This is a genomic window from Streptococcus oralis (assembly GCF_001983955.1).
GTDB lineage: Bacteria > Bacillota > Bacilli > Lactobacillales > Streptococcaceae > Streptococcus > Streptococcus jiangnanensis.
Genome location: NZ_CP019562.1, coordinates 461,374 through 519,044, shown reverse-complemented (window position 1 = coordinate 519,044; position 57,671 = coordinate 461,374). Strand labels below are relative to the sequence as shown.

The window sequence follows — 57,671 nt, the reverse complement described above, 5'->3', positions numbered from 1 at the left end:
AGGTCATCTTCACCAACAAAGTCTGCACCAGCAGCTTTTGCTTCTTCAGCTTTTGCACCACGTGCGAAAACAAGAACGCGTGAAGTTTTACCAGTACCGTTTGGCAATACCATTGCGCCACGGATTTGTTGGTCAGCTTTTTTAACGTCGATGTTCAAGTTGTAAGCAACTTCTACAGTTGCGTCAAATTTTGCAAAGTTAGTTTCTTTTGCAAGTGCTACAGCTTCTTCTACACTGTATGCTTTTGTGCTGTCGATTTTTTCAAGAGCAGCACGAAGTTGTTTGCTTTTTTTAGCCATTTTCTATTCTCCTTGTAAGTGGTTCAATCGATTTTCATCTCCCACGTCACTTCTCGAAATGATGAAGTCTTGCGGGTTATATTGGGGGTGTTATTGATTAGTCAACAACAGTGAATCCCATAGAACGAGCAGTACCTTCGATCATACGCATTGCAGACTCAATGTTTGCTGCGTTCAAATCTGGCATCTTAGTTTCTGCAATTTCTTGTACTTGTGCACGAGTAACTGTAGCAACTTTAGTTTTGTTAGGTGTACCTGATCCTTTTTCAACACCTGCAGCTTTTTTCAAAAGAACAGCAGCTGGTGGTGTTTTTGTAACGAAAGTAAATGATTTGTCTTCGTATACTGAGATAACAACTGGAATGATCATACCAGCTTGGTCAGCTGTACGAGCGTTGAACTCTTTTGTGAATCCCATGATGTTGATACCAGCTTGACCAAGAGCAGGTCCAACTGGTGGAGCTGGTGTAGCTTTACCAGCAGGGATTTGCAATTTTACAAGTTTTTCGACTTTTTTAGCCATTTTTAAATCCTCCTTTGTGGTTTTGGCGGTAATTAGAGATTTTTACCTCCCACAAGTATGCTTTACACATACCTTTCCATTATACACTATTTATCTAAAAATGCAAGAGAAAACTTTCGTTTTTAATCGACGTAATCTCCGCCTTCAAAGCCATAGTACTCTTCCAAACTGAGACCACTTGCAGCAATTTCTTTGGCTTCTTTTCCGACGTAGCGAAGATGCCATTCTTCCGCCATGTAGCCAGTCTCTTTTTCCTTGCCTTTGAGATAGCGAACAACAAAGCCATAGTCAGCCGCATGATCCAAGAGCCACTGGGCCGCCTTTTCTTCAGTAACTAAATCTCCATCTGTCCCAATAAGGTCAAATGCAAGACCTGTTTGGTGTTCACTATAACCTGGGCGAGCTGAGTAGCGATCAGCAGCTTCCTTACCATCTTGATTCACATAGTCTTGATAAAGTTTGGTTTGAGTTTCATAACTTCTAAAACCACTGTAGTGATCGCTGATTGGGTAGCCAGCCGCTTGCATTGCTGCAATGAGCTTCAGCAACTCTGCTTTAGCTGTTGGATTTTCTCCTGGATTATAGTCTTTTGACAAAGGATAGTGCTTATTAGCTATGACGATTTCATCGTACTTCCCTTGAATACTATAGTAGTCTCCCTTATTGACAACTTCTGCCTTCTTCTGACTAGAGGCTTGGGATTTGCTTCCTACAGTTCCTTCCGGTTGACTGCTTTGCTCCGTCTTTTGAGTATTTTCTTCAACTTTGGTTTTTTCTTGCGAACAAGCTGCAAGAGTCAATGCTAGTAAACCAGATAAAATGACATATCTTTTTTTCATTTCTTTCTTCCTCTCTCTTAGGCCAAATGCTTCTCCAATTCATGAGATAAGATTTTAATCATCTCTTCCAGCTCTGGCGATTGTACTTGGCAATCTTCTGCCGCCATTTCTTCCCAGGGCACCCACCAGACTGGCCCACGGCCATTCAATCCATGACTCTTCATATCACCTGCTCTTCGCGGAAAAAGATGCCAATGAGCGTGGGCATCTCCATTTCCTAGGAGTTCAATATTCATCTTTTCAGCTTTAAACGCTTTGGCAACAGATTCTTGGACCAAACTCATTTCCTCTAGAAAACGCAGTTTTTCAGAAGTCTCCATATGGTGAAGTTCTGTGACATGCTCTTTTGCTAGAAATAAGGTATAGCCCTTAAAGTATTGATGGTCTCCAATGACAACATAGCCTGTTTCTAGTTCTTTTACAAAGTAAGGATTTTCCCCTGCCTTGATCCATTCAATTCTTTGACAAATCAAGCACATATTAGTCTACCAATGCACTCTTGAGATAGGCATCAACCATACGCTCAGTCGCCACGACCGAATCAATGTGTGTTCGTTCGTAAGAGTGACTGGATTCAATACCAGCTCCAAGGAGGGCATGCTTAACCTCTGCTCCTGCTGACATAGCTGCGGAAGCATCCGAACCGTAAAATGGATAAATGTCGAGCTTAAATGGAATATCTTGCTCCTTCGCCAAAGCTACTAAATGTTGACGGAAGTCATAGTGATAGGGACCTGAAGCGTCCTTGACACAGATAGAAACTGTATACTCATCCGTCTGCTGGTCATCTCCCATTGCCCCCATATCGACAGCTAGATATTCCACCACTTGAGTTGGAATATTGGAGTTAGCACCGTGGCCCACCTCTTCGAAGACTGAAAAAGCAAAATGAGTTGTTACTGGCAATGCAATCCCCTCTTCCTTATAAAAACGAAGAAGATTGAGCAAAATTGCTGCGCTGACCTTGTCATCCAAGTGGCGAGACTTAATAAAACCAGTCTCTGTCACGACAGTTCGCGGGTCAAAACTGATAAAGTCGCCAACCTCGATGCCCAAGGCGCGCGTTTCCTTTTCATTGGTTACTTTTTCGTCCAAACGCACTTCCATATTGTCCTGAGTGCGTTCAGCAGTTCCTGCATCTTTGTAGACATGGCAAGAAGTCTGGTGGATGAGGATGGTTCCAGATACCGTTTGACCTGTGCTAGCCACATGAACGGTACAGTTTTCTCCCTCAATCATGTTCCAAGGGAAACCACCGATACGATCTAATTTGAGACGGCCATCTGGTTTGACTGCACGGACAATAGCACCCAGCGTATCCACATGGGCAGTCACATAGCGGTGTTGGTCATCATTTTGACCTTTAATAGTAACATTGACACCACCCTTGGCTGTACGAACAGGCTGGTAACCAAGCTCTTCTAAAGTATGGACTAGATAGTCTGAGATCTCACGAGTAAATCCTGTTGGAGATGCAATAGCGGTTAGTTCTTTGATATAGTTTATAGTCTGATTCATTTCTTCACCTCTTTCCTACCATTATAACATTTTTCTAGTCAGACTCCTTCTCAAAAGGAGAAAAACTGTGTTTAGTTGCTTTCACTATAGATCCATGTTATAATACAAATACTTTGATTATGAAAGGAAAGTAAAAAATATGAAATCATACTTTAAAGTATCACTAGCCCTTGTGGCTTCACTTGTCCTCCTGCTCGGATGTTCCAAACAAGCATCAACACCTACCAACAGCAGTACCAAAGAAGACACAACAACTCAGTCAAGTGAGAGCAAACAAAGCAGCCAACAATCATCTGAAAAGAAAGAAACAACTAAGACACATACCTTTGTAAACAAAAATAATTCTGGAATCACTTCTACCTTGGTTTATACTGTAGAAGGCGACAATGTTATCAAGCAATCAGCTAATAACATTGCTGATCCTGAAATCCTTGGTGCAACTCCAGAAGATGTCAAGAGTTTTATCGAAGAAAAATACAAAGGTTATAATGGACTCAAAGGTGTTAAACAAACGATTGAAATCAAAGATGGAAAAGTTGTTCAAGATCTAGAAGTTGATTTCTCAGTTGCAAGCATTAACGAACTTAGAAAAGCACTTCCTGAAGAATATTCTGGTATCGGTAATCGTGTCAGTTTCTCAAACTCTAAAAAAGCACTGGAAAAAATGGGATTCACAGAAAAGACGAACTAATCTCCTAAAATTTCATATAGACTAGTGTAGGTCCACCCCAAAAGTTAGACACAACTCTAACTCTTGGGGTATTTTACTATATTCCTAACTGATGAGTCCAATAGATTCCTCCCCATCCCATAAAAAGTGCATTTGAAACTTCACACCCTTATAAACCATATGATAAAAGATTTTTGAAACAGATAGAGACAAAACTTTAATCGTTAGACTAATTTCTATTCGTTGTCATGTCAAGTCAGATGAGAGGGGAGGTCTAGTTGATTTTGTAGTAGAATCATGTTATAATACAAAATACTTTGATTATGAAAGGAAATTCCATGAAAACTCTTGTTAAAACTTCACTAGCCCTAGTGGCTTCACTTGTCCTCCTACTCGGATGCTCCAAACAAGCATCAACGCCTTCTAGCAGCAGTACCAAAGAAGATAAAACAACTCAGTCAAGCGAGACCAAGCAGAGCAGCCAACAATCATCTGAAAAGAAAGATGAGACAGAAACCCACACATTTGTCCACAATAGCAAACCTGGAATTCATTCTACCTTGACTTATACTGTAAAGGGGGATGATGTTGTAAAACAAACTGCTCATAATGTATTTGACCCTGAGAAACTTAATAATACCGCGGAAGGTATTAAGCAAATTGTTGACGATACTAATAAAGGTTATGAAGGGGTCAAAGGGGTTACACAAAAAGTTGAAATTCAAGACGAAAAAGTTATCCAAAACATCGAGGTTGACATGTCTGTCGCAAGTCTTGACGAACTGAAAAAAGCAATGCCGAATGAATATTATGGTATTGGAAACCGTGTAAGCTTTGCTGCTTCGAAAAAAAAGCTTAAAGAAGCTGGTTATACTGAACAAACCAACTAATGAGTCGTGCTCATACAAAAAATTCTTGGTCGATGACCAAGAATTTTTTTTATTCCATCTCAAAAACATCACTCTCTTGTTTGTTTGGTAGAACCAATGAAAGCAAGATTCCGATAATAGCTGGCACTAGCCATGGAAGAGAGGCTGACGCAAACGGAAGGGCATTAATCAGATTTTCTAGAAACTCAATTTTAAAGGAACTTCCAAGGACACTTGCAAGAGCAATAGCTGTAACAAGCCCAATAGTTAACTGCATGCCCGGTGTTGATAGGGCTACAAACTTATTAACAATCACGATCATCACAATGGCGATGGTGATTGGGTACAAGATTACCAGTACTGGCACTGAGTACTTAATAATTGCATCAAGACCAAGGTTTGCAATAGCAAACCCAATCAAGGTAAAGGCAGTGGCATAGACCTTGTAGCTGATTTGTGGGAAACGTCCATTAAAGAACTCAGCTGTAGACACAATCAATCCAACTGTCGTTGTGAAGCAGGTTACAGTTACCATAACAGCAAGGAAGAGTTGAGCTGTTGAACCAAAGATTTCCTGAGTTGCTTGCGACAAGATATAAACACCTGGTGTTCCACCCTTCATCACTTCAGCTGGTACTGGGAAATGATTTCCAAGGAATCCTAAACCAATGTAAAGAGCGCTGAAAGCAAGAGCTACAACGATACCAACCACCCAAATAGTTGAAATGTATTCTTTCTTACTGGAGAATCCAAGTTGTTTCAAAGTTTGAACTGCAATCACACTGAAGGCAACTGAGGCAAGGGCATCCAAAGTGTTATAACCTTCTAGGAAACCTGTCCCAAAAGCAGAAGCTTGATAAGCAGCTGAAGCAGTTTGAGGACTTGTTCCACCGTATTTGAAGGCACCTAGTACAACCAAGATAACGATCAACAAAGCAAAGACTGGCGTTAAGATACGTCCAATTCGATCCAAAATCTTTGATGGATTAAGTGAAATCAAATAAGCCGCTGCAAAGTAAAGCACAGTAAAGACAATCAATCCTAGGCCTTTATTTGATTCAGACAAGAGAGGGCTGATGCCGACCTCGTAAGCTGTTGTTGCTGTACGTGGAATGGCAAAGAAGGGGCCAATCGATAGATAGAGGACTGCAAGATATAGAGTCGCAAACCAAGGTGAGATTTTCTTAGAAATCTCATAAATGTATCCTTTAGGATTGAGTGTTCCGATGATAAGTGTCAAGACGGCAATACCGACACCTGAAAAGACAAAACCTGCGATGGCAGGAAGAAACTGTTCTCCAGATAGGGCACCTAGAGAAGGTGGAAAAATCAAGTTTCCCGCACCAAAAAATATTCCAAACAGGAGCAAGCCTGTTAGAGCACCTTTTTTAGCCATAAAAATCTCCTTCATATTTCTAAAATACTGACCTAGTATACCATGATTAAGACTCTGAAAAAAGTATCCAAAATTAATCATTGAATGTTTTCAATATTTTTAAAAATAAGAATTATCTAAAAACAAAATCCCTCACTCAGTTGGAACCGAGCAAGGGAAGATCAGGGTCTATTGCTATAGAGGTTTAAAGATTTTCAAAGGCCGTCATTCCACCTTGAACATTGATAACGTCATAACCCTGTTCAGCTAGAAAGTGACAAGCACGAGCTGACCTCATCCCAGATTTGCAAATGACATAATACAAGAGGTCCTTGTCCAATTGATCATAAGTATCAGCCAATTGACTGAGAGGTAAATTACGAGCACCTTCTAAATGAAGCATCTCGAACTCTTCTACTTCTCTCACGTCTATGACTGAAAGGGATTCTTTCTGATAAAACTGGTAAAAATCGTTAAAAGTAATTTCTTTCATTTTGTTTCTCCAAGAATCTTTTGAATTCTATTTTTCAAATCTGGCACCACTTCTGACTCAAACCAAGGATTTTTAGCCATCCAGATTTGATTTCGTGGTGAGGGATGAACTAGTGGAAAATAGGTTGGTAAGTAGTTCTGGTAATGTTTTACCCTCTCTGTCACCTTGCCACTAACTTTCTCCTGTAAATAATAGGCTTGGGCATATTGCCCAATCAAGAGAGTTAATTGGATATCGGGCAACTCTTGCAAGAGTTGCGGATGCCATTTTTCTGCGAAACCTGTACGAGGTGGAAGGTCGCCTGACTTGCCATGTCCTGGAAAGTAAAAATCCATGGGCAGAACTGCAAAATAACCTGAATTGTAAAAGGTGTCTTCATCCACACCTAGCCACTCACGCAAGCGATCGCCGCTCTTATCCTTCCAATAAATCCCAGCTTCTTGTGTTTTAAGCCCCGGTGCCTGACCGACAATATTGATGCGAGCAGTCTTTGGCGCCGCAAAGAGAGGTTCGATTCCGCGTTCTGTATAGCTGGTATTCTGCGGATCCGCCATAATGGCTTGCTTGATTCTTTCGATTTGAGACATCTGTTTTCCCTCCAAAAAGAAGTCCAAGCATAAAATCTCAGACTTCTATCGTTTTATTTGATTAATTCATAAATAGCTTCTGCATAGATTGCTGCTGCTCGGAAGAGATCGTCCAAGGCGATAAATTCGTTGGCTTGGTGCATGGTATCGATTGAGTCTGGGAACATAGCACCGTAGGCAACTCCACGTTCCAGCAAGCGACCAAAGGTTCCACCACCAATGACTTGTTCATGACCTTGGAGACCAGTTTGTTTTTCATAGACATTCAACAAGGTTTGCACAAGCGGATCTTCCATTGGCACATAGTGTGGGGTGTGTCCGTGTTCAGAAAGGCTAACAGAAGCAACTGGCAAGTTTTCAAGGATTGACTTGATTTGCTCTGGGCTTGTTCCTTTTGGATAACGGAAGTTAAGAGCAATCGTATTGTCAGCACTTGTTTCATCGAAGCGGAAGACACCGGCATTCATAGAAAGGGCACCCATCTTTTCATCTACATGAGCAACCTTGAGATTTGTACCCTTATGGTCGTTCAAGAGAATCTTACCAGCGATGTCGAGGTAGTCTTTTGCAGGTCCTGCAAAGTCAAACTGACTGAGGAAAAGGGCAAGGTAGGTCGCACCATTGACACCTGATGCAGGCATAGCACCATGAGCTGATTTACCAATCACAGTCACCTTGTACTGGCCGTTTTCTTCTTGGAGTTCTCCTCTGAGTTTGTGTTCTGCAACAAAGGCATCTAGTTTAGCTTGCAAGTCAGCCAAGTCACCTGAAACGACTGCTGTTGCTGATTCAGGTACCATGTTTTCACGCAAACCACCTGTGAAGCTGTGAAGGCGAGCTGCACCAGTATTTTCACCTGCAAAATGGAGATATTCTGTGATATTCCCTTTTTCACCATTGATGATAGGGAATTCAGCATCTGGAGAGAAACCGAAGTCTGGTTTCGCAAGTCCTACATGTTCAAAGTAGTAGTCCATGTCTGCCCAGCCTGATTCTTCATCTGTTCCGACGATGAAACGAACTTTTTTAGAAGTTGGAAGCCCCAATTCTTTGATGATTTTCAAACCATAGTAACAAGCTGTTGTAGGCCCCTTGTCGTCTGAAGCTCCACGCGCATAAAGGCGACCGTCTTTGATAGTTGGTGTATAAGGGTCCGTGTCCCAACCGCTACCAGCTGGCACCACGTCCATGTGAGCAAAGATTCCGAGAACTTCTTCTCCTTCACCAAACTCAAAATGTCCTGCGTAGTTATCAACATTTTTAGTTGGATAGCCATCACGGTCTGCGATTTCAAGGAATTTTTCCAAGGCTTTTACTGGACCAGGTCCAAATGGATGCTCAGCATCGGCTTTGCTGTCATCACGTTCTGAGTTGATTTCCAAAAGGCTAAACAAGTCAGCCAAGAGGTCTTCTTTGCGTTTTTCTACTTCTGCTGTAAAATCAATAACTGTCATTTTTTCTTCCTATCTCTTCTCGATAATTTCATCTACTGGCAAGCGGTAGCTTGGTTCCAATTTCTCATCTGTGTATCCAACTGTGATCAAGAGTTCTGGACGGAATCGGTCTTCAATGTCCAAAACTTCGTTGGCTTTTGATTTGTCAAATCCAAGAATAATGTTAGAACCGATTCCTTGGTCTGTCAGAGCAAGAACCAAGTTCATGGCAACCAAACCTGCATTGAGGGCTAGGTAGTCGCTGACTTGTTGTTCACTGTAACGCGCAAATTCAGCTGGCAGATTCTTCATAAAATATTGAAGTTGCTCTTCAGAAAAGTTATTAGCGCCGCCAACTCGGGCAATCTTACGAGCACGTTTAGCCAAATCTGTGTCGGTAAACAAGGCAATGGTTACAGGTGCTGCTGATACCTGCTCAAAGTTCGAACCATAAGCCAATTTTGCCAATTCAGCATTTTTCTCACGAACAACCACAAACTTCCATGGCTGGCTGTTGTGGGCACTTGGGGCCAAGGTTGCGATTTCGATAGCCGTACGCACATCTTTGGGATCTACCGGTTTATCAGTAAAATGCTTAGTCGCATGACGTTTTTTATTTAATTCAAGAAATTTCATAATCGATTTCCTTTTCTAATTCTACTGCATCCATTCTACCATATTTTGAAAGAGCTTGCAGAGATTTTTCATAGAAAGAAATTGGAACACGGATGAAGTCCTGGATTTAAACTTATCATTAAAATCAGATTTTTCCTCATCCAGTTCCAACTAATTTTCAGGGGTTTTAAGAAACTAGTCTACCTTATATTCTGACTTTATAGCCTCCAAAAATTTCTTCACATCCTCAACATACCCATGCTTTTCAATTAAACTAGCTAAGAGTTCTAGATTGTGCCCCCGATAGTTGTCATCTCGGCGTAGTTCTTCATACATTTCGATAAAAGGAAGCCCCTTGGACTTGGCCAATTCTAACTCTGCTTCATAGTCATAAGCAACTTTTCGGAATAGAATATTTACTAATTCCCCATATTCTACTTCTATCACAGCATACTGAGCACGGTGATTTTTTAACGCCTCCCAATTAAAATAGGGCATGCCAATCGACCCTGGATTGATGATTTGTTGCCCTTGACTGCCATAACGAAGCAACTGCTTGTGAACATGACCATAGACTGCCACATCAACTTCATCATCTAGGAGTTGGTCAAATTTCTCTGTATCATTCTCAACTAGCAAGTCACCACCATAGTTCTTATTTGGCAAATTATGAGAAAGAGAAAAACGCAGTCCGTCAACTTCTCTCTTTTCTAGCATAGGTAAGCTTCGTAGCCAGTCAATCGTTGCAGGATCCATTCGCTCCATCAAATACTGCGTCATACGCAAGAGCTGGACTTCCTGTGGGTCTTCCAAGCCATATTGCCCATCTAAAGCCTCAAGGACACAATCATCCCAATTGCCTCGAACACTTGTAGTGATAGAAAGTTCCTTTAACAGAGCGACCAAGTCATTTGCACCTGGACCAGGGAGGAAAATGTCTCCCATGAGCCAGTATTCACTGACTCCTTGTGCTTTAGCATCTGCAATCACTGCTTCTAAGGCAGTCACATTTCCATGAATATCTGATAAAATTGCGATTTTATGGTTCATCATAATCTCCTTTTGTTTGGTAGTCCACTCTTTCTTCCGCCACTTGAGCCAATTCCACTTCTTCCTGAGGGTTCAACTTTCTTCTCACATCTTCTGCGACTGCTCTTGGCACACCCACTTCGACAATTTCATCCACACTAGCTTCCTTGATTTTAGTGAGAGATTTAAAATGCTTCATGAGATTCTGTTTGCGTTTAGGTCCCAGACCGTCAATCCCATCCAGTTGTGAAGAAAAGGAATTTTTTGAGCGCAGTTGGCGGTGGAAGGTGATAGCAAAGCGGTGCACCTCATCCTGGATGCGTTGGAGGAGAAAGAATTCTTGAGAATTGCGAGACAACTCCACCACTTCCAGTGGATCTCCAAAGAGCAGTTCATGGGTTTGGTGCTTGTCATTCTTTTGCAGACCTGCAATTGGGATATCCAAACCTAGCTCTTCTTGGATGACTTGCTTTGCGATATTGACTTGACCTTGTCCCCCATCAATCACAATCAAATCTGGCGGGGTTAAACCCTCACGTTGAACTCGACCATAACGTCTGCGAATAACCTCTCGCATACTCGCATAATCATCAGGTCCAATGACAGTCTTGATTTTGTACTTACGGTAGTCTTTTTTACTCGGTTTGCCATTGACAAAGACCACCATGGCTGAAACAGGACTAGTTCCCATGATATTAGAGTTATCAAAGGACTCGATACGTACTGGGGTCGGGATTTGGAGCAAGCGTCCCAGATTTTCAATAGCTCCTTGGGTCTTTTCGACAGATTTTTCCAGCAGATTGAACTTCTGCTCCAGACTAACACGGGCATTTTTTATGGCTAGATTGACCAGCTGCTTTTTCTCTCCACGTTGGGGCTTGAAAATCTTGGTATCCACCAAGGCCTTAACGGCTTCTTCATCGATATCTTGCGGAATCAGCACCTCATTGGGAACCAGGTGGGATTTTTCTTGATAGAATTGTCCCACATAGGTCAAGAAGTCCTCATCCGGATCATTGTAGTAAGGGAAGAGGTTGACGTCCCGCTCGATGAGTTTTCCCTGACGAACAAAGAAAACCTGAACACACATCCAGCCCTTATCCACATAGTAGCCAAAGACGTCACGATTTTGCAAATCTTTCGCCATGACCCGTTGCTTGGTCCGAAGCGTTCCAATGGCCTGAATCAGGTCACGGTATTCCGCTGCCCGTTCAAACTCCATACTTTGAGCCACCTTCGCCATCTTGCCCTTGAGGTCATCGATGATTTTATCATCCTGCCCTTTTAGGAAATCAGAAACCTCCTGGGCCATGGACTTGAAATAGGACTCATCTTTTTTACAGATGGTATGGGCCATACACTGGCCAATATGGTAGTAAAAACAGACCTTAGACGGTGGATTAGTACACTTGCGAAAAGGAAAAATCCGGTCCAATAGTCGCTTGATTTCATTGGCTGCCCCTACATCGGGATAAGGGCCAAAATAAAGACCTCCGTCCTTTTTGACCTGACGGGTGATAATCAATCGAGGATAACGCTCATTGGTGATTTTGATGAAGGGATAGGACTTGTCATCCTTGAGCATGATATTGTACTTGGGCTTATTTTCCTTAATCAGGTTGATTTCTAGGAGAAGTGCCTCAATATTGGACTCAGTGACGATAAATTCAAAATCCACAATTTCAGACACCAGAGCCTCCGTCTTGGTATCATGACTTCCACGGAAATAGGAGCGCACACGGTTGCGCAGATTTTTAGCCTTTCCGACATAGATAATGGTGCCGTTTTTATCTTTGTGAATGTAACAACCAGGGTTGGTTGGCAAGAGCTCTAGTTTTGATTTGATCAAGTTATTCATAGTTCCATTATAGCAAAAAGGCCGTAACAGGACGAACAAAAAGCCCCACCAATCACTTGTTGGAGGAGCTTTGATTTCTTTTAAGATTGCACCGACTTCATCTAGTCGCTACTGGTATAGAGCTCTTGAACAGCCTTCACATCCTGAGGCTGAATCCCATAGTAAGAACCTGCTGGCTGCATGACAGAAGTTTCGTTGGTATGATCCAAACCGATGGCATGCCCCAGCTCGTGCTCCGCCGTGTGCACGATCCGTTCATAAGAATAACCATAGTTTGGATTGGATAGATAATAGTGATTCAGGCGAACCGTTACAGATATAAATTGTTTGGTTAACAAATTGGTTTGACTCTCGGCTTGACCAGCTACAGCGGTCGATCCATCATTCATCTCACTTGCCACAATATCTGCCTGGCTAGGATCCGCAACCACCTCAAAGGTGAAGGCTCCCGTTTGATTCCAGTTTTTTATGGCTTCTGCATAGGCACCTTGGAAGATCTCATCCATTTGAGGTTCAATATAGATGCGAGCTGAGGCCTGAGCCCACTTGCCTTCTGCATGTTGGTGACTGTCTGTCTGAGACAAGACTTCCAGCGTTCCCGTCTCCCTCCATTGATTCCAGCCACCTTGACCAATCTTGCTCATTTTTTCAACCTGATTGACCGCAGAATGAAAATCACCAGACAGATACCAAACCACTCCAAAAGCAATGAGCAGTAGAATGACCACGGTCCAAACCAGACGCCAGAAGAAACGCCAAATTCCCAAAAGAAATCGGAACAATAATCGAATAATCCAGAACATGACGCCCCACCTTTCATAAAAATAAGAACCTATCTTGAAATCACATTCTCCTTGATCAAGATAGATTCTCTATTTTACTGAAGAAAGCTGAAAGAAACCTAAAACTAAGATAAGCGCTCTTCCAAAACAAAGTCAATTGGTAGAGTAGCCAAAAAACGCTCCAATTGTTTTTCCCAGTAGTACCACTCGTGCTTACCTGGACTATGACTATAGGTCACCTCAAAACCAAGATTTTTGAGGTTTTTCACTGCGAGGTTATTGGCAGAGTAGAGATAGTCTTGCTCCCCACACCAAGCCCATAGTTTGGTCTTTTTATCGGATTTTGCAGCCATGCTTTCAAGCGAATGAGGACTAGATGTCCAGTCTTTAATCTCTCCAAAAACTCCTCGCCAGTAGGCAAGTGACCCCAGATCCTGACTTTCAGGAGAAAATTCCTGAAAACTGAGCGCACCAGAAAAACTAGCCGCATGAGAAAAACGATTTGTTGACAGAGCGAGTTTGAAGGAGCCGTAACCACCCATGGAAAGACCAGCTATAAAGGTCTTTTCTCGCTTGCTGGTCATATTGGGGAAGAAACGTTTCATGACCTGAGGTAACTCTTCTGCTAGAGCAGTATAGTAGTTATAGCCATACTGAGTATCTGTGTACCAGCCATTATTTGTATTGGGCATGATAACAATGAGATTGGTTCCACGCAACAAGCGTTCGACATTGGTACGTTTGAGCCAGCTATTTTGATTTCCTGACATTCCGTGCAAAAGGTAAAGAACAGGAATATCTGTGCAATCTGGTTCAGTCACCCGACTAGCATCTGGATAGAGTACGGTAACGCCCCACTCCATATCCAAAACTTCTGAGTAATACTCAATATTCATAACTGCCATGGTTGTCTCCTTTTACTATTCTATAAGAAAAAGCCGAATTTCGACTTTTTCTGTAGGTATGCTGCTTATTATTTTGCTTCCATCACGACTGGCAAGATTGCTGGACGACGCTTGGTTTGATCAAAGAGGTACTTGGTCAGATTGTCACGAACCTTGCCTTTGAGATCTGCCCAGTCAAAGTCATCACCTTGAAGATACTCTTCTACCGTTTGGTTAATCAATTCTGAACTTTCACGGAGAATATCACGGCTCTTCTTGAGGTAAACAAATCCACGCGTATGAACACGGGCCTTGGCCACAATTTTTTTCTCACGACGGTTGACAGTGATTGCCACGATAAAGATCCCATCCTCTGACAAGACCTTACGGTCACGAAGGACCACATTTCCAACATCCCCGATGGCATTTCCGTCAATCAAGACATCACCTGCGGAAACTGCTCCAGCTGGGACAAAGTCTCCATGTTCATAAGACATGGTCGTTCCCTTTTTAGGGATGAAAATGCGTTCTGGCAACATTCCAACCGCCATGGCAGCCTTGGCATGCGCATCTAACTCACGGTACTCTCCTTGGATAGGGAAGAGGTAGTTTGGCTGCAGAAGATTGATCATCAACTGCAAATCACGCGCATTCCCGTGTCCGGATACTCGCAAGCTTTGGGTAATGAGTTTCACCACACCACCAGCTTGGTAGATCATGTTTTCAACACGCGCCATGACGGCTTCTTTGGCGATAGATGGAGTCGTTACGATATAGACCAAGTCCCCATCTTTGATTTCCACATAGCGGTGGCGACCAATGGACATCTTACGAAGTCCATTAATAGGCTCACCCATACGGCCCGTCTCAAGGATAATCAACTCATGGTCTTCAAAACGAGACATTTCTTTGGGTTTAATCAAGAGACTTTCATTAGCTAGAGATAATTTTTTGAGACGAATCGCAGTGCGGACGATATTTTCAATATCAAATCCAGTCAAAACAACTCTGCGACCTGTATCTGCTGCAGCATCAAAAACCTGCTGGATACGAGAAAGGTTGCTGGCAACTGCGGCAACGATGATACGACCTTCCCAGTCTGCAATGGTCTGGGTAATTTCATCCCCAACTTCACTCTCGCTCGCCACCTGGATATTGCTATCAGCATTGGCTGAATCACTGAGGAGCGCCAAGACACCATCACGACCAATCTCTGCCAAACGAGCAAAATCCGTCGCATAGGATTCGCTAGCTGTCTGGTCAAACTTGAAGTCCCCTGTGTAAACAATGCTACCTTCAGTTGTTTTTAGGACTATTCCCAAACTTTCTGGGATAGAGTGAGTTGTACGGAAGAAGGAAACCACAGTCCCTCCAAAATCAATCTCCGTATCTTCATCAATCACATGGAAGTCATTGAATTTCTTAACCGTATCATTTCCTTTGACAAAGAGTTTGGCCAACTCAACGGTCAACTCAGAACCAAACACAGGCACCTTAGCCTCTGCCAAAAGATAAGGCAGGGCACCAATAGCATCCGCATGTCCGTGGGTCAAAAAGACCCCAGCGATACGATCGCTATTTTCAAAAAGGTAGTCCATATTTGGAATGACGACATCAACACCTAGTTGTTCATTTTCAGGGTATTTAAGCCCCGCATCCAAAACAAAAATAGAACCATCGATTTCAGCGATGTACATATTTTTCCCATTTTCTCGTACACCACCTAGTGTTGTTAAACTAATATTACTCATTTTTCCTCCGAAACTTCATTTATCTTGATTATAGGGCGAATTCACCCTCTTATTCTAAAAGTTCTAAAACTTTCAGCCGAATCTTTTCCTACCATTATACCATTTTTTTGATTATTTTCAAAATGAAGGTTTCCAGTTAAAGAACTATAAATAACTCTTCTCAAATGCACAAACAAGTGAGAACTACAAGCTCTTCAAAAGAATGTTTTCTGACTAGCTTCCTGTCACTCTTCAAATCTTTCCGCGACATTGAATAGCACTTCGCAGTCACAGTAGGCTCCATTTGCTTCTAAAAAGTCTCTAACTGTTTCGACATCCACATTGTGCTCTTCTAGAAATGTTCGTGTTAATAAAAAATCATCCTGACAAGCTTGATATTCAAGCTCTACATCCAAAAAGTCAAACAAGTCAAAAAAGAGCTCCCTTGACAGGGGCAAACTTTCTTCGAATTTTTGTCTTTCTTGCTTTTTATAGTCCGCTCGTAATCTCTTTTTCTTCTGCTTATCCATTTGACACCTCCAGGCTTTCCTTTGACCAGTTTATCTGCCAACTAGTCCTCTTTCCTCATTATAATACAAAACCGACTCCAATTGGAGCTTATTCATGAATATAAAAAGAGTCAGCAAGCCAACTCTTTCTATCTCTATTCACTTTTTTCCATTAAAAAATCATACATTTCTTGCACGGTACCCAGCGCCATCATTTCTTGGTCTTTAACGGTCTGTTTGAGATTCTGGTATATCTGACTTTCTCCAATCTCCCTCTTTGGCGCTTCTTTATTGACTGTCATGACACCATCTTTGATCGTCACAAATCCCAGCTCTTCAAATACTTGGATCATCTTGATCAGCAAGATTTGTTGGATATTGAGATAAGTCGCCAAATCTTTGAGCTTGTAGCGAATATCAAACTCTGGGAACTGGTAAATGGTCTTGTACAATTTTGCAAACTGTTCTCTAGTCCCGTAACCTGTCAGATAGTAGGCCTTATCGATGTCATTTTTGAAATAGACAGCAGAGAAATCCTGTTCCTGAAAAATGGCCTTCAGCAAGGTAATATCTTCAGGAATGGTTTTCACAACCACAGCATCACTGGTCGCTAATTCTGGTAATTCTCCAGCAAAGTCCAAGACTGGAACCCCTTCTGGCAAGACTGCATTCTTCCCACGAATGTTAAAGAGTTGAACACCCTCCACACGCGCATCCACCATCATCAACTGGAGGGCAGTTTGCCCATTCCATTGGTTGACAGACAAGGTGACTGCCAATTCTAGATTCTTGGTTTGAGCAAACTCTGTTGCCCATCTACCTTGTCCAAAGGCCACCACTTCAAAACTCGCCTCACCCTTGGAAATTTTTAGTTTTAGGTGGACATTTCCTGCTCCCATGGTACGAGCACTTTCGACATGAAAATCCTTGATATAAAAGACAGGTTTCTGATTGTCCATTCCAAAAGGTGCCAAACGTTCAAAGTTCTTGACCGTTTCTAAACTAAGGGTCTCCAAGTCCAACTCTTCATCTAGATTTAACTTGTTCTTGCCAACAGCATCTGCACCTTTTTCACGGATATAGTCTTCCAAAACCTGAGATAAATCTGAAAGTTTCTCAACTTCCAGTGTCATCCCTGCTGCACCAGCATGGCCGCCAAAGGCGATAAAGAGGTCTCGATGGGGATCCAGAGCTTCAAAAATATCGACTGCTTCCACACTACGAGCACTACCCTTGGCACGACCGTCTTCTATATTGAGAACGATGACTGTTTGCCCTAGCTCTTCCAACAAACGGCCAGCCACGATACCTAGAACTCCAGGATTCCAACCTTCCTTGGCTAAGACCTGGACCTTCTTCTCAGGATCCACCATAATCTTAGCTTCTTCATAGATTGACTGAACGATTTCCTTGCGCTCTTCATTTTTCTGATGAATCATGAGGGCAATCTCATGCGCTTCCTCATCATCAAATCCAGTCAGCAAATCAATGGCAGGATTGGGATCATCCAATCGCCCCAAGGCATTTAAACGAGGGGCAATCTGAAAGCCAACCGTTTCTTCCGTCACTTCATTCGCAGCAATCCCAGCCATGTCCAGCATTTCTTGCAGACCGATGCGCTGAGTATGTCCCAACATTTCCAGACCATATTGAACCAAAATACGGTTTTCATCTGTCAAACTCACCATATCTGCAACGGTACCGATAGCTACCAAATCTAGTAACTCAACTTGCACTTCTTCTAAAAGAGCGCAAGCTAGCTTGAAAGCCACTCCACAACCAGCTAACTGTTTGAAGGGATAGGCCGCATCTGGATGCTCAGGGTGAACAATCGCATAGGCATCAGGAAGAGTTTCCGGCATGGAATGGTGGTCGGTCACAATGACATCCACACCCATAGACTGGGCCAATTCAATGGCTTCGTGCCCTGCAACTCCATTGTCCACTGTCACAATCAAGGAAATCCCTTCTTGCTCGATAAAGTATTTGTAAACACTAGCATTGGGGCCATAGCCATCGGTAAAACGATTAGGCAGGTAAACACGGCACTCGGCGCCAAGCTGTTCCAAACTTTCCTTCATAATCGAAGCTGAAGTCATGCCGTCCGCATCGTAGTCTCCATAGATGAGAATGTTTTCCCCTTCTTCAATGGCCTGACGAATCCGTTTCACAGCCTTATCCATATCATGGAGCAGATAGGGGTCATGTAAGTCCTCCAAAGAAGGTTCTAAAAACTTCTTGAGACTTTCCTCATCCTGAATCCCTCTTTCAAATAATAACCGAGCCACCTCAGGACCCAGTCCAGCCTTCTTGGCTATCTTTGTAAAATCCGCATCTTCAACCTGCGGGGCAAACTGCCATTCATAAGTAGGAGTTATCAAAAAAACATCCACTCTTTCTAAGAATTCTATCGTTTCATTATAACATGATTTAGGCTTTTTCTCTATTCAGATTGCTTTTTTATAACATTTTAGTGAATTTTTTTCAGATATGATTTGACAAGAACATTCTTTTATTGTAGAATCATGTTATAAAATCTAACACAAAGGAGATCTCTCATGGCTTTAGTAGAATTTAAAAACGTCGAAAAATATTACGGAGACTATCACGCACTCCGCGACATCAATCTCCATTTTGAAAAAGGACAAGTTGTTGTCCTGCTTGGACCTTCCGGTTCTGGGAAGTCCACTCTCATCCGTACGATCAATGGTTTAGAGGCTGTTGACAAAGGAAGTCTCCTAGTCAATGGACACCAAGTAGCAGGTGCTAGCCAGAAAGATCTGGTTCCTCTTCGTAAGGAAGTCGGCATGGTTTTTCAACATTTTAACCTTTATCCACACAAAACAGTGTTAGAAAACGTGACACTTGCACCTATAAAAGTTCTAGGAATTGATAAAAAAGAAGCTGAAAAAATAGCCCAAAAATATCTGGAATTTGTAAACATGTGGGACAAGAAAGATTCCTATCCAGCTATGCTATCTGGTGGTCAAAAACAGCGGATCGCCATTGCTCGTGGTCTTGCCATGCATCCGGAGCTCCTCCTCTTTGATGAGCCAACATCTGCTCTTGACCCTGAAACCATCGGCGATGTTCTAGCAGTTATGCAAAAACTGGCGCATGATGGGATGAACATGATCATCGTTACCCACGAAATGGGATTTGCTCGAGAGGTTGCGGACCGCATTATCTTTATGGCTGACGGAGAAGTTTTGGTGGATACGACAGATGTCGATGACTTTTTCGACAATCCAAGCGAACCTCGTGCCCAACAATTCCTCAGCAAAATTATCAACCACGAAAGTGATAAAGTCAAATAAGGAGGCGCCTATGAAAAAGAAATTCTTTTTATCAGCATTATTAATTAGCCTTTTCGGTCTTGCTGCTGCCAAACCAGTTCAGGCTGATACCAGTGTCGCAGACATTCAAAAAAGAGGCGAACTAGTTGTCGGTGTCAAACAAGACGTTCCTAATTTTGGCTACAAGGACCCCAAGACCGGTACTTATTCTGGTATCGAAACTGACTTAGCCAAGATGATTGCAGACGAACTCAAGGTCAAGGTTCGCTACGTTCCTGTTACCGCTCAAACCCGCGGTCCACTACTAGACAACGAACAGGTCGACATGGATATCGCAACCTTCACCATCACAGATGAACGTAAAAAACTATACAACTTCACCAGTCCCTACTATACGGACGCTTCTGGCTTTTTGGTCAATAAATCCGCCAACATCAAAAGCATTGAGGACCTAAACGGTAAAACTATTGGGGTTGCCCAAGGCTCCATCACCCAGCGCTTGATTACTGAATTGGGTAAAAAGAAAGGTCTAACCTTTAAATTCGTTGAGCTTGGTTCTTACCCAGAATTGATTACTTCCCTTCACGCTCACCGTATTGATGCCTTTTCTGTGGACCGCTCTATCCTGTCTGGCTACATCAGCAAACGGACAGAACTACTAAATGATAGTTTCAAACCATCTGACTACGGTATCGTCACCAAGAAATCAAATACCGAGCTAAACAACTATCTTGATACCTTGGTCACTAAATGGAGCAAGGATGGTAGTTTGCAGAAACTTTATGACCGTTACAAGCTCAAACCATCTAGCCATACCGCAGATTAAGGAGGACACCCCATGACAGATTTATCATCTTGGACAGCCTATTTTCAGGATTTTGGACAATTTTTCAATGGTTTCCTCTTCACCCTTGCCCTAGCGGTTGGTTCCTTTATCCTCGCCATGGTTTTGGGCATCTTCTTTGGAGCCATGTCAACCAGCAAACGCCCATTCTTGCGTGCTTTAGCTCGCATCTTTGTGGAATTTTATCAAAATACTCCCCTCTTGGTGCAGTTTGTCATCGTCTTTTATGGTTTGCCTCTTATCAGTGAACACACCATCATGATTCCGATTTATTGGACAGCTGTACTTTGTGTGGGACTCTATCACGGCGCCTATATCGCTGAGGTAATTCGTTCAGGGATTCAGTCTATTCCTAGCGGTCAGATGGAGGCCGCCTTGTCGCAAGGTTTTACCTATATCAGTGCCATGCGCTTGATTATCTTGCCTCAAGCCTTCCGTATCATTCTCCCTCCATTGACCAACCAAATTGTTAACCTCATCAAGAACACCTCTACCGTAGCTATCATCTCTGGAGTAGACTTGATGTTTGTGACTAAGTCTTGGTCGGCTCTCAACGGAAACTATATCCCAGCCTTTTTAGGCGCTGCACTTCTCTACTTTGCTCTATGCTTCCCTGTTGCCCAGTTTGGTCGCAAGATGGAGCAAGCCAATAAAAAAGCCTATTCACTTTAGGAGGTTACTATGGAATCTATTTTAGAAGTTTTGACCCCAGATAACCTAATCTTTATCTTTAAAGGATTTGGCTTAACCCTCTACATTTCTCTGATTGCTATCGTCCTCTCGACCCTTATCGGAACAGTGCTAGCCGTCATGAGAAATGGGAAAAATCCTGTCTTACGGATCATCTCCAGCATTTATATCGAGTTTGTACGTAACGTTCCCAACCTCCTCTGGATTTTCACCATCTTTTTGGTGTTTAAGATGAAGTCCACACCAGCTGGTATTACAGCCTTTACCCTCTTTACCTCAGCAGCCCTGGCTGAGATTATCCGAGGCGGCCTCAATGCCGTGGACAAGGGCCAGTACGAAGCAGGAATGTCGCAAGGATTCACCTCTGCGCAAATCCTCTACTACATCATTCTCCCACAAGCGATTCGCAAAATGCTGCCAGCTATCATTTCTCAGTTTGTAACTGTGATTAAGGATACCAGTCTTCTCTACTCTGTTATCGCCCTACAAGAACTCTTTGGCGCCAGCCAAATTCTCATGGGACGCTATTTCGAACCAGAGCAGGTCTTCAGTCTTTATATCCTGATTGCCTTGATTTATTTTATTTTTAACTTTGCCATTTCCAGCCTTTCTCATAAGCTAGCAAAACATTGGCAACAAGCCGCAGAATAAAAACGAAATGTGAACTCAAAACAAGGGTTCACATTTTTGCTATAAATGAAAAAGAGTAACTCAATGCTATGCAAACGTTTTACTTTTTGGTAAAATGACTTTAAAACCATAAAGTAAGGAGAAAAATCATGATCCACGAACTTTGCAAAGAATTCTCTCAACTGGAACAAGTAGAAGCTATTGCTCTTGGTGGTTCTCGTGCAGGACAAGCCTACGATCAAAACTCTGATTATGACGTTTATGTCTATCTCAACTCTCCTATTGATGAGGCGAATCGCCTAAAAATTTTGAGTAAATACTGCTCCTATATGGAAATTGGAAACCAGTTTTGGGAGTTAGAGGACGACTGTGTACTAAACAACGGTATCGAAATCGAGTTGATTTATCATTCGATGGAGTCGTTTGAACAGGAATTGAACTCAACCGTTTTTCAACACAAAGCTCAAAATGCTTATACAACTTGCATGTGGCATAATCTACTCCACAGCAAGATTCTATATGACCCGAATGGACACTATGCTTCTCTCCAAAGAACCTACCAGATTCCCTATCCACAGGAACTCAAAATGCATATCATCGAAAGGCAACTCCTTTTGCTAGAACAAGCCATGCCTGCCTTCTCTCACCAAATAGAAAAAGCTATCAAACGCCAAGATCTTCTCAGTATGAATCATCGTACGAGTGAGTTTTTTGCTTCCTACTTTGACTTGTTATTTGCGCTCAATGAGCAAACCCATCCTGGTGAAAAACGGATGCTGGAGTATGCAAAGGCCCATTGTACACTCCTCCCTAAGCAATTTGAAGAAACTATTCGCAAGTATTTCCAACTACTCTACCAACCACAACAAGGAGAACAAGCGATCGTAACCTTACAAACCATTCTGAACCAACTAAAGGCCATTTTGCCATGAGTAAAAAATGAAATGTGAACCTGAAACTGAGGCTCACATTTTTCTTTATAGTTTACCGTAAAGCATCTAGTACACTTTACCACAATTCTTCTTGCCCAACTTATAAAAAGAGCGGCAATAGAAAAAGAGAACCTTAGTCCTCTCACTTAGACAGTTTATTCTGAGCATCAGCTACAACCTGAGCCAGACTTGTCTGACGCAGTTGGTTTTCCATAGCTGCTTGAACATCGAACAGCTTTTGGTCCAAGACTGCATGGATATTCGCACCAATTGGGCAATTAGGATTTGGATTGTCATGGAAACTAAAGAGCTTACCAGATTTTCCTAAACACTCCACAGCTTGGTAGACATCCAACAAATTGATCTCTTGAAGGTCTTTTATTATCTCAGTTCCTCCCGTACCACGAGCAACTGAAATCAATCCAGCTTTTTTGAGTTGCGATAAAGTCTTACGGATAATGACTGGGTTGACTCCGACACTAGCTGCAAGAAAATCGCTGGTTACTTTACTTTCTGTATCCTGCATTGCAATAATAATCATCATATGAGTCGCAATTGTAAATCGGCTTGAAATTTGCATCTTCTTCTCCTTTCATTGATATTTTATTCATCTTTTCCCGTATAAACATTATACCTTATTTGCTTATCCTGTCAAATATTAACGAATGATTACCTTCTCCATGCAAAAAGTCCTGTATCCCTCTTGACAACCAGAACGGTAGAGGGCATACAAAGACTTATTTTTTATGCAATTTTTCGGACAATCCCTTTTGTTTTATGACTTGACCAAACCGAGCTGATAGACACCCCAGCACCAACTAAGGTAAACACAGCTAACATAGCTAGATTATAAAAATAGTTATCTGGGAAATCACCGCTAAAGATTAATTGATTCACCACTCGGAAAGCAAAGGCAAACTCAACCCCTAGTTTGGCAACGACTTCCATCGCCAAATCAATTTGATTCACTAGAAAGACAGTAATCACCATCCAAATAGAGGAAATCACAATCCCCTTTCGAGATACCTTTCTTCCAAGGATTTCATATCCTTTAATGGTACAAATCCCCAGAACGATACCCGCTACCATAGCTACATAACCTAGACGTGCGATAAATAGAGCAACTGCTCCACCAATCAAGGCACCCAGCAAGGCACCGACTGCTCCAAGAAGAACATTTTCCTTCTGGTTTTGATAAGAATCCACCTCAATTTGAAGGTTGCTCTTCAGCAATTGATAGCTTTCCTCGTTGATAAGGAAAATTGAATCACCTAATTGATAGAGACCAACGGGGCCTTCCTGACCACTGTAGGCACAGACTTGTACGAAATGATGGGTTTCAAGGAAGACAACGAGGTCTGTTATGAGCGTCTGTAACTTTTCAATTGTTTTTGATTTGCGCATGGCACCTTTTACAACAAAAGAAACAAGGTACTGGTTGATAGACAAGGTCGACAAGTTTGGAAGAGATTCACTCTTAAACTCATCCCAAACCAATTCATTTTCTTCTGAATCCGCAGGATTACCATTCAAACTCACACTGACACAAAGTCGAAACTGATTTTTCACGTCAGTTTCTTGCAGGAATAATAAATAGCCTGACTGCGTGCCATAAATACTACGCGAATCTTCGTCAAATTGCAAGCCCAACTCCGAGGCAATAGCGTGTAACTCTTCTGGTTTCATTATCTGTCTCCTCTTATTTTGAATATCAATTAGTATGAGATTCAAATTAGTTATATTCCGTTATTCTAACATAAATTTGAGAAGCCGACAATTCGTATCCAGTTCGACTTATCGGAAAACAACAGTTCCTAGACTATCTGTTTTCTAGCTAGAAATCCTCTTAAAACCAATCTTTTTTGTCTCTTTCCATCCAGAGTTCAACATCCTGATCATAACCTTCTTGTTCACTAATCTGACCCAACAATTCATGGTTATGAGTATGGTGAATCCCATTTACCAAACTTTCATAGTAGACCTGAAAATAGGGGAGCTTCAAATCCTTAGCCAACTGCAATTCAGCTTCTACATCATAATCCACACGACGAAAATCAACATCAGACAAACCTGCTTCATCAAACTCTATAATCATATACTGGGCCCGCAGGTCCTTACGCAACTTCGCATCTAGAAAGAAGGGTTGTCCAATGGAACCTGGATTAAGAATCAACTGTCCATCACTTCCGTAACGAAGCAACTGTTGATGAATATGGCCATATACTGCGATAGAGGCGTGTGGATTCGTCACCAATCTATCAAAATCTTCTTGCTTTCCCGTATGGATCAACTCTCTTCCCCAGTTTTTATCAGGGAGATGGTGAGTGATTCCTACCATCAAATCACCAAACTGACGATGAACTTGCATGGGTTGATTATTGAGGTTTTCGATTTCTTCAGGGCTGACATCCTCTAAGATGTACTGACTTTGACGCAGGAGATAACGATGGCTCGCTTTTGTAGGATCTAACTTGCGATGCAGGCCTCTCCAGAGACTGTTTTCCCAATTTCCCAGCACTCTTACTGTAATAGGCAAGCTAGCTAATAGGTCCAAGATCCTTCTACGCCCTGTTCCTGGCATCAGAATATCTCCTAAAAGCCAGTACTCATCTACCTCTGCCGCTCTTGCATCAGCCAGAACAGCTTCCAAAGCTGTCGTATTTCCATGTATGTCTGAAAGAACTGCTATTTTGGTCATTCTTTCTCCTTACCCTTTTACTTCTTTTGTTAGTATTATAACAGAAAACACTCGAAAAGATCACTATCATTGATCACTGGATTAAATTGTAAGAGCTTCTAAATCGTGCTATAATATAAGTAGAGATTTCCCCTTCATTTAGGATTATGTGGTCTACAATATCTCTCAAATATCTCTCAATTTTTGCAGATTGGAGGACTATTGCCATGCGGAATTATCTTAAGTATATCCCATACTACCTTGTAATTTTCTTCTTTTACTGGCCACTCTATGAACTCCTCTCTCTACTCATCTCTGACCCATATACACTGAAGGGACTGTACATTTACAACATCGTCCTCTTTTCACCTCTAGTAACCTTTATCGTATCGCTACTTTATAGCTATCGATTTCATTTCTCACTTTGGTGGCTACTCAGCATTGGTCTGCTCTATTGCTTTACTATCATCACCTTTGGTGAGTTCATCCTGCTTTACTTCCTAGCCTATGAACTCTTTGCCCTACTTGGGTTGGCTGCTGGTGTGGGGATCAAGCATGTCTTCCAGCGAGAGAAAAATAAAAAAATTATACAAAAACCTTGAAAATTCTCGCAATCATGCTATAATAATGCATAGAGACAAGTCACTTAGTCCCTTTCTACTAGAGAGTGCGTGGTTGCTGGAAACGCATAGAAAGCCTAAACTGATACTACTCTACTGACTTTTATGCAAACATAAAACGGTGGCTACGTTAAAGCCAATCAGAGGTGTCCCTCTTTTTTGAGGAACATGAATGAAGGTGGAACCACGTTGCGACGTCCTTTTAGGATGTCGTTTTTGTTTTGTCAGAAGGAGGAAGAATGATGCTTTATATGATTGGCGGATCGCCTTGCAGTGGAAAGTCAACAATTGCCTCACTTCTTGCTAGACAGTATCAACTACTTCATATCAAACTGGATGATTTGGTAGAAAAGATGATGAGTCAAGCAAGTGAAGACTCACAGCCAATTTGCCTTCTTAGGCAGGATAGAAATCCAGAACAAATCTGGATGAGAAATCCAGAAGAGATGGCAGATGAAGAATGGCGCTTTTATGAAGAGATTTTTCCTTATGTAAAATCTTACTTGATAAAGAATCAAAACAGACCTCTCTTGGTGGAGGGAGCAGGACTTTTGCCTCACTTAGTAAAGGAGCTTGAATGTCAAGCATCCTCCTATCTATGCTTGACTCCGACAGCTGATTTTCAAAAAAAGCATTATATACAGAGAGAATGGGTTCCTTATGTCTTAGAGGGTACAACCAACCCCGATCAAGCTTTTGAAAACTGGATGCAACGAGACATTCTTTTTGCTCAAATGGTTCGTAAGGAAGCGGTGAGATTAGGCTATACTAGCCTCGTAACAGATGGTAGTCAATCAGAGAATCAGACTGCGGAAGAATTTGCTAGGCTCTTAAAATTGTCCAACAAAAATAGAATAAATATTTAAGGAGAAAACCATGATTAAGATTACTTTCCCAGATGGCGCTGTTCGTGAATTCGAATCTGGCGTTACTACTTTTGAAATTGCCCAATCTATCAGCAATTCCCTCGCTAAAAAAGCCTTGGCTGGTAAATTCAACGGCAAACTCATCGACACGACTCGTGCTATCACTGAAGATGGAAGCATCGAAATCGTGACACCTGATCACGAAGATGCCCTTCCGATCTTGCGTCACTCAGCTGCCCACTTGTTTGCCCAAGCAGCTCGTCGCCTCTTCCCAGACATTCACTTGGGAGTTGGTCCAGCTATCGAAGATGGTTTCTACTATGATACGGACAATCAGGCTGGTCAAATCTCCAACGAAGACCTTCCTCGTATCGAAGAAGAAATGCAAAAAATCGTCAAAGAAAACTTCCCATCAATCCGTGAAGAAGTGACGAAAGACGAGGCACGTGAAATCTTCAAAAACGACCCTTACAAGTTGGAATTGATTGAAGAACACTCTGAGGACGAAGGCGGTTTGACTATCTACCGTCAGGGTGAATATGTAGACCTTTGCCGTGGCCCTCACGTTCCATCAACAGGCCGTATCCAAATCTTCCACCTTCTCCATGTAGCTGGTGCTTACTGGCGTGGAAATAGCGACAACGCGATGATGCAACGGATCTACGGGACAGCTTGGTTTGATAAGAAAGACTTGAAGAACTATCTTCAAATGCGTGAAGAAGCTAAAGAACGTGACCACCGTAAACTTGGTAAAGAGCTTGACCTCTTCATGATTTCTCAAGAAGTTGGTCAAGGACTTCCATTCTGGTTGCCAAACGGTGCGACGATCCGTCGTGAATTGGAACGCTACATCGTCGACAAAGAGTTGGCTTCTGGCTACCAACACGTTTACACTCCACCACTTGCTTCTGTGGAGCTTTACAAGACTTCTGGTCACTGGGATCATTACCAAGAAGACATGTTCCCAACCATGGACATGGGTGACGGGGAAGAATTTGTCCTTCGTCCAATGAACTGCCCACACCACATCCAAGTCTTCAAACACCATGTTCACTCTTACCGCGAATTGCCAATCCGTATCGCTGAAATTGGTATGATGCACCGTTATGAAAAATCTGGTGCCCTCACTGGTCTTCAACGTGTGCGTGAAATGTCTCTCAACGACGGTCACCTCTTTGTTACTCCAGAACAAATCCAAGAAGAATTCCAACGTGCCCTTCAGTTGATTATCGATGTTTATGAAGACTTCAACTTGACTGAATACCGCTTCCGTCTCTCTCTTCGTGACCCTCAAGATACTCACAAGTACTTTGACAACGATGAGATGTGGGAAAATGCCCAAACCATGCTTCGTGCAGCACTTGATGAAATGGGTGTTGACTACTTTGAAGCTGAAGGTGAAGCAGCCTTCTATGGACCAAAATTGGATATCCAAGTTAAGACAGCTCTCGGAAAAGAAGAAACCCTTTCGACTATCCAGCTTGACTTCTTGCTTCCAGAACGCTTCGACCTCAAATACATTGGAGCTGATGGTGAAGAACACCGTCCAGTTATGATTCACCGTGGGGTTATCTCAACTATGGAACGCTTCACAGCTATCTTGATTGAGAACTACAAGGGGGCCTTCCCAACATGGCTTGCCCCACACCAAGTAACTCTCATCCCAGTATCTAACGAAAAACACGTGGACTACGCATGGGAAGTAGCTAAAAAACTCCGTGACCGTGGTGTCCGTGCAGATGTAGATGAGCGCAATGAAAAAATGCAGTTCAAGATTCGTGCTTCACAAACAAGCAAAATTCCTTACCAATTGATCGTTGGGGACAAGGAAATGGAAGACAAAACAGTCAACGTTCGCCGCTACGGCCAAAAAGAAACACACACTGTCTCAGTTGATGACTTTGTCCAAGCTATCCTTGCTGATATCGCCAACAAATCACGCGTTGAGAAATAAACCATTTAACCTGGAACAAAATCTCAGCCACCAAAAAAGCAACAACTATTTCAGTTGTTGCTTTTTTATATTTTGATTAAGCTGAGCTAGTAGTGATTGGTCAAACCACCACAAATGGCAGCCTCGTCAACAATTCTTTCTATCCACTAATTTTTGGGTGTAGGATATCCTCCCAAGATTTGCTTCCTCGAGTTAGAAAAGTTCAATATCCTCAATCCTTGTCTGCTTCTTTTTCTTTTACGAGATCTTTTTGTGAATCCTTTTCAGAGAGTTTTTGATCGATATACTTGTTAATAGTTTCATAAAATTCCTTGGTCGTATCACTGTCTAATTTTGTCGAATTATGGACTTGATTGACTTTCAATTCAACAGATTGAATACCGTAAGAGGCTTGTTTTTGGTGGAGCGTTTCTAATTCTTCGTCTGAAATCGGATCTCCAACAACCGTCAAGACCAATTCATTATTCCTTGACTTGTAGACTTGATTAATGACCGTGTGATTGGCGAACTCTTTTGCTATAAACTGTTTGATTCCTTCTTTTCGCGCTTGTTCTATCGACAGAGTGACTGCTGAATAACTGGCTGGAAGAACCAATAATACAATCAAGGATGTCAAGCCAATTTTCATTTTAATGTTTAGCTCTTTAAATGAACTTAAGGGAGATTTTCTCATCAAAATTCTTGTTCCAACAATGTTGGCTAGCATGATAAAGACACAGTTGATCAAAAAAAGATAGAGAGCCCCAAATAAAAATCGTACATTTCCATTAGCTAAACCATATCCTGCAGTACAGATAGGTGGCATCAGAGCTGTTGCAATGGCTACTCCTGGCACGATATTGTTTGCTTCTTTTTTCCTTGATCCAATTACACCTGCTATCCCACCAGCAATAGCAATGAGAACATCCCAAATGGTTGGAGAGGTTCGTGCAATCAGTTCGCTACTTGCATAAGATAAGGGAGAAATCCAGAAATACAGAGTCGAGACAAGCAAACTGACCAATACTTGAGTAAATAAAACCTCTAGAGATTGTTTGATTAAACGGGTATCAAAAATAGCTAAACCAAAACCCAGTCCAACAATCGGTGTCATAAGAGGGGAAATCAGCATGGCTCCAATAATGACAGCTGTTGAATTCATATTTAAACCTATAGAGGCAATAAAAATCGCACACATCAAAATCACTATATCTCTTAATCGAACATGAAGATCATCATATAATTTCTCACGGTATTCACGTGTTGAATAATTTCCGGTCATTGGTTACTCCTTTTATTTCATATACTCTTGTTTCTGCTTGGATGATAGCAGAGAGACTTCTTTTCAATCTTACATATTTTTAATTCTCACCTGTTATGTTTTTGAAAATTATCCTTTAAGCATCCATCAGTCTATCCTTAACATTATATCAAAAATTTTACAGTCTTTCTCCAAAGAAATCTATCAATTGAACAGATAGAAAAAGGAAGAAATTTTTGTTTCCTTATACGAAAAAGAAAAAACGGTATCTCCTCTGAAAGAAGATGCCGTTTTAATCTTTAAACATGATTGGTGTGTTCGACAATCCATTGCTTCATTTTGATTTGCAACCAGAAGCCATAGATTACAAACGTGATGATGGTTAGAAGAAACCACTTGATCCAGTTGCCGAATAGTTGTGCTCCAGTCCTGTCAAAGTATAGACGTTGACTATCTACTACCGTGTGTTTGGTTTGCAATTTTGCATCATGCAAACCGCCTAAGATGTTGCGATCCCCAAGGTAAGCCCGAAAACTATGGCTACTAAGATAGAGTATCCAATATAATCTAGGATTCCTCCGTCAAAATAACTTTCTTTCATTTTTACCTCTTTTATTTTTTGACTATATTCTAGTCGTTTCCTAGTGTAACATTTTTTACATCTGGACAATCTTACGGTAACTTCTAGACGTTATCATAAAAATAGAGATATCGACTAAAACAAAAGTTCCACAGATGGATAAGGTTATCATCAACTATGCTCACTCAATTATCAGATTCCTATTGGAAAACTTGATGCGAACGGTTGTTCCTATCCCAACCTCAGACTCGATACGAATCTGGTGGCCCAGCTCTTCAGAAATTTTCCTGGATAGGTAGAGGCCAAGTCCAGATGACTGCTGGGTCAAACGCCCATTGTAGCCTGAAAAACCACGTTCAAAGACTCGGAGTACATCGCTGTTTTTAATCCCGATTCCCGTATCCTTGATACAGAGCTCCTGGCCTTCCATATAAATCTCTAGCCCACCTTCCTGGGTGTACTTGAGGCTGTTTGAAAGGATTTGTTCAATGACGACCAACAACCACTTCTTATCGGTCACGATAATTTTGTCAAGGTCATGGAGGTTGACCGTCAGTCCCTTTTGGATAAAGAAAAGTGCGTACTTACGAACCATCTCCTTGACCAAGTCCTCCACTTGAACCTGTTCAAAGACCAAATCATCGTGAAAACTCTCTAAACGCAGGTACTGCAAAACCAGGTTGGTATAGGAGTCAATCTTGAAAATTTCCTGTTCCAGCTGCTGCTTTACCTCCCGATCAGAGACTTCTGCTACTAAAAGGCGACTCGCTGCAATGGGCGTCTTGATCTGGTGAACCCATAAGGTGTAGTAATCAAGCAAATCCGTCAGCTTGCTCTGCGCTTCAGACTTCTTTTGATACAATTCAGACTCACGCCCTTCGAGCTTTTCTGCTAGCGCACATTCCAGAGGAGACTTGGGATTTCTCTCAGCATAGAGTACTTCCTGCCGGTAAACCTGAGCTTCTGCAAATATATCCCAAGCCAAAAATAAGAAGGTCAAAAAACTACTGAGCAGAAAGAAATAAAGAAAATAAGTTCCTAGACTAGCAAATAAAAACTGAAAGAGAAGGACGAGAAAGCCTAATGAAAAAATATAGACAAAGATGCGACTGCGAGAACGCAGATAGGCTAGAAAAAATGATTTCCAATCAAGCATGTTTCAGTCCGTATCCTATCCCTTTCTTGGTTTCGATAAACCCTGCTAAACCTTGCTCCTCCAACTTTTTGCGCAAGCGAGCAACGTTTACAGACAAGGTGTTATCATCGATGAAAAAGTCGCTATTCCAGAGTTCCCGCATCAGGTCATCACGCGCCACGATATTGCCAGCATGTTCAAACAGCACTCGCAAAATTTGAAATTCATTCTTGGTCAAACTCAGAACTTCCCCCTGATAGTGCAGGTCCATAGACTTGGTATTGAGGATCACACCCGCATACTCTAGCAGACTTTCATCACGGCCAAACTCATAGGAACGGCGCAACAGACCCTGAACCTTGGCAAGGAGGACCTGCTGGTCAAAAGGCTTAGTTACAAAGTCATCTGCCCCCATATTGATCGCCATGACAATATCCATCGCCTGGTCTCTCGAAGACAGAAACATGATGGGCACCTTAGAGATCTTACGAATCTCCTGACACCAGTGGTAACCATTAAAAAGAGGCAGACCAATATCCATGAGGACCAAATGAGGTTCTGACTGAACAAAAAGGCTCAATACTTCCATAAAATCTTCTACCAAAACGACCTCAAAGCCCCACTCAGAGAGCAGTTTCCCCACTTGTTGCCGAATAACTTGGTCATCTTCTACTAGTAAAATCTTGTGCATGCGCTCCTCCTTTGCTATTTCTCAAAGTATCAAAACTCTTCATATCAGATTTACGGATCAGTATCTCATACTGTTTAGAAGCCTATTTCCCAAATCCAGATAAGAAAACAGATGCTAAATAGAGAACATTCCCACTGATATCATACCTTATTTTTAATTATAGTTCCAGCCTTATCCTATATTTTCCTTTTTGTGCTCATTTAGTTAGCGTTTCTTTCACTTATTTAATAGATCTAGCCTTCTTATTGACAAGCTATCCATGATTTGTTAGAATATGAATGAACGAATAGATTTATTCATTCATGAAGCAAAGGAGGTTAAATCCTATTGGACAAAAAAAAATCTTTAAAGACTGCAGCCTATGAAGTTTTTTCGAAAAAAGGTTACAAGGCAACAGGTATTTCAGAAATTGCTAGGCAAGCTGGTGTTGCAGTTGGTTCTTTTTATAACTATTACGAGAGTAAAGAAGCCATTTTTCTAGACATCTATATAGATGAAAACAACCGTGTTCGCCAAGCTATGATCGAAGAACTGGATTGGGAAATTGACATGATCGACCTCATTGGTCAACTATTTGCTCAGTCCAGAACTCTCGTTTCTTCCAATAAAATCCTTGCAGAATGGTACAATCCTGCCATCGCAGATGAGTTGCACAGCTACTATTCCTCGGAAGAAGGCAAAGTCGCAAATCCTTTTCATCAGTTTCTAGTTAAAACTTTTACAAATCGTATGCAGGCTGAAGGGTACTCGCCAGAAAAGATTCAAGATATTTTACAGGTTTATAATCTGTTTTACTATATGGATATGCATATCACGGAAAAAGATTTTCCAGATATTGGCAAAACTGTTGAAATACTTGCGACCAACTTCATTAAAGGAGTTCTAAAATAAAGAATGGATTTCTTTATTTTTTTGAAAAGATATGAATGAATATTTTTATAGTTCATTCATAAAATTAAGAACAGGAGTTATAAAAAATGAAAAGAGGTAAAAAAATGTTTATTATCATTCTATCAACACTTGGAGCGCTATGTATTATAACTTGGGGTGCCATCGCTTATCTTGGACGAAGCCAGACATTATCGATAAAATCCATCGAAAACCCCAGCGGAGATCTATATTTAATTCATATCACAAAACCGAGTCATCAAATCTGGAAAGTTGGGGCTTATGCTAAGTTTGCACTCCCTGATACCTCGTCTACTGCTAGTAAATATGAAGCTAAGGGAGAGCAAACCAGTCGATGGCTAACCATTGCCTCCACACCTGATGAAGATGAAATTCTCATTTTGACTCATAATAGTGGTAGCAACTTTAAGAACACCTTGACACATTTACCATCTGGCAGTGAGATTGAGATGAGTTGGCTGGATTCCTCTTTGACTGTTAAAGATACGAATCAGCCACTAGTTTGCTTTGCATCTGATGTTGGTATTTCTGCTCTACGCCCCCTTATCAAAGAATGGTCTGGTAAAGCTCCAATTATTCTCAACCATTTTGACAAAGGAGTTACTATTTTCGATAATGAGATGAAAGAACTGGCTCAAAAAACATCGAATTTTACTTATAAAACTAGCGAGGAACTTTCTCAAAGTCAAGAATTTGTAAAACGTGCTATTGATGAATACGGCAATCAAGCCAGCTATCTCATCACAGGTCAGCCTGATGATGTAAATGAGATGAAGAATTTTTTAAAGGAAAATGGGATTGATAGCAAAAACATACAAGTAAGCTCGTTTAGAGGTTTGAAATAGGAGCAATCTATTTTCTATGTATTTCAATCCAACCCTACTAGGTCATTCGAACAAGCCCACTAGCTAATTCTAGGTAAATGTGATAGGATAAACATAGAGAAAGGAGATTTTATGGCCAATATTTTTGACTACTTAAATGATGTAGCATACGATTCCTTTTATGATCACCCCGTGAATGAGTTAGACGTTCTTGCCTTGACCGAATTAACCTATCTTCCTTTTGATGATGTAGTTACCCAAGAACCAAAGCGCCTCATAGATCTTGCACCTCAAATCCCTAGAGACACGACGATGTTGACCAATAAAAATCGTCTCCAGTTATTGAATCAGCTCGCTCAACACAAACGCTTTAAAAATTGCAAGCTCTCAGATTTTATCAACGATATCGATCCTGAATTGCAAAAACAGTTTGCAGCCATGACTTATCGTATCAGTCTCGATACCTATTTGCTTGTTTTTCGTGGGACGGATGATAGTATCATCGGTTGGAAAGAAGATTTCCATATGACCTATATGAAGGAAATCCCTGCTCAAAAACATGCCCTCCAATATTTGGAGAACTTTTTTGCTCAACATCCTAAGCAAAAGGTTATCCTAGCAGGGCACTCAAAAGGGGGCAATTTAGCTGTCTATGCTGCCAGTCAACTTGATCCAAACTTGCAGAAAAACATTATCTCTGTCTATACTTTTGATGCCCCTGGGCTTCACAAGGAACTAACCGAAACACCAGGCTATCAAAACATGATGGAAAGAACGAAAGTGTTTATCCCGCAAGGGTCTATCATCGGAATGATGTTGGAAATTCCGGACAAAAAAATCGTCGTTCGAAGCACCGCCTTAGGTGGCCTTGCTCAGCACGACACCTTTAGTTGGCAGGTTGAAGACAAACACTTTGTCCAACTAGACGAGACCAATAGTGACAGCCAACAAGTCGACACTACTTTCAAGGAATGGGTTGAAACGGTCCCTGATACGGAACTGCAGCTCTACTTTGACCTCTTTTTTGGAATCATTCTTGATGCAGGCATCTCCTCTATCAACGACCTCTCTTCCTTCAAGGTCATTGAACACGTTCACCATCTCTTTGTCCAAGCCCAATCCCTCACTCCCGAAGAAAGAGAAACCATGGGACGCTTAACCCAACTCTTGATTGACACTCGCTACCAAGCTTGGAAAAATCGAGAATAGACAAAAACCAACTAATCTAACGATTAGTTGGTTTTTTGTTTCAGAAACTAATGGATACTACTTAGAATCTCGAGTATAGAATTAGTCTTCTTTTTTCTTGCGAGACACAAGTCCAAATCCGCTCATCAAACCAAGTACTCCTAGAGCTGCCAAAGCTGCATGATCTTCCGTACCAGTATTAGGTAATTCTTTGGTTGCTTTAGTAGTTGGAGATTGCTCAGTCGGCTTTTGTTGAGGGGCAGTAACAACTTTTTCGTAGACATGTTCTGTGTCGCCGTTTGGAAGTTTCTTAGTCTCTACGAAGCGGTAGCCTGGAATATCTTTCTTAGGTTGTTCACCGTCTTCGGTTGGATGTCCTGGAATTTCATTGCCTTCCTTATCCTTATGACTAGTCTTAACCTTCTCATAAACATGTTCTGTGTCGCCGTTTGGAAGTTTCTTAGTCTCTACGAAGCGGTAACCTGGAATATCTTTCTTAGGTTGTTGGCCGTCTTCGGTTGGATGTCCTGGAATTTCATTGCCTTCCTTATCCTTATGACTAGTCTTAACCTTCTCATAAACGTGTTCTGTGTCGCCGTTTGGAAGTTTCTTAGTCTCTACGAAGCGGTAACCTGGAATTTCCTTCTTAGGTTGTTCACCGTTTTCGGTTGGATGGCCTGGAATGTCATTGCCTTCCTTATCCTTATGACTAGTCTTAACCTTCTCATAAACGTGTTCTGTGTCACCGTTTGGAAGTTTCTTAGTCTCTACGAAGCGGTAACCTGGAATATCTTTCTTAGGTTGTTCACCGCCTTCGCTTGGATAACCTGGAATGTCATTGCCTTCCTTATCCTTATGACTAGTCTTAACCTTCTCATAAACGTGTTCTGTGTCACCGTTTGGAAGTTTCTTAGTCTCTACGAAGCGGTAACCTGGAATATCTTTCTTAGGTTGTTCACCGTCTTCGGTTGGATAACCTGGAATTTCATTCCCTTCCTTATCCTTATGACTAGTCTTAACCTTCTCATAAACGTGTTCTGTGTCACCGTTTGGAAGCTTCTTAGTCTCTACGAAGCGGTAACCTGGAATATCTTTCTTAGGTTGTTCACCGTCTTCGGTTGGATAACCTGGAATTTCATTCCCTTCCTTATCCTTATGACTAGTCTTAACCTTCTCATAAACGTGTTCTGTGTCACCGTTTGGAAGTTTCTTAGTCTCTACGAAGCGGTAACCTGGAATATCTTTCTTAGGTTGTTCACCGTCTTCGGTTGGATAACCTGGAATGTCATTCCCTTCCTTATCCTTATGACTAGTCTTAACCTTCTCATAAACGTGTTCTGTGTCGCCGTTTGGAAGTTTCTTAGTCTCTACGAAGCGGTAGCCTGGAATATCTTTCTTAGATTGTTCACCGTCTTCGGTTGGGTGGCCTGGAATTTCATTGCCTTCCTTATCCTTATGACTAGTCTTAACCTTCTCATAAACGTGTTCTGTGTCGCCGTTTGGAAGTTTCTTGGTCTCTACGAAGCGGTAGCCTGGAATATCCTTCTTAGGTTGTTCGCCGTCTTCGGTTGGATAACCTGGAATGTCATTGCCTTCCTTATCCTTATGACTAGTCTTAACCTTCTCATAAACGTGGACCACATTGCCTTTTTCATCAACCTTAGTTTCAACAATTTTATATCCTGGAATATCTTTCTTAGGTTGCGAACCATCTTCACTTGGTGCTAGGATATTTCCTTTAGTATCAACAAATGAAGTATTCGGACGTACAGTAGGGATGTATTTAGCTGTAATTGGGGTTCCATTCTTATCAACACGTTTAACTGTTACTCCAGTTGCTCGACCTACAAATTCTGGCTCTGGTGTGAAAGTAACTTTTCCAGCTTCATCAATAGTATATGTACCCTCACCTGGTACCTTCTTCTCTGTTGTACCATCGTCAAAGGTCGGCTTAACTGTTTCATCAATTTCTACCGGAATTTCTTTACCATTGATTGTTACTTTTCCGCCTTCAAATGTTGGTGTTCCTGATTGAGGTTGTCCTTTCGGACCTTCTGATTCAGAATCTTTTGAAGTAGGTGTAACCGGGATAACAACTGGGGTATACTTAGCTGTAATTGGGGTTCCGTTCTTATCAACACGCTTAACAGTCACACCTGTTGCTTGACCTGTAAATGTCTTCTCGGGAGTAAAGGTTACTTTTCCAGTTTCATCAATAGTATATGTACCTTCACCTGGAATTGTCTTCTCTTTTGTACCATCATCAAACGTTGGTTTGACTGTTTCATCAATTTCAACAGTTTTCTCAATACCATTAACTTTGACTTTTCCACCTTCAAATGTTGGTGTTCCTGATTGAGTTGCACCCTGAACATCTGTTGTAATAACATCCGAACTTGTTGGAGTTGCTGGTTTAACAACTGGAGTGTATTTAGCTTTTACAGGAGTTCCATTCTCATCTACACGTTGTACTTCTACACCTGTTCCTTTTCCAGTAAATTGTGGTTCTGGCTTAAATTCTACCATACCATTATTTACAGTATAAGTTCCTTCGCCTGGAATGACAATTGGTTGATCTGTTGGTTTTCCTGTTTTTGGATCAATAAGTTCAAGACCCTTGGCTTCATCAATAGGAACAATTTTTTCCACTCCATTAACAGTAACCCTACCACCTAGGAATGTAGGCACTCCTTTTTGAGTTGCACCTTGAATGTCTTCTGTAACAGCATCAGTAGCTGTTGGAATTGCTGCCTTAACAACTGGAGTGTAGCTTGCTGTAACGGGGGTTCCATTCTTGTCTTCACGTAAAACTTCAACGCCTGATGCTTGACCTGTAAAGGTTTTTTCAGGAACAAAGGTTACTGTTCCGTCCGGTGCTACAGTATAAGTACCTTCACCCGGAATAGTGATAGAATCCACAACATTTCCAGTTTTAGAATCAATCAATTTAGCTGGAACAGTGTCATTCATCTCAACAGTAACTTCTTTTCCATTGACAACTGCAGTTCCACCTTGGAATTCTGGTTTTCCAGTTTGAGTTGCACCTTGAACATCTTCAGAAGTCGCAGGAACTCCAATAGGATTTACTGGGATAATTTGTGGCGTGTAAGTTGTCGTCACTTTAGTTCCATTTTCATCTTCTGCTTGCACAGTTGCTGGAGTAACCTTACCAGAATACAATTTATCCGTTGGACTAAAGGTTACCTTTCCAGTTGTTGGATCAATAGAGAATGTACCAATTTCAGTAGTCCCATCTTCAGCATAAGCTGGAGTTGTCTGACCTGCAGGAACTTCATTTCCTTCTTTATCAAGAAGTTTTACTGAACCTTGTTTAATTGGTGCAATTGCATCACCTTGAACAAATGTAGGAGTGCCTGTTTGTGTTGCTCCTTGAATATTTTCAGAAGTTGCTGGAGTTGCTGTTGGTGTAACTGGCGTAATCAATGGTGTGTAAGTTGTTTCAACCGAAATACCATTTTTATCTTTAGCCTGTACACGCACAGGTTGAACTTCACCACTATAAGTCTTATCAGTTGGGGTAAAGACTGCAACGGCTTGTTCACCAACTGTTTTCAGAGTATATGTACCAATAACATTTCCACTAGGGTCTTTAGCTGGAACAGATGTTGCTGGAGTTCCGGTTTCATCTAAAAGAGTGAAAGTAGCTGGGTCAATATCTACAGTCACCTGTTTACCATCCAGTGTAGTCGTACCACCATTGAATGTTACTGTACTTTCTTGAGTTGCTCCTTGGACATCAACTGACTTAGCAGGTTCTGCTGTTGGAGTAACACCTACAATATGTGGAGTATAAGTTGTCTTAACTTTTGTACCATTCTCATCTTCAGCCTGAACTGTTGCAGGTTGGACTTTACCTTTGTAAGTCTTATCGGTTGGACTGAATGTTACAGTATTTGAAGTTGGGTCAATTGTATATTCCCCTACTTTGTTACCATTCTCATCCAAAGCATCTACTGAAGCTCCAGGTGCTACCGGAGTACCATTCTTATCAAGAAGAACAGCTGAGTTCGGCTTGATTGGAGCAACAGAGTGTCCTTCTTTGAATGCTACCGTTCCTGTTTGAGTAGCGCCTTGGATACCAGTTGATTCTGCAGGAGTTGCTGTTGGAGTAACTGGTGTAACAGTTGGAGTATATGTTGCTGTCGCTGTAGTGGTAATAGGTTGTCCATCTTTATCTTGACCAAGAGTTGCTGTTAATGATACAGTCACTGGGGTTGCTGTACCTGTGAATGTTTTCAACGGAACAAATGTCACAACACCAGTTTCATTATTAATTGTGTATGTTCCTTGACCATCAATTGTTACTTGGTCAACTAACTTACCAGTGGTAGGATCTACCAACTTAGCAGGTGAAGTAGCACTTGGTGCCACAGGTGAGCCATCACCAACAGATGTAAAGGTTGGAGTACCTGTTTGAGTCGCTCCTTGAACATCTGTGGATGTTACATTATGACCTTCAATCGTGTCTGTTACTGTAATGTGGTAAGTTGTTGTAGCGGTTGATGAGCCAGCCCCATGATCCACACCAGATTCAGTTCCACCTATTGTAGCATCTGTTGTGTAATTGCCATTACTATCAATAACTTCAACTGTTACTGTATAGACTCCCACTTCACTCAGTGTATAACCACTAGCAAGATTATAGTTGTTTGCATCTTGTTTAGTGTCATAAACCTTCTGAACTCCTGAAGGAGATGTTACTGTAATACGAGTAATGTAAGTTGTTTTTCCGTACTTAGTATCTTCTGCATCAGAGATTGTCACTGCAGCTTTTGCTTCATTACGGAGATCTACCGCAGTTCCTTTAGTAGAAGTATAATCTTGTGAGCTTGCAGTTGGTTTCGTATTGACAACAGTCGCTACATCTGAGTTAGTTGCGATTGTTCCTCTAATGATTCCACCAAAACCTGATTTAGTATGAACTTCCCATGAATCATCACCCAACTTTTTAGCAGTAACTTCTGTTCCATCTGATGATGTCCATGTGTTTGAATGTTTGTCAAAAGTAATAGTTACTGACATACCATCGCCAGCTTGGTTAGTATTTTGAGAAACATATTCCGTCATTGGACGATCAGGAGTAGTTACACTGGTTACATTTCCATCTTTATCAAGTTGACGAGTATATTCGTAAATGAAGAATTTCATACCGCCATCTAGTTTCGCTTCAGTGTATACTTGGCGTTTCGTCCAAGTTGTAGTCCCATCTCCATTTGCTGTTTTCACTTCGGCATAGTCAGCAGGAAGCTCCCAGTGACCAGATGTACTATTTAAAACTGCAGTGTGTTTTTGCCCATCAGTTCCATTCAATTCAACTCGCTCACGTAAGAAAGTTCCCTTAACATTTTCAGCTGATGCTTCTACTTTGATATTATCAACACCAACTTTTGCAGTTGCTTCTGACGTGACTGGAATATTAAAGACGGTATTTGAATCTACAGCACCTAGTTCTTGATTTTCAGTAACCGCAGTATTGGTTGAACCACTATCTACAAGCCATTTACCATTAACGGCTTTCAAGTTTGTTACAGTTCCATCTGGCATTGTAACCTTAGCACTTGTAGCACCTTTCGAGATTTTAACAGGAACTGTTGTTGAATAGGTTTCAACGTTTTGAACTTCAACTTTAGGCTTAACAACTACAGTAATAGAACCGTGAGCCTCTTGACCTGACTGATTCCATGTCGTACTATTAGATAATTTATCATAATCTTTAGCAAATACTGAAACGGTATAGATACCTGCCTCTGTCACCTTACCTCCAATGACAGCATTACCCATGTTGGTTCCAGCAGCTTTTTGCTCTTCAGCAGTACTGTTTGTTACAGTATAGTTGGTACCAGGAATCAACACTTTAGAATCATCTAATTCTGCTCCTATAGTGTTGTAGCCTGAGACACCTGTGACTGCTTTAGAAGAATTTTGACGAACTTTAACTACTTTACCTTCAGCAGTTGTATAGTCATAGTTTCCTGCTGAATTGCCAGGTATCGCACTAGCTCCCGAAGAATCATGAAAACGAAGATTGATATTCGCATCATCACCAACAGTTCTATCATAACGAGCTGAATCTGACTGAATTGTAGGAGGTGTGCTATCTTGCCAACCTACCCAACCAGCACGTAGATTCTGAATTTGGAAGGTGACAGTCCGCCCATCTGTATTCGTTGCAGTAATATTGAATCGTAAGTCATACACTCCATTTTCAATACCAGCAATTACTTTACCTTGAATGGTATCTGTCGCCTCATCATAAGCAACACCTGGTACAAGGTTAGTTGGTGTTACAGAGGTAAGACTCCAACCAGCTTGCTTAGCTTTTTCTGTAACTGCAATACGATCTTTCAAACCTTTAATATAAACTCTGTCAACTCCTTGTTCATACCCATAGCCATAAATTTCTGTAGCTAGGTATTCATAACCACCGTTAGCAGAGTATATTGACGTCGCAGCGTTTGAAATTCTTGACCCATCCGCACGGAGTTTATTTCTCCAAAGTGGTGCTTCTTCAGCTAACTTTTTAGCAGCATCAGGGGTTAATGGATAGTCTACACGTCCTTTGTTGTTATGACCAGTTTTTCCACCTTGTTCTGTATGCATCCCATTTCCAGCATTGGTATCTTCACCAGTCCGTTGATTAGAATAGACTTCTATCTCTAACCCTGTAGCATCAGTACCCGTAATTAATTTAATTTCTTGTACCGGAATTGTATAGGTATCTTTACCAGTATGATTTGAAGCGTTTGTTTCTGATGCATGAGTTGTGTTAGAACCCTCTTCGGCATAGAAATCTTGAGCAGCCAAAGCTACTCCAAAGTTTCCATCTTTTCCGATTCCTGCTTTCTTCAAATCATTGTAGACAGCAATAATGGAATCATTTAAGCGTGACAATTGATCATTGATTTGTTTAGCTGTAAGGGTATCATTCGCTAGGACTTTTTTAGTTTCTGCAATAACTTCTTTATTATTAGCTATCGCCGCCTCAATTGCCGCTTTGTTTTCAGCCTCAAGCTTATTTTTCCGGACTGCTTCAGTTGCTAAAACATTGGTTACCTCAGCTTCAGACGTAACTTGTTCTAAGACTTTTTTACCTTCTTGGACTGGTTCGACAGTTTCTTCTACTTTTTCTGCTTTTTCTGTAGCAGTGGTCGCCACTGGTTTGACTGCTGTAGTTGCTGCTGTTTCCTCAACTTGTTTCCCAGCTTCGTCTGACTCAACTACAACTGTAATCAAAGCTTCAACTTTAGCATGCTCTGCATCGATATCAGCCTGTTTTGCAGTTTCGTTTGCAAGAACTGCCTTTGCCGCAATCAATACTTCATTTGCAGTAGCTATCGCTGTTGCATCAGCTTTCTTTGCAGATGCAATCTTCGCTTCTAACTCAACTACTTTTTTAGTCAGAGCAGTCTTATCAACTTTTTTAGTCTCTACTACTTTTTCTGACGCCTTAGCTTCAGATTTCTCCGCCGTTATAGTTGACTCCGACTCCTTTGTTGCTACTGGTGTTGTCGTTGCCACTGTTGCATCTGCACCTTGTACTTCCGCTGCCGATACCGCACCATTACCTAGGAACATCATCAAACCGGCCGCAATTGCCACCGACGCTGCCCCAAAGCTGTACTTCCGAATACCATAACGAATGTACTTCTCCGTTCTAAAATCCTGTTGCTTACTCTTCATAAGATACACAACCTTCCTATTTTTATTATATCGATATTGAAATATAGAAAAAACGAAATTTCTTCCCTACTCAAAAAATGGTCCTTAAATTTCATTATTCTAAAAGGATTATATCCTCATATTCAATATGCATATTCATACTAACACTTTTCCCTATCTTTTTCAACAATTTTTATAATTTTATTTAAAATAAAATTATAATATTCAAATTATTTGATTCATAAAACTCTATTAAAACCCTTTATTTACAAGCTGTAAACCTTGTTTTTGTTATTATATGAAAATAAATAAAATACTATTTAATGTATCAAATTATTATATTTATATTTTGATACACTTCGCAAATGTTTTTTTTAACATATTTTATTTATAATTATAACTATAAAATCCAAATGCGTTCTCAATAAAAGAAACCGTATTTTTATCAGTTATTTCTTATTTGTTCTATGTTCTTATTACCATTCAACTAAAAATATAACAAGTCTTCTCACAGCAATTTCCTTCTTTTTTTAATATAAATCAACCAACCTTGAATACAAAAGAGGGACTTTCTTTTCACTTTATTTCCCTCTTCTATGCTATACTTAGTTTAGTACATTCTTTGAGATTGGAGCCAGTATGAAAATCCATAAAACCGTGAATCCCGTTGCCTATGAAAACACTTATTATCTGGAAGGAGACCAACACCTGATTGTGGTTGACCCAGGTAGCCATTGGGAAGCTATTCGCATGACTATCGAAAAAATCAACAAACCAGTCTGCGCGATTCTCCTGACCCACACCCACTACGACCATATTATGAGTCTGGACTTGGTTCGTGAGACTTTTGGAAATCCCCCAGTTTATGTAGCAGAGAGTGAAGCTAGCTGGCTTTATACACCTATAGATAATCTCTCTGGTCTCCCTCGTCATGATGATATGGCAGATGTGGTCGCAAAACCAGCAGAACACACCTATGTCTTTCATGAGGAATACCAGCTTGAGGAATTTCGTTTTACCGTTCTACCGACCCCAGGGCACTCTATCGGCGGTGTTTCCCTGGTCTTTCCTGATGCTCATCTAGTCTTGACGGGAGATGCTCTATTCCGAGAAACCATCGGACGGACAGACCTTCCTACAGGTAGCACGGAACAACTCCTCCATAGCATTCAGACGCAACTCTTTACTCTTCCTAACTACGATGTCTACCCTGGGCATGGTCCAGCTACGACGATCGCTCACGAAAAGACCTTTAATCCCTTTTTCTAGCAAGCAAAAAACCAAGGATAACATCCCTGGTTTTTATCTTACCAAATAATCACACGGTCTTCTGGTGCACGCCACATTCCGTCGCCTTCTTTGACATCATAGGTTGTAAAGAAGGCATCAAAGTTTGGCACTTGGACATTAACACGAAGTTTAGCCGGTGCGTGTACGTCAACACTGGCCATAAGTTTCATTAACTCAGGACGGCCTTTCATGCGCCAGATACGAGCAAAGTTGTGGAAGAATTCTTCAGCTGAGAAGTCTGGTTCTCTCTTAGCAGCTTCAAGGGCTGCAGCAATTCCGCCCAAGTCGGCAACGTTTTCGGATACGGTTAGTTTCCCGTTAATCGTTGCGCCGTAAGATTCTTGGCCATCAAACTGGTCGATAACTTTCTGCGTTTTTTCTTTAAAGGCATCATAGTCACTCTCTGTCCACCAATCCTTGAGACTACCATTTTCATCAAAGGACGCACCATTTGTGTCAAAGGCGTGAGAAATCTCGTGAGCAATAACAGCACCAATACCACCGTAGTTGGCTGAGGACGACTGATGCAAGTCATAGAAAGGAGCCTGTAAAATGGCCGCTGGGAAGACAATCAAGTTCTTCTGAGGATTGTAGTAGGCATTAACCATGTGAGCAGGCATACCCCACTCCTTGTAGTCAACCGGCTGGTTCCACTTGCTCCAGCTATGCTTGATTTCCACACGCGCAAAGGCTAGGGCATTCTCAAAGAGGCTGGCAGTTTCATCCACTACTTTGTCCTTGTAGCGGGCTGGTAGCTCTTCTGGATAACCAATATAAGGCTTAATGACATTGAGTTTGACAATGGCCTTGTCTCGCGTTTCAGGTGTGAGCCAGTCGTTCTTAGCCAAGCGTTCCTTATAAACGTCAATCATAGTCGCTACTTTTTTCTCTACGTCAGCCTTAGCTTCTGGGGAGAATTTTTCATGCGCATACCAGAGACCAAGAGCTTGCTTGAAAGGTCCTTGGGCCAAGTGATAAGCTGCCTTGACCTTATCCTGAGCTTCTGGAACACCTGAAAGGGCACGACCATAAGCACCTGACAGGACACGAATCTCATCTGTGAGATAGCTTGTTGAGAGATTGACCACACCCAAAATCAAGGTTGCTTTGAGTAGAGGCCACGCTTCTTCACTATAGAATTGATCTGCTGCTTGCCAGAAACGTTCTTCATCTACGATAACTTTATCTGGAGTTTGGCCAAGAACTACTTGGAAGAAATCATCCAAAGGTAGGGCAGGAGCAAATTTCTTGAAATCTTCATAAGCGTATGGATGGTAGAGTTTGGCATACTCTGAACTTTCTTCGTTAGAAAGCACTACAGCCGCAATACGACGGTCCAATTCCAATCTTTTCTCTAGTAAGTCTGCGATTTCCTCATCTGAAAAATCATAGGCTTTGAGAAGATTCGTAGTACTTTCCTTCCAAAGAGTCAAGAGCTCCTCACGCTGAGGATGGTCTTCAGCGTAGTAAGTCGTATCTGGCAAAATCGTCCCTGGTGCACTGGCCCAGAGAACATTGGTTCTGGCATCCATAAAGTCTGGTGATACACCAAATGGAAGGAAGTTTGGCTTCCCTGCTAGTTCAAACTCTGCCAGTTTGCTGGTGAAATCTGCAAAACTCTCCAAATCTTGGTATTCCTTGAGCATTGGCAAAACAGGCTTGATCCCATCTGCTTCTCTCTTGTCAAAATCACGTACCATACGATGGTACTTAACAAAGTTTGCGAGGATGGCATCCTCTGGAACATCCTCACCTGCCAACCACTTGTCCGTAGTCGCCAGCATCAACTCTTCAATTTCCTCGTCAAGGTCAATAAAACCACCTGTTCGAGATTTGTCAGCTGGAATGACAGCTGTTTTTTCCCATTCGCCATTGATTGCATCATAAAAATCGTCTTGATAACGTGTCATCTTGTTCTCGCTTTCATTTTTTCACTTATTCTTAGCTTAGCAAAAAACACTTGGGAATGCAATTAAAAATGGTTTCTCTTTTTTCTTCATTTTTCAGTTATTATTTTAAATTTTTCAAAAATTAACTTGACTTAATTTTTTTTTTAAGGTATATTAAAAGGCAGGAGGAATACAACAGTATGATACGTATCGAAAACCTCAGTGTCTCCTACAAAGAAACGTTGGCACTAAAGGATATTTCACTAGTGCTCCAAGGACCAACTATTACCGGAATTATTGGTCCAAATGGTGCTGGAAAATCAACTTTATTAAAAGGTATGTTGGGAATTATCCCACATGAAGGTCAGGCCTTTCTCGACGACAAAGAAGTCAAGAAATCTTTAAATCGAGTTGCCTATGTCGAGCAAAAAATCCATATCGACTACAATTTCCCTATCAAGGTCAAGGAATGTGTCTCACTGGGACTCTATCCATCTATCCCGCTCTTTCACACTTTAAAGGCCAGCCACTGGAAAAAAGTGGCAGATGCACTTGAAATCGTTGGACTTTCAGACTATGCTGATCGCCAAATCAGCCAGCTCTCAGGAGGACAATTCCAACGTGTGTTGATTGCCCGCTGCTTAGTGCAGGAAGCTGACTACATCTTTCTAGATGAGCCATTTGTCGGGATTGATTCGGTTAGTGAAGAGATTATCATGAATACGCTGAGAGACCTTAAAAAAGCTGGTAAAACAGTTCTCATCGTCCATCATGACCTCAGTAAAGTCCCCCATTATTTCGACCAAGTTTTGCTTCTCAATCGAGAATTAATAGACCTTGGTCCGACCGAAGAAACCTTTACCGAGGCCAATCTCAAAAAGGCCTACGGTAGCAAACTCTTTTTCAATGGAGGTGACCTATGATAGCAGAATTTATCGATGGATTGCAACATTTCCATTTCCTACAAAACGCCTTGATCACAGCTATTGTCATCGGAGTCGTTGCTGGAGCTGTGGGATGTTTTATCATCCTGCGTGGAATGTCTCTCATGGGGGATGCCATCTCTCACGCAGTTTTGCCCGGCGTAGCCCTTTCCTTTATCCTGGGAATTGATTTCTTTATTGGAGCGATCATCTTTGGTTTGATGGCTTCCATCATCATTACCTACATCAAGGGAAACTCTATCATCAAGAGTGACACCGCCATTGGTATTACCTTTTCATCTTTCTTAGCCTTAGGTGTCATCTTGATTAGTGTTGCCAAGAGTTCGACAGACCTCTTCCATATCCTTTTTGGGAATATCCTCGCTGTCCAAGATACAGACATGTGGATTACCATTGGTATGGGGGCATTGATTCTCTTGATTATCGGGATTTTCTTTAAACAACTATTGATTACATCCTTTGACGAGCTTCTGGCTAAAGCCATGGGAATGCCCGTTAATTTCTACCACTATCTGCTCATGGTGCTCTTGACCCTTGTGTCAGTCACTGCCATGCAAAGTGTTGGAACCATTCTTATCGTGGCTATGCTGATCACCCCAGCTGCGACGGCTTACCTTTATGCCAATAGCCTAAAGAGCATGATTTTTCTTTCATCAACCCTAGGAGCAACCGCTTCTGTTTTGGGACTCTTTGTCGGCTATAGCTTCAATCTCGCAGCAGGATCCAGCATCGTGCTCACATCCGCCAGCTTCTTTTTAATCAGTTTCTTTATCGCACCAAAGCAACGATACTTGAAACTAAAAAATAAAAAAATCAATAAATAAGGGGAAACCCTTCTGGAGGAATCTAATGAAAAAATTAGGTACATTGCTTGTTCTTTTTCTTGCTATCATTGGATTAGCTGCCTGTGCTAGCGGAAAAAAAGACACAGCATCTACAAACCAAAAACTAAAAGTTGTTGCTACAAACTCAATCATCGCTGATATTACCAAAAATATCGCTGGCGATAAGATCGATCTTCACAGTATCGTTCCTGTTGGTCAAGACCCACACGAGTACGAACCACTTCCTGAAGACGTAAAGAAAACTTCTGAGGCTGACCTCATTTTCTATAACGGTATCAACCTTGAAACAGGTGGCAATGCTTGGTTTACCAAATTGGTCGAAAATGCCAAGAAAACTGAAAACAAAGACTACTTTGCAGTCAGCGAAGGCGTTGATGTTATCTACCTTGAAGGCCAAAACGAGAAAGGCAAAGAAGACCCACACGCTTGGCTCAACCTTGAAAATGGGATGATTTATGCTAAAAATATCGCTAAACAGCTCATTGCCAAAGATCCTAGCAACAAGGAATTCTACGAAAAAAATCTCAAAGAATATACTGAAAAGCTAGACAAACTGGACAAGGAAGCCAAAGAGAAATTTAACAATATCCCTGCTGAGAAGAAACTCATCGTAACCAGCGAAGGATGTTTCAAATACTTCTCTAAAGCTTACGGAGTCCCAAGTGCCTACATCTGGGAAATCAACACAGAAGAAGAAGGAACACCTGAACAAATCAAGACCTTGGTTGAAAAACTTCGCCAAACAAAAGTTCCATCACTCTTTGTTGAATCAAGTGTCGATGACCGTCCAATGAAGACTGTTTCACAAGACACAAATATCCCAATTTACGCGCAAATCTTTACTGACTCAATTGCTGAAGAAGGTAAAGAAGGTGACAGCTACTACAACATGATGAAATACAACCTTGACAAGATTGCTGAAGGTTTGTCTAAGTAATCCATTAAAAAACGTCGTTCTCACATGAACGGTCGTTTTTTTCTCTTTTAATTTCCAGTCAAATCATTGGAAAAATCTGACAATTCTCGGTAAAATAAAAGAAAAAAGAATGGAGTAGTTTCATGACCACTTTTCTCGGAAATCCTGTAACTTTTACAGGTAAACAACTGCAAGTCGGAGACAAGGCACTTGACTTTTCTCTTACGACAACCGATCTCTCTAAAAAAACGCTAGCTGACTTTGATGGAAAGAAAAAAGTCTTGAGTGTTGTCCCTTCTATCGATACTGGTATCTGCTCAACGCAAACACGTCGATTCAACCAAGAACTAGCTAACCTCGACAATACCGTCGTTCTTACTGTTTCTATGGACCTACCATTTGCCCAAGGACGCTGGTGTGGGGCTGAAGGTCTTGACAATGCCATCATGCTCTCAGACTACTTCGACCATTCTTTCGGGCACGATTATGCCCTTTTGATCAACGAATGGCATCTCCTTGCACGTGCCGTCTTTGTTCTCGATACTGACAATGTCATCCGTTATGTAGAATACGTTGACAATATCAACACGGAGCCAGACTTTGAAGCTGCTATTGCTGCAGTTAAAGAACTAGACTAAAATCACAAGCATTATGACAGAAAGCTAGAGAAATCTAGCTTTTTTTGGTATACTAGATGGAGAGAATGAACAAGAGGAAACGAATGACTCCAAATAAAGAAGATTATTTAAAATGTATTTATGAAATCGGTACGGAGATGCAAAAAATCACCAACAAAGAGATTGCTGCCCGTATGCAGGTCTCTCCGCCTGCTGTAACAGAGATGATCAAACGCATGAAAAGTGAAAATCTCATCCTCAAGGATAAGGAGAATGGCTATCTATTGACAGATATTGGCCTCAAACTGGTTTCTGAGCTCTATCGCAAACACCGGTTGATTGAGGTCTTTCTAGTTCACCATCTCGACTATACCAGTGACCAGATCCACGAAGAAGCTGAGGTCCTAGAGCACACTGTCTCTGACCTATTTGTAAAGAGACTGGATAAACTACTGGGCTTCCCTAAAACCTGTCCCCACGGTGGAACCATACCAGCCGAGGGAGAACTCTTGGTTGAAATCAATAACCTGCCACTAGCGGCCGTCCAGGAAGCTGGAACCTATCTCCTGACTCGCGTTCATGATAGCTTTGAACTACTCAAATATCTAGAAAAGCACGCAATTCATATCGGTGACCAACTCCAAGTCAAGCAGTTTGATGGCTTTTCCAATAGCTTTACTCTGGTCAACAAAGACGAAGACCTCCAAGTTAGTATGGATATCGCCAAACAACTCTATGTCGAAAAAATCAACTAAGCCCTTATCCTTGAAAGAAGTTCATTTCAGGGATTTTTTGTCATTTTAGTTGTAAGTCCCATTCATTTGGTGTAGAATGAAGCTAGATAAAAGAGGGAGGTCATCTTATGAAAAAACTCTTTAGAATCCATTTTGCAGCCATTGTAGTCAGCGATTTGCTACTGTTGGTAACTTTCAGACCCCGATACGAACTTTCTTTGGAGAGAGGTCTGATTTTTTGCTTCATTTTCATCCTCGCTCAGGGACTACTGCTGTCTCGCTTGGTCTTCCGACTCAAAAAACATTTCTCTGAGATTTATCCTCAGATGAACAAAAAAATTCGACTTTATTACTTAGCGATTCTCTCTGTTGACCTTCTATTATTTCTCTTTTTAGCCATCACTGGCCCTCAATATTTCTACTCTCTTACTCCAGTCTTTACTTCATGTCATTCTACTTTATATTATATAACGGCTAGCCACCTAAGAGAAAACTATCCAGACTTTTACAACAAACATACCTCTTTATGGGAGTGTCTATAAACAAAAACCAAGCCAGCTGGCTTGGTTTTCTTATCTATTTTTAGTATCAAGAATGATGGTAACTGGCCCATCATTTACCAACTCCACCTGCATATCCGCTCCAAAGATGCCTGTCTGAACAGGCACTTCCTGAGCTAGCTTTTGGTTGAAAGCCTCATAGAAGGCAGCTGCCATATCCGGCTTGGCTGCACCTGTAAAAGCGGGACGATTACCCTTCTTGGTATCCGCAAAAAGAGTAAACTGAGAAATAGAGAGAATTTCCCCTTCAATATCCTTGACAGACAGGTTCATCTTGCCTTCTGCGTCTGAAAAAATCCGCATATTGACAAGCTTTCTCACAGCATAGTCCAGATCTTCCTCTTGGTCCTCTGGGCCAACACCGGCTAGCAATAAGAGTCCCTGATTAATTTTTCCATGAACCTGACCTTCGATACTCACTTGGGCTTTCTTAACTCGTTGGATAATGATTTTCATAATAGCCTTTCTAGTAAGAGCTAGGACAATTAGCCGTTGGTCCGTTTGACGGAGTAAACCTCTGGCACACTCTTAATCTTGTCCACGACTGTGGTCAGTGTAGAGAGGTTGGAAATACCAAATGAGACATGGATATTAGCAAATTTCATATCCTTAGTTGGTTGAGCATTAACAGTTGAGATATTCTTAGTTGTGTTGGAGAGAACTTGCAGAACATCATTTAAGAGCCCTGTACGGTTGAGACCATAGATATCGATGTGGGCAGTGTATTCCTTGCTTGAGAATTGATCTTCCCACTCCACATCAAGAAGACGTTGCTCGTAGTTTTCTTGGGCACGGAGATTCATACAGTCCACACGGTGAATAGCTACACCTCGTCCCTTAGTAATGTAGCCGACAATGTCGTCACCCGGCACTGGATTGCAACACTTGGCAATCCGAACTAGGAGACCTGAAGCACCTTCAATGACCACACCACCCTCATGCTTGACCTTGAGGGTTTCTTTGTTCTCGACCTTAACTTCGCCACCTTTGACAAGCTCCTCTGCCTCCGCCTTGGCCTTGGCACGCTCTTCCTCACGGCGTTCCTTTTCGGTCAAGCGGTTGAAGACGGTAATAGCGCCAATTTCTCCAAAACCAATGGCTGCATAGAGGGCTTCCTCTGTCTTGTAGCTGGTCTTTTGAAGAACCTCGTCCATGTGACGCTTGTCCATAAACTTATTGGCTACATAGCCGTTTTCTTGGAACTGGGCCATCAACATTTCACGGCCCTTGTTAACGGATAATTCCTTGTCTTGATTTTTAAAGAACTGACGAATCTTGTTGCGCGCCTTGCTGGTCTTGACCATGTTGAGCCAGTCACGACTCGGACCAAAGGAGTTGGGATTGGTGATAATTTCAACCTGATCCCCTGTCTTGAGCTTGGTTGTCAGCGGAACCATACGGCCATTGACCTTGGCACCAGTCGCTTTTTCACCGACTTTGGTATGGATTTCATAGGCAAAGTCAATCGGTCCTGAATCTTTTGGTAGGGAGCGAACCGCACCATCAGGAGTAAAGACGTAAATCTCCTCCGCCAGATAGTTTTCCTTAACAGAGTCCACAAATTCCTTGGCATCATCAGCCTGGTCTTGGAGCTCCATCATCTCCTTGATCCAGTTCATCCCGATAGCTGATTCCTTGCTGTTGACCTGCCCTTTAATGCCTTTCTTATAAGCCCAGTGAGCCGCAACCCCATACTCAGCCACTTCGTGCATTTCCTTGGTCCGAATCTGGAATTCAATCGGCCCTTTTGGCCCATAAACAGTTGTATGGATAGACTGGTAACCATTGGCCTTACGATTAGCGATATAGTCTTTGAAGCGGCCTGGCATAGGTTTCCAAAGTTCATGTACATAACCCAGCATAGCATAGACATCACTCTGGGTATCTAAGATACAGCGAATGGCAATCAGATCATAAATTTCCTCAAAGCGTTTCTTCTTATCCTGCATCTTGCGGTAGATCGAATAGATATGCTTAGGACGACCATAGATTTTCCCTTTGAGATTGCGTTCGGTAGCATAGTCCTCCAACTTGGTTACGACTTCGTCGACCAGAGCCTCACGTTCTCTGCGTTTTTCCTTCATCATGTGGGTGATCTTGTAAAACTCAGTTGGATTGAGGTAACGGAAAGATAGATCTTCCAACTCCCACTTGACACTGGAAATCCCTAGACGATGAGCAAGTGGTGCGTAAATTTCCATGGTTTCTCTGGAAATCCGTTCTTGCTTGTCCTTTCGCAGGTGTTTGAGAGTCCGCATATTGTGCAAACGGTCCGATAATTTAACCAAGATAACACGGATATCCTCAGACATGGCCATAAGCATTTTGCGGTGATTTTCAGCCAATTGTTCCTCAAGTGATTTGTACTCAACCTTACCAAGCTTGGTCACCCCATCAACGATAATTCGAACATCATGACCGAACTCTCTCTCCAGATCATCCAGTGTCGCATCTGTATCCTCAACCACGTCATGCAAAAAACCACAGGCAACGGTTACGGCATCCAGTTTGAGCTTAGCCAAAATTCCTGCTACCTGAATGGGATGGATAATATAGGGCTCACCTGATTTCCGAAACTGCCCACTATGACAATCAACTGCGTAAATCAATGCTTTTTGTACAAAAGCAACGTCTTCCTTTATTAAATATTCTTTCGTTAAAGCGACTACCTGATCGCCCGTCAAATTCACTTCTTTCGGCATCTATACTCTCCAATTCTTCCTACCATTTTATCACTTTTTTAAGGATATGAAAACTAGAAAAGCCTGTTTTTATGCCAATACCAATCATTAAAAAAACACTGCCAGATTTCTCTAGCAGTGTTTTGACATTTCATTTGCTTAGTAGACTGTTTTTTCAGTTTCTACATCGAAGAAGTGTGCTTTGTTCAAGTCAAATCCAAGTTCAACTGTTGCACCTGTTTGCAAGTAGTCACGAGCATCCACTTTGGCAACAAATTCGTCTTTACCAACTTGGCAGTAAAGGTGAGATTCTGAACCAAGCAATTCTGATACAGAGATAGTTGCTTTGACAACTGATTCTGGGAATGTTTCAAGGAAAGCAGGTTCTGCATTCACATCTTCTGGACGAATACCGAAGATCAATTCTTTTCCTTCGTAGCCTTTGTCACGAAGAACTTTCAAAGCTCCTTCTGGAACTTTCAAACGGAAACCGTCAGAAACAATTTCGCTACCAACCAATTTCACGTTGATGAAGTTCATAGCTGGGCTTCCAATGAATCCTGCAACGAACTTGTTAACTGGATTTTTGTAAACTTCTTGAGGGGTACCGATTTGTTCAACACGTCCGATAGTACCTGTACCAGCAGGGTTCTTAGTAGCTGACATGATAACGATACGGTCGGCAAGTGTCATCGCTTCTGTTTGGTCGTGGGTTACGTAAATAGTTGTAGCACCGATACGACGGTGAATTTTCGCAATTTCAGCACGCATAGATACACGGAGTTTGGCATCCAAGTTTGACAAAGGCTCGTCCATCAAGAACACTTTTGCATCACGGACGATCGCACGACCCATGGCAACACGTTGACGTTGACCACCAGAAAGGTCAGCAGGTTTACGATCCAAGAATTCTTTCAAACCAAGGATTGCTGCCGCTTCTTGCACACGCTTGTCGATGTCTTCTTTGCTGTATTTACGCAATTTCAAACCGAAAGCCATGTTGTCATACACAGTCATGTGTGGATAAAGAGCGTAGTTTTGGAATACCATGGCGATGTCACGGTCTTTTGGAGCCACGTCGTTGACAACCACGCCATCGATAGATGCAGTACCTTCTGTGATGTCTTCAAGACCAGCGATCATACGAAGAGTTGTAGACTTACCACATCCTGAAGGACCTACGAAAACGATAAATTCCTTGTCTTTGATGTCCAAGTTGAAGTCTTCAACTGAGTAGTGTTCGCTGTTTGGATATTTTTTGTAAATGTTTTTAAGATTTAATTCTACCATGGAAGGTGAACTCCTTTTGTCTTTTGATAGTTTTATTATAAATGAAAACGCTTTACATTTCTATGGCAAGGTGACCAAAAAAATCAAAAAGTTCTGTGCAACTTGCACAAAACTTTAGAGAATATCTGGTAAAATCAACTGATAACACAAGGTGAGATCCGTCAACTCCTTCAACTGAAGTCCTGTTAATTCTTCCCATTTATCAATCTTGTATTGGAGAGAATTGCGATGTAGATAGAGTTGCTGGGCTGTTTTAGTCAGAACAGCACTGTTTTCCCAGAGAGATAGGATAATTTCCTGAATCTGATCCTGATCCAAGATCATCTGGTGCAGGCATTCTTTAATGACTCTCAGGTCCACTAGTCTTTCTCCCATACTCCATAGATAGAGTTGTGAAAAGGTGTGTACACCTTGGTGACCCTGACGCCACCAAGCCTTAAACAAGTCCCGCTCCGCTTGGATTAAAGCTGACAGAGCCTGATAGCCAGCCTGTGACCAGACCTGCCCCAACATGATAGACAGACGAAGACCGAAGTCATACTCAACCGCTTCAATCGTATCGGATAAGATTGAGCGAACAGAACTGTATTTATCTTGCTGGAGAACAAAAACATAGTCCTGAACTCCGACCTGCAACACTGTCTGGCAGTTAGGAAAGAGGGTCTGCATCATATCCAGCCAAGAGGCTAGATTTTCCTGTTGATAATAGGATAGATGGCAATAAACCAGTTGTATCTTCTTAAAAGTTTGAGGCGCCTGCCCCTTACCCTCTATCAGATAGGAATACCAAGGATTGAGCGAAGTTGCATGTTCCTCTTGGGTCAAAAGGGAAACCAGCTGCTTTTCACGCTCGCTGAGCCCAGCTTCCTCCAGTAAAATCCACTGCTGAGAATCTAAAGGGAGAGTGAGATAGCCTGGTTTCTCAATCGGCTGATCTGAAATCTGAGCCTCAGGAAACCAGTCTAGTAATTCTTTTGCAAGCATCTCTAGTCCTCCACTTTTTGGATGCACCAAGAAATTATGGTCTCTAGACGCTCCACATTTTCTGTCAAATGAAGATAGCCCATGACTGCTTCAAAGCCAGTAGACATCCGATAGGTCACGACATCTGCATTTTTAGCCTTTGTGTGACTATTGGTATTGCGGCCACGTTTGTAGATTTCTTCTTCTTTTTCCGTCAGGACTTGCTCCTCCAACATGAGGGAAATCAGGCGAGCCTGAGCCTTGGCTGAGACATACTTGGTCGCCTCTTGGTGAAGTTTATTGGGCTTGGTCATGCCTTTGAGGATGAGATGGCGGCGGATATACATGGAATAAACAGCATCTCCCTCAAAAGCCAACGCAATCCCGTTAATGAGATTGACATCAATCACGTGTCCACCTCACTCCATCCTTGGTATCAAGTAGCTTAATCCCTTGAGCAGCTAGTTGGTCACGGATTTGGTCTGCTGTCGCAAAGTCACGATTAGCACGCGCTTCTTGACGTTTTTGAATCAGGGCCTCGATTTCTTCATCTAAAACTTCCTCGACAAAAACAATACCAAAGACCTCCAACATATCCGCTAGAGCTTCCTTAACACTTGCATCATAGTTGCCAGAGTTGATCCATTTGGCCATTTCAAAGACAACTGTGATACCGTTAGCAGAGTTGAAATCCTCATCCATGGCTGCTACAAACTTATCTTTAAAGGCTTGTAACTCTTTGACATCCACTTTTCCTGTAAATGGTTGCTCATAAGTGTTCTTCAAATACTTGAGATTGGTCTCAGCGTCTCGCACTGCTTTTTCGGTAAAGTTGATTGGTTTACGGTAATGCTGAGTCGCAAAGAAGAAACGAAGTACTTGCCCATCAATGGTCTTAAGAGCATCATGCACGGTAATAAAGTTGCCCAAGGACTTAGACATCTTGACATTGTCGATATTGACAAAGCCATTATGCATCCAGTAGTTAGCAAAAGTCTTGCCTGTTTTTGCTTCTGACTGGGCAATTTCGTTGGTATGGTGAGGAAACTCCAAATCAGCTCCACCACCGTGGATATCAATGGTATCTCCCAAAATCTCTGTCGACATGACCGAACACTCGATATGCCAACCCGGACGACCAGGTCCCCAAGGACTGTCCCAAGAAATCTCGCCTGGTTTTGCAGCTTTCCAAAGGGCAAAGTCTACAGGATTTTCCTTACGAGCTGTTTCTTCATCGGTACGACCTGAAGCACCCAGCTCCAAATCTTCCAAGGTTTTATTGGCCAACTTAGCATAGTTATGTGATTTTTCTACACGGAAGTAAACATCCCCTTGACTCTCGTAAGCATAACCTTTTTCAATCAAGTCTTCCACAAAGCGGATAATGTCCGCCATAAACTCCACTACACGCGGATGGCGAGTCGCAGGTTTCACGCCTAAGGCCGTCACATCCTCACGAAAGGCAGCGATGTACTTGTCCGCAACCTCCAGAGGCGTGATACCTTCTTCCTTGGCACGGTTGATAATCTTATCGTCTACATCTGTAAAGTTGGAAATATAGGCAACTTCGTAGCCACGGTATTCAAAATAACGACGAATGGTATCAAAAGCCACCGTTGAACGGGCATTCCCAACGTGGATATAGTTGTAAACAGTTGGCCCACAAACATACATGCGAACCTTTCCTTCTTCGATGGGGACAAATTCTCGCAGATCACGAGACATGGTATCATAAATTTTAATCATGCGGTCCACTCCCTTCTCTATTTCTGACTTTTTCGACTGAAAACCAGCTCTGCAAAAGGGCCAAATTGTCTGAGGCTATCCAGTTGGTAAAAGCGCTGCCCTTCCTCTTGGGTAAAGAGGGGAACCCCCTTTCCTAGGATAAGGGGCGCTATCTGAATAATGAGGTGGTCGAAAAGATCCGCATCCAAGAGCGGTCCTACCAAGGAATTACCACCAATCACAAAGACATTTTTGCCTTTGTCAATCTGGCAAACAAAGTCCACCACATCCCCAGCTACTGGCTGGTAATTGCTGACAGGCAGGTGCCTATCATGCGTAAAGACATAGTTTTCCGTAGCTTGATAAAAACTTTCTACATCTTGCAAATCTTGGATTTCCTCAAAGGTCCGCTTGCCCATGATGGTGATATCCATTTGCCTGTAAAAGT

General features: G+C 41.9%; 52 protein-coding genes and 2 pseudogenes (2 of these 54 only partly in view). 20 read left to right on the top strand and 34 right to left on the bottom strand.

Annotation, left to right across the window (positions count from 1 at the left end):
* The 5 genes from rplA to BWR56_RS02435 form a co-directional block, all read right to left on the bottom strand.
* Positions 1-299, bottom strand: partial view of a 50S ribosomal protein L1 gene (rplA, locus tag BWR56_RS02455; protein ID WP_001085675.1) — the start only. 391 nt of this gene lie to the left of the window's left edge; the window shows 299 of its 690 coding nt (coding positions 1-299); it begins with the start codon at positions 297-299; its stop codon lies beyond the left edge, outside the window.
* Between the two features lie 97 nt (positions 300-396).
* Positions 397-822, bottom strand: coding sequence for a 50S ribosomal protein L11 (gene rplK / locus BWR56_RS02450; RefSeq protein WP_001085808.1), 426 nt, complete (start codon positions 820-822; stop codon positions 397-399).
* A gap of 122 nt (positions 823-944) precedes the next feature.
* Positions 945-1,661, bottom strand: coding sequence for an LD-carboxypeptidase LdcB/DacB (gene ldcB / locus BWR56_RS02445; protein WP_049505241.1), 717 nt, complete (start codon positions 1,659-1,661; stop codon positions 945-947).
* Between the two features lie 17 nt (positions 1,662-1,678).
* Positions 1,679-2,140, bottom strand: coding sequence for an HIT family protein (locus BWR56_RS02440; RefSeq protein ID WP_049505242.1), 462 nt, complete (start codon positions 2,138-2,140; stop codon positions 1,679-1,681).
* 1 nt (position 2,141) lies between these two features.
* The gene (locus BWR56_RS02435) at positions 2,142-3,179 is read right to left on the bottom strand and encodes a M42 family metallopeptidase (protein WP_076984391.1); all 1,038 of its coding nucleotides are present in this window, start codon (positions 3,177-3,179) and stop codon (positions 2,142-2,144) included.
* A gap of 139 nt (positions 3,180-3,318) precedes the next feature.
* Between BWR56_RS02435 and BWR56_RS02430 the strand changes: the two genes are divergently transcribed.
* Both BWR56_RS02430 and BWR56_RS02425 read left to right on the top strand, forming a co-directional pair.
* Positions 3,319-3,870 (top strand): DUF1307 domain-containing protein, encoded by a 552-nt coding sequence (locus BWR56_RS02430; RefSeq protein WP_076984390.1) that lies wholly within the window; start codon positions 3,319-3,321, stop codon positions 3,868-3,870.
* A gap of 317 nt (positions 3,871-4,187) precedes the next feature.
* Positions 4,188-4,739, top strand: coding sequence for a DUF1307 domain-containing protein (locus BWR56_RS02425; protein ID WP_076984389.1), 552 nt, complete (start codon positions 4,188-4,190; stop codon positions 4,737-4,739).
* A 49-nt stretch (positions 4,740-4,788) separates the two neighbouring features.
* On the opposite strand, the gene brnQ is transcribed toward BWR56_RS02425, so the two are convergent.
* From brnQ to recJ, 12 genes are all read right to left on the bottom strand, one after another.
* Positions 4,789-6,114: a branched-chain amino acid transport system II carrier protein gene (brnQ, locus tag BWR56_RS02420; RefSeq protein ID WP_196769369.1), complete on the bottom strand. Its 1,326-nt coding sequence runs from the start codon at positions 6,112-6,114 to the stop codon at positions 4,789-4,791.
* A gap of 184 nt (positions 6,115-6,298) precedes the next feature.
* Positions 6,299-6,586, bottom strand: a complete 288-nt coding sequence (locus BWR56_RS02415) for a rhodanese-like domain-containing protein (RefSeq protein WP_076984387.1) — start codon at positions 6,584-6,586, stop codon at positions 6,299-6,301.
* Entirely contained in the window at positions 6,583-7,173 is a 591-nt protein-coding gene (locus BWR56_RS02410; protein ID WP_061587697.1) for a uracil-DNA glycosylase family protein, read from the bottom strand. The genes BWR56_RS02415 and BWR56_RS02410 overlap by 4 nt, the downstream gene beginning before the upstream one ends.
* A 53-nt stretch (positions 7,174-7,226) precedes the next feature.
* Complete coding sequence (gene pepV / locus BWR56_RS02405; protein WP_070696892.1) at positions 7,227-8,627, bottom strand: dipeptidase PepV; 1,401 nt, start codon at positions 8,625-8,627, stop codon at positions 7,227-7,229.
* Between the two features lie 9 nt (positions 8,628-8,636).
* The gene (locus tag BWR56_RS02400; RefSeq protein ID WP_000670151.1) at positions 8,637-9,242 is read right to left on the bottom strand and encodes a nitroreductase family protein; all 606 of its coding nucleotides are present in this window, start codon (positions 9,240-9,242) and stop codon (positions 8,637-8,639) included.
* 174 nt (positions 9,243-9,416) lie between these two features.
* Positions 9,417-10,271 (bottom strand): metallophosphoesterase family protein, encoded by an 855-nt coding sequence (locus tag BWR56_RS02395; protein ID WP_001015771.1) that lies wholly within the window; start codon positions 10,269-10,271, stop codon positions 9,417-9,419.
* A complete protein-coding gene (uvrC, locus tag BWR56_RS02390; protein ID WP_076984386.1) occupies positions 10,261-12,108 on the bottom strand; it encodes an excinuclease ABC subunit UvrC in 1,848 nt (615 codons plus the stop codon). The genes BWR56_RS02395 and uvrC overlap by 11 nt, the downstream gene beginning before the upstream one ends.
* A gap of 101 nt (positions 12,109-12,209) precedes the next feature.
* Positions 12,210-12,911 (bottom strand): M57 family metalloprotease, encoded by a 702-nt coding sequence (locus BWR56_RS02385; protein WP_076984385.1) that lies wholly within the window; start codon positions 12,909-12,911, stop codon positions 12,210-12,212.
* 104 nt (positions 12,912-13,015) lie between these two features.
* Entirely contained in the window at positions 13,016-13,795 is a 780-nt protein-coding gene (locus BWR56_RS02380; RefSeq protein WP_076984384.1) for an alpha/beta hydrolase, read from the bottom strand.
* Between the two features lie 68 nt (positions 13,796-13,863).
* Positions 13,864-15,525, bottom strand: a complete 1,662-nt coding sequence (locus tag BWR56_RS02375; protein WP_049505251.1) for a ribonuclease J — start codon at positions 15,523-15,525, stop codon at positions 13,864-13,866.
* A gap of 224 nt (positions 15,526-15,749) precedes the next feature.
* Positions 15,750-16,034: a DUF2695 domain-containing protein gene (locus BWR56_RS02370; protein WP_049505252.1), complete on the bottom strand. Its 285-nt coding sequence runs from the start codon at positions 16,032-16,034 to the stop codon at positions 15,750-15,752.
* 134 nt (positions 16,035-16,168) lie between these two features.
* On the bottom strand, positions 16,169-18,394 hold the full coding sequence (recJ, locus tag BWR56_RS02365) for a single-stranded-DNA-specific exonuclease RecJ (protein ID WP_196769368.1): 2,226 nt from the start codon (positions 18,392-18,394) through the stop codon (positions 16,169-16,171).
* 177 nt (positions 18,395-18,571) lie between these two features.
* Between recJ and BWR56_RS02360 the strand changes: the two genes are divergently transcribed.
* From BWR56_RS02360 to BWR56_RS02340, 5 genes are all read left to right on the top strand, one after another.
* A complete protein-coding gene (locus BWR56_RS02360) occupies positions 18,572-19,330 on the top strand; it encodes an amino acid ABC transporter ATP-binding protein (protein WP_049505253.1) in 759 nt (252 codons plus the stop codon).
* 10 nt (positions 19,331-19,340) lie between these two features.
* Positions 19,341-20,135 (top strand): transporter substrate-binding domain-containing protein, encoded by a 795-nt coding sequence (locus tag BWR56_RS02355; RefSeq protein WP_049505254.1) that lies wholly within the window; start codon positions 19,341-19,343, stop codon positions 20,133-20,135.
* Between the two features lie 12 nt (positions 20,136-20,147).
* Entirely contained in the window at positions 20,148-20,825 is a 678-nt protein-coding gene (locus BWR56_RS02350; protein WP_049505255.1) for an amino acid ABC transporter permease, read from the top strand.
* A 9-nt stretch (positions 20,826-20,834) separates the two neighbouring features.
* Positions 20,835-21,494, top strand: coding sequence for an amino acid ABC transporter permease (locus tag BWR56_RS02345; RefSeq protein ID WP_049505256.1), 660 nt, complete (start codon positions 20,835-20,837; stop codon positions 21,492-21,494).
* A gap of 128 nt (positions 21,495-21,622) precedes the next feature.
* Entirely contained in the window at positions 21,623-22,405 is a 783-nt protein-coding gene (locus tag BWR56_RS02340; RefSeq protein ID WP_071851460.1) for a DUF4037 domain-containing protein, read from the top strand.
* A 142-nt stretch (positions 22,406-22,547) separates the two neighbouring features.
* Here BWR56_RS02340 and BWR56_RS02335 read toward each other — a convergent pair whose 3' ends face one another.
* The 3 genes from BWR56_RS02335 to BWR56_RS02325 all read right to left on the bottom strand — a co-directional run bounded on the left by BWR56_RS02335 (position 22,548) and on the right by BWR56_RS02325 (position 25,103).
* Positions 22,548-22,985, bottom strand: coding sequence for an Rrf2 family transcriptional regulator (locus BWR56_RS02335; RefSeq protein ID WP_049505257.1), 438 nt, complete (start codon positions 22,983-22,985; stop codon positions 22,548-22,550).
* Positions 22,986-23,149: 164 nt separating this feature from the next.
* Entirely contained in the window at positions 23,150-24,091 is a 942-nt protein-coding gene (locus BWR56_RS02330; RefSeq protein WP_049505258.1) for a hypothetical protein, read from the bottom strand.
* Between the two features lie 160 nt (positions 24,092-24,251).
* Complete coding sequence (locus tag BWR56_RS02325; protein ID WP_076984382.1) at positions 24,252-25,103, bottom strand: metallophosphoesterase family protein; 852 nt, start codon at positions 25,101-25,103, stop codon at positions 24,252-24,254.
* Positions 25,104-25,309: 206 nt separating this feature from the next.
* On the opposite strand from BWR56_RS02325, the gene BWR56_RS02320 reads away from it, so the two are divergent.
* From BWR56_RS02320 to thrS, 3 genes are all read left to right on the top strand, one after another.
* Positions 25,310-25,684: a hypothetical protein gene (locus tag BWR56_RS02320; protein WP_049505260.1), complete on the top strand. Its 375-nt coding sequence runs from the start codon at positions 25,310-25,312 to the stop codon at positions 25,682-25,684.
* A gap of 257 nt (positions 25,685-25,941) precedes the next feature.
* The gene (locus tag BWR56_RS02310; protein WP_049505261.1) at positions 25,942-26,568 is read left to right on the top strand and encodes an adenylate kinase family protein; all 627 of its coding nucleotides are present in this window, start codon (positions 25,942-25,944) and stop codon (positions 26,566-26,568) included.
* A gap of 10 nt (positions 26,569-26,578) precedes the next feature.
* Positions 26,579-28,522 (top strand): threonine--tRNA ligase, encoded by a 1,944-nt coding sequence (gene thrS / locus BWR56_RS02305; RefSeq protein WP_049505262.1) that lies wholly within the window; start codon positions 26,579-26,581, stop codon positions 28,520-28,522.
* 211 nt (positions 28,523-28,733) lie between these two features.
* On the opposite strand, the gene BWR56_RS02300 is transcribed toward thrS, so the two are convergent.
* The 5 genes and pseudogenes from BWR56_RS02300 to BWR56_RS02285 form a co-directional block, all read right to left on the bottom strand.
* A complete protein-coding gene (locus tag BWR56_RS02300; protein WP_049505263.1) occupies positions 28,734-29,783 on the bottom strand; it encodes a DUF389 domain-containing protein in 1,050 nt (349 codons plus the stop codon).
* Between the two features lie 278 nt (positions 29,784-30,061).
* A pseudogene (locus tag BWR56_RS02295) lies at positions 30,062-30,363 on the bottom strand (hypothetical protein).
* A 55-nt stretch (positions 30,364-30,418) separates the two neighbouring features.
* A pseudogene (locus tag BWR56_RS10085) lies at positions 30,419-30,517 on the bottom strand (peptide ABC transporter); the annotation flags it as partial.
* A 6-nt stretch (positions 30,518-30,523) separates the two neighbouring features.
* Positions 30,524-31,498: a sensor histidine kinase gene (locus BWR56_RS02290; protein WP_049505264.1), complete on the bottom strand. Its 975-nt coding sequence runs from the start codon at positions 31,496-31,498 to the stop codon at positions 30,524-30,526.
* Positions 31,491-32,168: a response regulator transcription factor gene (locus BWR56_RS02285; protein WP_000548981.1), complete on the bottom strand. Its 678-nt coding sequence runs from the start codon at positions 32,166-32,168 to the stop codon at positions 31,491-31,493. Before BWR56_RS02285 ends, BWR56_RS02290 begins: the two co-directional genes overlap by 8 nt.
* A gap of 321 nt (positions 32,169-32,489) precedes the next feature.
* On the opposite strand from BWR56_RS02285, the gene BWR56_RS02280 reads away from it, so the two are divergent.
* The 3 genes from BWR56_RS02280 (at position 32,490) to BWR56_RS02270 (ending at position 35,110) form a co-directional block, all read left to right on the top strand.
* On the top strand, positions 32,490-33,059 hold the full coding sequence (locus BWR56_RS02280; protein WP_049505265.1) for a TetR/AcrR family transcriptional regulator: 570 nt from the start codon (positions 32,490-32,492) through the stop codon (positions 33,057-33,059).
* Positions 33,060-33,145: 86 nt separating this feature from the next.
* Positions 33,146-33,922: a ferredoxin reductase domain-containing protein gene (locus BWR56_RS02275; RefSeq protein ID WP_049505266.1), complete on the top strand. Its 777-nt coding sequence runs from the start codon at positions 33,146-33,148 to the stop codon at positions 33,920-33,922.
* A 111-nt stretch (positions 33,923-34,033) separates the two neighbouring features.
* On the top strand, positions 34,034-35,110 hold the full coding sequence (locus BWR56_RS02270) for a DUF2974 domain-containing protein (protein WP_049505267.1): 1,077 nt from the start codon (positions 34,034-34,036) through the stop codon (positions 35,108-35,110).
* Positions 35,111-35,191: 81 nt separating this feature from the next.
* Here BWR56_RS02270 and BWR56_RS02255 read toward each other — a convergent pair whose 3' ends face one another.
* Positions 35,192-42,790, bottom strand: a complete 7,599-nt coding sequence (locus tag BWR56_RS02255; RefSeq protein ID WP_081390672.1) for a YSIRK-type signal peptide-containing protein — start codon at positions 42,788-42,790, stop codon at positions 35,192-35,194.
* A gap of 618 nt (positions 42,791-43,408) precedes the next feature.
* On the opposite strand from BWR56_RS02255, the gene BWR56_RS02250 reads away from it, so the two are divergent.
* On the top strand, positions 43,409-44,038 hold the full coding sequence (locus tag BWR56_RS02250) for an MBL fold metallo-hydrolase (RefSeq protein WP_076984381.1): 630 nt from the start codon (positions 43,409-43,411) through the stop codon (positions 44,036-44,038).
* Between the two features lie 38 nt (positions 44,039-44,076).
* Here BWR56_RS02250 and BWR56_RS02245 read toward each other — a convergent pair whose 3' ends face one another.
* Positions 44,077-45,969 (bottom strand): M13 family metallopeptidase, encoded by a 1,893-nt coding sequence (locus BWR56_RS02245; protein ID WP_076984380.1) that lies wholly within the window; start codon positions 45,967-45,969, stop codon positions 44,077-44,079.
* A gap of 179 nt (positions 45,970-46,148) precedes the next feature.
* Here BWR56_RS02245 and BWR56_RS02240 point away from each other — a divergent pair, with 179 nt between their 5' ends.
* The 6 genes from BWR56_RS02240 to BWR56_RS09960 all read left to right on the top strand — a co-directional run bounded on the left by BWR56_RS02240 (position 46,149) and on the right by BWR56_RS09960 (position 50,546).
* On the top strand, positions 46,149-46,871 hold the full coding sequence (locus BWR56_RS02240; RefSeq protein ID WP_076984379.1) for a metal ABC transporter ATP-binding protein: 723 nt from the start codon (positions 46,149-46,151) through the stop codon (positions 46,869-46,871).
* A complete protein-coding gene (locus BWR56_RS02235; RefSeq protein ID WP_076984378.1) occupies positions 46,868-47,716 on the top strand; it encodes a metal ABC transporter permease in 849 nt (282 codons plus the stop codon). The genes BWR56_RS02240 and BWR56_RS02235 overlap by 4 nt, the downstream gene beginning before the upstream one ends.
* Positions 47,717-47,741: 25 nt before the next feature.
* Positions 47,742-48,674 (top strand): metal ABC transporter substrate-binding protein, encoded by a 933-nt coding sequence (locus tag BWR56_RS02230; RefSeq protein WP_076984377.1) that lies wholly within the window; start codon positions 47,742-47,744, stop codon positions 48,672-48,674.
* Between the two features lie 122 nt (positions 48,675-48,796).
* Positions 48,797-49,291 (top strand): thiol peroxidase, encoded by a 495-nt coding sequence (gene tpx / locus BWR56_RS02225; RefSeq protein WP_076984376.1) that lies wholly within the window; start codon positions 48,797-48,799, stop codon positions 49,289-49,291.
* A gap of 83 nt (positions 49,292-49,374) precedes the next feature.
* On the top strand, positions 49,375-50,025 hold the full coding sequence (locus tag BWR56_RS02220; RefSeq protein ID WP_049520901.1) for a metal-dependent transcriptional regulator: 651 nt from the start codon (positions 49,375-49,377) through the stop codon (positions 50,023-50,025).
* Positions 50,026-50,132: 107 nt separating this feature from the next.
* On the top strand, positions 50,133-50,546 hold the full coding sequence (locus tag BWR56_RS09960; protein WP_076984375.1) for a hypothetical protein: 414 nt from the start codon (positions 50,133-50,135) through the stop codon (positions 50,544-50,546).
* Positions 50,547-50,576: 30 nt separating this feature from the next.
* On the opposite strand, the gene dtd is transcribed toward BWR56_RS09960, so the two are convergent.
* The 7 genes from dtd to BWR56_RS02180 form a co-directional block, all read right to left on the bottom strand.
* Positions 50,577-51,020, bottom strand: a complete 444-nt coding sequence (gene dtd / locus BWR56_RS02210; protein ID WP_061597931.1) for a D-aminoacyl-tRNA deacylase — start codon at positions 51,018-51,020, stop codon at positions 50,577-50,579.
* Positions 51,021-51,049: 29 nt separating this feature from the next.
* Complete coding sequence (locus BWR56_RS02205; RefSeq protein ID WP_076984374.1) at positions 51,050-53,266, bottom strand: RelA/SpoT family protein; 2,217 nt, start codon at positions 53,264-53,266, stop codon at positions 51,050-51,052.
* Positions 53,267-53,404: 138 nt separating this feature from the next.
* The gene (locus BWR56_RS02200) at positions 53,405-54,535 is read right to left on the bottom strand and encodes an ABC transporter ATP-binding protein (protein ID WP_000229944.1); all 1,131 of its coding nucleotides are present in this window, start codon (positions 54,533-54,535) and stop codon (positions 53,405-53,407) included.
* A gap of 114 nt (positions 54,536-54,649) precedes the next feature.
* Positions 54,650-55,519: a helix-turn-helix domain-containing protein gene (locus BWR56_RS02195; RefSeq protein WP_076984373.1), complete on the bottom strand. Its 870-nt coding sequence runs from the start codon at positions 55,517-55,519 to the stop codon at positions 54,650-54,652.
* A gap of 2 nt (positions 55,520-55,521) precedes the next feature.
* Entirely contained in the window at positions 55,522-55,908 is a 387-nt protein-coding gene (locus BWR56_RS02190) for a Mini-ribonuclease 3 (protein WP_076984372.1), read from the bottom strand.
* Positions 55,901-57,244 carry a cysteine--tRNA ligase gene (gene cysS / locus BWR56_RS02185; RefSeq protein ID WP_076984371.1) on the bottom strand — a complete coding sequence of 448 codons (1,344 nt, stop codon included), beginning with the start codon at positions 57,242-57,244 and terminating at the stop codon, positions 55,901-55,903. The genes BWR56_RS02190 and cysS overlap by 8 nt, the downstream gene beginning before the upstream one ends.
* Before the next feature lie 17 nt (positions 57,245-57,261).
* A protein-coding gene (locus BWR56_RS02180) for a dihydrofolate reductase family protein (protein ID WP_076984370.1) crosses the window boundary here: on the bottom strand, positions 57,262-57,671 show its 3' portion. Its footprint extends 112 nt past the window's final position; 410 of the gene's 522 nt are visible here — the last part of the coding sequence; its start codon lies beyond the right edge, outside the window — the gene reads right to left on this strand; it ends in the stop codon at positions 57,262-57,264.

Coding starts and splice junctions, on each gene's coding strand:
- rplK (WP_001085808.1), bottom strand. CDS start 822: ATGGCTAAAAAAGTCGAAAAACTTGTAAAATTGCAAATCCCTGCTGGT.
- ldcB (WP_049505241.1), bottom strand. CDS start 1,661: ATGAAAAAAAGATATGTCATTTTATCTGGTTTACTAGCATTGACTCTT.
- BWR56_RS02440 (WP_049505242.1), bottom strand. CDS start 2,140: ATGTGCTTGATTTGTCAAAGAATTGAATGGATCAAGGCAGGGGAAAAT.
- BWR56_RS02435 (WP_076984391.1), bottom strand. CDS start 3,179: ATGAATCAGACTATAAACTATATCAAAGAACTAACCGCTATTGCATCT.
- BWR56_RS02430 (WP_076984390.1), top strand. CDS start 3,319: ATGAAATCATACTTTAAAGTATCACTAGCCCTTGTGGCTTCACTTGTC.
- BWR56_RS02425 (WP_076984389.1), top strand. CDS start 4,188: ATGAAAACTCTTGTTAAAACTTCACTAGCCCTAGTGGCTTCACTTGTC.
- brnQ (WP_196769369.1), bottom strand. CDS start 6,114: ATGGCTAAAAAAGGTGCTCTAACAGGCTTGCTCCTGTTTGGAATATTT.
- BWR56_RS02415 (WP_076984387.1), bottom strand. CDS start 6,586: ATGAAAGAAATTACTTTTAACGATTTTTACCAGTTTTATCAGAAAGAA.
- BWR56_RS02410 (WP_061587697.1), bottom strand. CDS start 7,173: ATGTCTCAAATCGAAAGAATCAAGCAAGCCATTATGGCGGATCCGCAG.
- pepV (WP_070696892.1), bottom strand. CDS start 8,627: ATGACAGTTATTGATTTTACAGCAGAAGTAGAAAAACGCAAAGAAGAC.
- BWR56_RS02400 (WP_000670151.1), bottom strand. CDS start 9,242: ATGAAATTTCTTGAATTAAATAAAAAACGTCATGCGACTAAGCATTTT.
- BWR56_RS02395 (WP_001015771.1), bottom strand. CDS start 10,271: ATGAACCATAAAATCGCAATTTTATCAGATATTCATGGAAATGTGACT.
- uvrC (WP_076984386.1), bottom strand. CDS start 12,108: ATGAATAACTTGATCAAATCAAAACTAGAGCTCTTGCCAACCAACCCT.
- BWR56_RS02385 (WP_076984385.1), bottom strand. CDS start 12,911: ATGTTCTGGATTATTCGATTATTGTTCCGATTTCTTTTGGGAATTTGG.
- BWR56_RS02380 (WP_076984384.1), bottom strand. CDS start 13,795: ATGGCAGTTATGAATATTGAGTATTACTCAGAAGTTTTGGATATGGAG.
- BWR56_RS02375 (WP_049505251.1), bottom strand. CDS start 15,525: ATGAGTAATATTAGTTTAACAACACTAGGTGGTGTACGAGAAAATGGG.
- BWR56_RS02370 (WP_049505252.1), bottom strand. CDS start 16,034: ATGGATAAGCAGAAGAAAAAGAGATTACGAGCGGACTATAAAAAGCAA.
- BWR56_RS02360 (WP_049505253.1), top strand. CDS start 18,572: ATGGCTTTAGTAGAATTTAAAAACGTCGAAAAATATTACGGAGACTAT.
- BWR56_RS02355 (WP_049505254.1), top strand. CDS start 19,341: ATGAAAAAGAAATTCTTTTTATCAGCATTATTAATTAGCCTTTTCGGT.
- BWR56_RS02350 (WP_049505255.1), top strand. CDS start 20,148: ATGACAGATTTATCATCTTGGACAGCCTATTTTCAGGATTTTGGACAA.
- BWR56_RS02345 (WP_049505256.1), top strand. CDS start 20,835: ATGGAATCTATTTTAGAAGTTTTGACCCCAGATAACCTAATCTTTATC.
- BWR56_RS02340 (WP_071851460.1), top strand. CDS start 21,623: ATGATCCACGAACTTTGCAAAGAATTCTCTCAACTGGAACAAGTAGAA.
- BWR56_RS02335 (WP_049505257.1), bottom strand. CDS start 22,985: ATGCAAATTTCAAGCCGATTTACAATTGCGACTCATATGATGATTATT.
- BWR56_RS02330 (WP_049505258.1), bottom strand. CDS start 24,091: ATGAAACCAGAAGAGTTACACGCTATTGCCTCGGAGTTGGGCTTGCAA.
- BWR56_RS02325 (WP_076984382.1), bottom strand. CDS start 25,103: ATGACCAAAATAGCAGTTCTTTCAGACATACATGGAAATACGACAGCT.
- BWR56_RS02320 (WP_049505260.1), top strand. CDS start 25,310: ATGCGGAATTATCTTAAGTATATCCCATACTACCTTGTAATTTTCTTC.
- BWR56_RS02310 (WP_049505261.1), top strand. CDS start 25,942: ATGATGCTTTATATGATTGGCGGATCGCCTTGCAGTGGAAAGTCAACA.
- thrS (WP_049505262.1), top strand. CDS start 26,579: ATGATTAAGATTACTTTCCCAGATGGCGCTGTTCGTGAATTCGAATCT.
- BWR56_RS02300 (WP_049505263.1), bottom strand. CDS start 29,783: ATGACCGGAAATTATTCAACACGTGAATACCGTGAGAAATTATATGAT.
- BWR56_RS02290 (WP_049505264.1), bottom strand. CDS start 31,498: ATGCTTGATTGGAAATCATTTTTTCTAGCCTATCTGCGTTCTCGCAGT.
- BWR56_RS02285 (WP_000548981.1), bottom strand. CDS start 32,168: ATGCACAAGATTTTACTAGTAGAAGATGACCAAGTTATTCGGCAACAA.
- BWR56_RS02275 (WP_049505266.1), top strand. CDS start 33,146: ATGAAAAGAGGTAAAAAAATGTTTATTATCATTCTATCAACACTTGGA.
- BWR56_RS02270 (WP_049505267.1), top strand. CDS start 34,034: ATGGCCAATATTTTTGACTACTTAAATGATGTAGCATACGATTCCTTT.
- BWR56_RS02255 (WP_081390672.1), bottom strand. CDS start 42,790: ATGAAGAGTAAGCAACAGGATTTTAGAACGGAGAAGTACATTCGTTAT.
- BWR56_RS02250 (WP_076984381.1), top strand. CDS start 43,409: ATGAAAATCCATAAAACCGTGAATCCCGTTGCCTATGAAAACACTTAT.
- BWR56_RS02245 (WP_076984380.1), bottom strand. CDS start 45,969: ATGACACGTTATCAAGACGATTTTTATGATGCAATCAATGGCGAATGG.
- BWR56_RS02240 (WP_076984379.1), top strand. CDS start 46,149: ATGATACGTATCGAAAACCTCAGTGTCTCCTACAAAGAAACGTTGGCA.
- BWR56_RS02235 (WP_076984378.1), top strand. CDS start 46,868: ATGATAGCAGAATTTATCGATGGATTGCAACATTTCCATTTCCTACAA.
- BWR56_RS02230 (WP_076984377.1), top strand. CDS start 47,742: ATGAAAAAATTAGGTACATTGCTTGTTCTTTTTCTTGCTATCATTGGA.
- tpx (WP_076984376.1), top strand. CDS start 48,797: ATGACCACTTTTCTCGGAAATCCTGTAACTTTTACAGGTAAACAACTG.
- BWR56_RS02220 (WP_049520901.1), top strand. CDS start 49,375: ATGACTCCAAATAAAGAAGATTATTTAAAATGTATTTATGAAATCGGT.
- BWR56_RS09960 (WP_076984375.1), top strand. CDS start 50,133: ATGAAAAAACTCTTTAGAATCCATTTTGCAGCCATTGTAGTCAGCGAT.
- dtd (WP_061597931.1), bottom strand. CDS start 51,020: ATGAAAATCATTATCCAACGAGTTAAGAAAGCCCAAGTGAGTATCGAA.
- BWR56_RS02205 (WP_076984374.1), bottom strand. CDS start 53,266: ATGCCGAAAGAAGTGAATTTGACGGGCGATCAGGTAGTCGCTTTAACG.
- BWR56_RS02200 (WP_000229944.1), bottom strand. CDS start 54,535: ATGGTAGAATTAAATCTTAAAAACATTTACAAAAAATATCCAAACAGC.
- BWR56_RS02195 (WP_076984373.1), bottom strand. CDS start 55,519: ATGCTTGCAAAAGAATTACTAGACTGGTTTCCTGAGGCTCAGATTTCA.
- cysS (WP_076984371.1), bottom strand. CDS start 57,244: ATGATTAAAATTTATGATACCATGTCTCGTGATCTGCGAGAATTTGTC.